This window comes from Pseudoxanthomonas indica, assembly GCF_900167565.1.
Taxonomy (GTDB): domain Bacteria; phylum Pseudomonadota; class Gammaproteobacteria; order Xanthomonadales; family Xanthomonadaceae; genus Pseudoxanthomonas_A; species Pseudoxanthomonas_A indica.
Window position 1 is genome coordinate 1,415,502 of sequence record NZ_FUZV01000002.1, and the last position, 57,671, is coordinate 1,473,172.

At 65.5% G+C, this 57,671-nt stretch carries 35 protein-coding genes and 1 pseudogene (2 of these 36 cut by a window edge); 26 read left to right on the forward strand and 10 right to left on the reverse strand.

Features of this window, described 5'->3' with window-relative positions; translation table 11 throughout:
* From B5X78_RS17205 to B5X78_RS17235, 7 genes are all read left to right on the forward strand, one after another.
* Positions 1-201 carry the 3' portion of an integration host factor subunit beta gene (locus B5X78_RS17205; protein ID WP_079725978.1) on the forward strand. The gene continues 105 nt to the left of window position 1, outside the view, so only the last 201 of its 306 coding nucleotides appear in the window; the start codon falls outside the window, past its left edge; its stop codon occupies positions 199-201.
* 85 nt (positions 202-286) lie between these two features.
* Positions 287-580: a lipopolysaccharide assembly protein LapA domain-containing protein gene (locus tag B5X78_RS17210; protein ID WP_079725979.1), complete on the forward strand. Its 294-nt coding sequence runs from the start codon at positions 287-289 to the stop codon at positions 578-580.
* Between the two features lie 3 nt (positions 581-583).
* Positions 584-1,762: a lipopolysaccharide assembly protein LapB gene (gene lapB, locus B5X78_RS17215; protein ID WP_079725980.1), complete on the forward strand. Its 1,179-nt coding sequence runs from the start codon at positions 584-586 to the stop codon at positions 1,760-1,762.
* The gene (locus tag B5X78_RS17220) at positions 1,762-2,751 is read left to right on the forward strand and encodes a glycosyltransferase family 4 protein (RefSeq protein ID WP_229730790.1); all 990 of its coding nucleotides are present in this window, start codon (positions 1,762-1,764) and stop codon (positions 2,749-2,751) included. The genes lapB and B5X78_RS17220 overlap by 1 nt, the downstream gene beginning before the upstream one ends.
* A complete protein-coding gene (locus B5X78_RS17225; RefSeq protein WP_079725981.1) occupies positions 2,748-4,664 on the forward strand; it encodes a nucleoside-diphosphate sugar epimerase/dehydratase in 1,917 nt (638 codons plus the stop codon). Before B5X78_RS17220 ends, B5X78_RS17225 begins: the two co-directional genes overlap by 4 nt.
* Positions 4,661-5,560, forward strand: a complete 900-nt coding sequence (gene galU / locus B5X78_RS17230; protein ID WP_079725982.1) for a UTP--glucose-1-phosphate uridylyltransferase GalU — start codon at positions 4,661-4,663, stop codon at positions 5,558-5,560. Before B5X78_RS17225 ends, galU begins: the two co-directional genes overlap by 4 nt.
* A gap of 4 nt (positions 5,561-5,564) precedes the next feature.
* Entirely contained in the window at positions 5,565-5,900 is a 336-nt protein-coding gene (locus tag B5X78_RS17235; protein ID WP_139381614.1) for a tRNA-binding protein, read from the forward strand.
* A 75-nt stretch (positions 5,901-5,975) separates the two neighbouring features.
* Here B5X78_RS17235 and B5X78_RS17240 read toward each other — a convergent pair whose 3' ends face one another.
* From B5X78_RS17240 to B5X78_RS17250, 3 genes are read right to left on the reverse strand one after another with little or no spacing between them, the layout of a single operon-like run.
* Positions 5,976-7,181 (reverse strand): acetyl-CoA C-acyltransferase, encoded by a 1,206-nt coding sequence (locus tag B5X78_RS17240; protein ID WP_079725984.1) that lies wholly within the window; start codon positions 7,179-7,181, stop codon positions 5,976-5,978.
* Between the two features lie 23 nt (positions 7,182-7,204).
* Positions 7,205-9,577 carry a 3-hydroxyacyl-CoA dehydrogenase/enoyl-CoA hydratase family protein gene (locus B5X78_RS17245; RefSeq protein WP_079725985.1) on the reverse strand — a complete coding sequence of 791 codons (2,373 nt, stop codon included), beginning with the start codon at positions 9,575-9,577 and terminating at the stop codon, positions 7,205-7,207.
* Positions 9,578-9,604: 27 nt separating this feature from the next.
* Positions 9,605-10,237: a TetR/AcrR family transcriptional regulator gene (locus B5X78_RS17250; RefSeq protein WP_079725986.1), complete on the reverse strand. Its 633-nt coding sequence runs from the start codon at positions 10,235-10,237 to the stop codon at positions 9,605-9,607.
* A gap of 216 nt (positions 10,238-10,453) precedes the next feature.
* Between B5X78_RS17250 and ndk the strand changes: the two genes are divergently transcribed.
* The 10 genes from ndk to B5X78_RS17300 all read left to right on the forward strand — a co-directional run bounded on the left by ndk (position 10,454) and on the right by B5X78_RS17300 (position 21,694).
* On the forward strand, positions 10,454-10,879 hold the full coding sequence (gene ndk / locus B5X78_RS17255) for a nucleoside-diphosphate kinase (RefSeq protein ID WP_079725987.1): 426 nt from the start codon (positions 10,454-10,456) through the stop codon (positions 10,877-10,879).
* Positions 10,880-10,954: 75 nt separating this feature from the next.
* Positions 10,955-12,112 (forward strand): dual-specificity RNA methyltransferase RlmN, encoded by a 1,158-nt coding sequence (gene rlmN, locus B5X78_RS17260; RefSeq protein ID WP_229730791.1) that lies wholly within the window; start codon positions 10,955-10,957, stop codon positions 12,110-12,112.
* A complete protein-coding gene (gene pilW, locus B5X78_RS17265) occupies positions 12,099-12,917 on the forward strand; it encodes a type IV pilus biogenesis/stability protein PilW (RefSeq protein ID WP_079725989.1) in 819 nt (272 codons plus the stop codon). Before rlmN ends, pilW begins: the two co-directional genes overlap by 14 nt.
* Positions 12,914-13,747, forward strand: a complete 834-nt coding sequence (locus B5X78_RS17270; protein WP_079725990.1) for a helix-turn-helix domain-containing protein — start codon at positions 12,914-12,916, stop codon at positions 13,745-13,747. The genes pilW and B5X78_RS17270 overlap by 4 nt, the downstream gene beginning before the upstream one ends.
* 60 nt (positions 13,748-13,807) lie before the next feature.
* Positions 13,808-14,443: a YfgM family protein gene (locus B5X78_RS17275; protein ID WP_079725991.1), complete on the forward strand. Its 636-nt coding sequence runs from the start codon at positions 13,808-13,810 to the stop codon at positions 14,441-14,443.
* A gap of 17 nt (positions 14,444-14,460) precedes the next feature.
* Entirely contained in the window at positions 14,461-15,768 is a 1,308-nt protein-coding gene (gene bamB / locus B5X78_RS17280) for an outer membrane protein assembly factor BamB (RefSeq protein ID WP_425478749.1), read from the forward strand.
* A 194-nt stretch (positions 15,769-15,962) separates the two neighbouring features.
* Entirely contained in the window at positions 15,963-17,363 is a 1,401-nt protein-coding gene (der, locus tag B5X78_RS17285; protein WP_079725993.1) for a ribosome biogenesis GTPase Der, read from the forward strand.
* 26 nt (positions 17,364-17,389) lie between these two features.
* On the forward strand, positions 17,390-18,622 hold the full coding sequence (locus B5X78_RS17290) for a molybdopterin molybdotransferase MoeA (protein ID WP_079725994.1): 1,233 nt from the start codon (positions 17,390-17,392) through the stop codon (positions 18,620-18,622).
* Between the two features lie 20 nt (positions 18,623-18,642).
* The gene (moeB, locus tag B5X78_RS17295; RefSeq protein WP_079725995.1) at positions 18,643-19,782 is read left to right on the forward strand and encodes a molybdopterin-synthase adenylyltransferase MoeB; all 1,140 of its coding nucleotides are present in this window, start codon (positions 18,643-18,645) and stop codon (positions 19,780-19,782) included.
* A gap of 79 nt (positions 19,783-19,861) precedes the next feature.
* Positions 19,862-21,694, forward strand: coding sequence for a monovalent cation:proton antiporter-2 (CPA2) family protein (locus B5X78_RS17300; protein ID WP_079725996.1), 1,833 nt, complete (start codon positions 19,862-19,864; stop codon positions 21,692-21,694).
* A 56-nt stretch (positions 21,695-21,750) separates the two neighbouring features.
* Here B5X78_RS17300 and B5X78_RS17305 read toward each other — a convergent pair whose 3' ends face one another.
* Positions 21,751-22,530, reverse strand: coding sequence for an alpha/beta hydrolase (locus B5X78_RS17305; RefSeq protein ID WP_079725997.1), 780 nt, complete (start codon positions 22,528-22,530; stop codon positions 21,751-21,753).
* 9 nt (positions 22,531-22,539) lie between these two features.
* The gene (locus tag B5X78_RS17310; RefSeq protein WP_079726257.1) at positions 22,540-22,836 is read right to left on the reverse strand and encodes a DUF1244 domain-containing protein; all 297 of its coding nucleotides are present in this window, start codon (positions 22,834-22,836) and stop codon (positions 22,540-22,542) included.
* A 43-nt stretch (positions 22,837-22,879) separates the two neighbouring features.
* Between B5X78_RS17310 and folD the strand changes: the two genes are divergently transcribed.
* The 5 genes from folD to tadA all read left to right on the forward strand — a co-directional run bounded on the left by folD (position 22,880) and on the right by tadA (position 28,364).
* Positions 22,880-23,743, forward strand: a complete 864-nt coding sequence (gene folD, locus B5X78_RS17315; protein WP_079726258.1) for a bifunctional methylenetetrahydrofolate dehydrogenase/methenyltetrahydrofolate cyclohydrolase FolD — start codon at positions 22,880-22,882, stop codon at positions 23,741-23,743.
* Between the two features lie 87 nt (positions 23,744-23,830).
* Positions 23,831-25,288 carry an IMP dehydrogenase gene (gene guaB / locus B5X78_RS17320; RefSeq protein ID WP_079725998.1) on the forward strand — a complete coding sequence of 486 codons (1,458 nt, stop codon included), beginning with the start codon at positions 23,831-23,833 and terminating at the stop codon, positions 25,286-25,288.
* Between the two features lie 186 nt (positions 25,289-25,474).
* Positions 25,475-27,040, forward strand: coding sequence for a glutamine-hydrolyzing GMP synthase (gene guaA, locus B5X78_RS17325; protein WP_079725999.1), 1,566 nt, complete (start codon positions 25,475-25,477; stop codon positions 27,038-27,040).
* A complete protein-coding gene (locus B5X78_RS17330; protein ID WP_079726000.1) occupies positions 27,037-27,861 on the forward strand; it encodes an aminoglycoside phosphotransferase family protein in 825 nt (274 codons plus the stop codon). The genes guaA and B5X78_RS17330 overlap by 4 nt, the downstream gene beginning before the upstream one ends.
* Entirely contained in the window at positions 27,858-28,364 is a 507-nt protein-coding gene (tadA, locus tag B5X78_RS17335) for a tRNA adenosine(34) deaminase TadA (RefSeq protein ID WP_079726001.1), read from the forward strand. The genes B5X78_RS17330 and tadA overlap by 4 nt, the downstream gene beginning before the upstream one ends.
* 17 nt (positions 28,365-28,381) lie before the next feature.
* Here the strand turns inward: tadA and B5X78_RS17340 are convergent, their stop codons facing one another.
* Positions 28,382-28,840 carry a DUF2721 domain-containing protein gene (locus B5X78_RS17340; protein ID WP_079726002.1) on the reverse strand — a complete coding sequence of 153 codons (459 nt, stop codon included), beginning with the start codon at positions 28,838-28,840 and terminating at the stop codon, positions 28,382-28,384.
* Positions 28,841-28,940: 100 nt separating this feature from the next.
* On the opposite strand from B5X78_RS17340, the gene orn reads away from it, so the two are divergent.
* Positions 28,941-29,501, forward strand: coding sequence for an oligoribonuclease (gene orn / locus B5X78_RS17345; protein WP_079726003.1), 561 nt, complete (start codon positions 28,941-28,943; stop codon positions 29,499-29,501).
* 13 nt (positions 29,502-29,514) lie between these two features.
* On the opposite strand, the gene B5X78_RS17350 is transcribed toward orn, so the two are convergent.
* Positions 29,515-30,450, reverse strand: a complete 936-nt coding sequence (locus B5X78_RS17350; RefSeq protein ID WP_079726004.1) for a mechanosensitive ion channel family protein — start codon at positions 30,448-30,450, stop codon at positions 29,515-29,517.
* Positions 30,451-30,880: 430 nt separating this feature from the next.
* Between B5X78_RS17350 and B5X78_RS18930 the strand changes: the two are divergent.
* Positions 30,881-31,012, forward strand: a pseudogene (locus B5X78_RS18930) (ESPR-type extended signal peptide-containing protein); the annotation flags it as partial.
* Between the two features lie 210 nt (positions 31,013-31,222).
* Entirely contained in the window at positions 31,223-47,305 is a 16,083-nt protein-coding gene (locus B5X78_RS18535) for an autotransporter-associated beta strand repeat-containing protein (RefSeq protein ID WP_229730764.1), read from the forward strand.
* Between the two features lie 72 nt (positions 47,306-47,377).
* Here the strand turns inward: B5X78_RS18535 and B5X78_RS17470 are convergent, their stop codons facing one another.
* The 3 genes from B5X78_RS17470 to B5X78_RS17480 form a co-directional block, all read right to left on the reverse strand.
* The gene (locus tag B5X78_RS17470) at positions 47,378-50,521 is read right to left on the reverse strand and encodes a multidrug efflux RND transporter permease subunit (RefSeq protein WP_079726005.1); all 3,144 of its coding nucleotides are present in this window, start codon (positions 50,519-50,521) and stop codon (positions 47,378-47,380) included.
* Between the two features lie 12 nt (positions 50,522-50,533).
* The gene (locus B5X78_RS17475; RefSeq protein ID WP_079726006.1) at positions 50,534-51,691 is read right to left on the reverse strand and encodes an efflux RND transporter periplasmic adaptor subunit; all 1,158 of its coding nucleotides are present in this window, start codon (positions 51,689-51,691) and stop codon (positions 50,534-50,536) included.
* A 61-nt stretch (positions 51,692-51,752) separates the two neighbouring features.
* Positions 51,753-52,385 (reverse strand): TetR/AcrR family transcriptional regulator, encoded by a 633-nt coding sequence (locus tag B5X78_RS17480; protein WP_079726007.1) that lies wholly within the window; start codon positions 52,383-52,385, stop codon positions 51,753-51,755.
* A gap of 467 nt (positions 52,386-52,852) precedes the next feature.
* Between B5X78_RS17480 and B5X78_RS17485 the strand changes: the two genes are divergently transcribed.
* A protein-coding gene (locus B5X78_RS17485; protein WP_079726008.1) for an NAD-glutamate dehydrogenase crosses the window boundary here: on the forward strand, positions 52,853-57,671 show its 5' portion. The gene runs 305 nt beyond the window's last position; the window shows 4,819 of its 5,124 coding nt (coding positions 1-4,819); its start codon is at positions 52,853-52,855; the stop codon falls past the right edge of the window.

Genomic DNA, 57,671 nt, shown 5'->3' on the forward strand with positions numbered 1-57,671 from the left:
TCTCTGGCGCACGGTGACCGTATCGAAATCCGCGGCTTTGGCAGCTTCTCGCTGCACTATCGTCCGCCGCGCATGGGCCGCAATCCCAAGACCGGTGACTCGGTCGCTTTGCCGGCCAAGCACGTGCCGCACTTCAAGCCGGGCAAGGAGCTGCGCGAGCGCGTCAGCACCGTGACCCCGCTGGAAGAAAACGTCGACTGATCCCGCAAGGGCAGGGCTGGCATGTCGCAGGGGCACGCACTCGGATAAGCTACCGGCTCGATAGCAAGGAGCTGGGAGCCGCCCGATGAACACTGTCCGCCTGATCATCGCTTTGTTGTTCCTGGCCATCGGCCTGATCGTGGGTGTACTCAACACCCAGCCCATCGTTCTCAAACTGCTGTTTACCGACATCCCGACTTCGTCCGGGGTGGCCATTATTCTTTCGCTGCTGTTCGGCGTGATCATCGGTGGCCTGATCGTCATGGCCACCATGGTGCTGCCGCTCTACGCCAAGCTGCGCAAAGCGTCGCGTCCGGCGCCCAGTGCGCCCGCCGCGCCTCCAGTGGTCCCGCCGTCGACGCCGGGCCCGGGACTCTGATCGATGGAATTCCTCAACGAGTGGTTCTGGTTCTTCCTGTTCCTGCCACTGGCGGCACTGACCGGCTGGATCATTGGTCGTCGCGGTGGCCAGCGCCATGGCGATACCCAGGTGAGCCGGCTGTCCAGCACCTACTTCCGCGGCTTGAACTACCTGCTCAACGAGCAGCCGGACAAGGCGATCGAGCTGTTCCTGCACATTGCCGAGTTGGACAAGGAAACCTTTGAAACCCAGGTGGCGCTGGGACACCTGTTCCGTCGCCGCGGCGAAGTGGATCGCGCCATCCGCCTGCATCAGGGCCTGGTGCAGCGGCCAGACCTCAATGACCAGCAGAAGGTGCAGGCGCTGCTGGCACTGGGCGAGGACTACATGCGCTCGGGCCTGCTGGATCGTGCCGAAACCGTATTTACCGATCTGGCCCGCATCGACCAGCGTGCGCCGCAGGCACTCAAGCACCTGATCGGCATCTACCAGGCCGAACGCGACTGGGAAAAGGCCATCGACAACGCGATGCGCTTCGAGGAAGTCACTGGTGAGCCGATGGGCAAACTGGTGGCGCAGTTCGAATGCGAGCTCGCCGACCGCTACCGCGCCGCCAATGACCTGACCTCGGCACGCGCGGCCATCGCCCGTGCCTACCAGGCTGACGCCGGCTGTGTGCGCGCCGGCATTCTGGAAGGGCGGCTGGAATCGGACGATGGCAACCATGAAGCCGCCATCCGCGCCTTCGAACGCGCGGCGCGCCACGACCCCGATTACCTGCCGGAGCTGTTGCCCGGGCTGCTGGCCGCGTACGACAAGGTCGGCGATGTCTCCGGCGCACGCGCCTTCCTGTCTGAAATGAGCGAGCACTATCGGGGTATCGCCCCGGTGCTGGCGCTGACCCGCCTGGTCGAAGGCCAGGATGGGGTGGCCGCGGCCCGCGCGTACCTGGCGCGCCAACTCAAGGACCGACCCTCGGTGCGTGGCGAAGCGGCCCTGATTGATCTGACCCTGGCCGAAGGCGCCGACGCCACTGCCACGCTGCAGGACCTCAAGCACATCACCGACCAGTTGCTGGTGCGCAATCCCAGTTACCGCTGCACCCGCTGCGGATTCGGCGCACGCACCCACCACTGGCAGTGCCCAAGCTGCAAGGAGTGGGGCACCATCAAGCCGCTCCTGAACTACGCGGTGGTCTAGTGGGGCAGGCACTTCCCTGGCTGGCGTTGCATTTCTGCATCGCCGCAGTCGGGACATGGCTGGCACGACGCTACGCCTTGCGTCGGCAACTTCTGGACGCACCCGGCGAGCGCCGCAGCCACAGCGTGGCGACACCGCGTGGCGGGGGCATCGCCATCGTTGCATCGCTGCTGGTAGCGGCCTGCTGGCTGGGCTGGCACGCACCGGAACAGCGGCTGATGTTCGCCAGCTTTGCCGTGGGCCTGGTGCTGGTGGCTGGGGTGGGCTGGTGGGATGACCACCGGCCGCTGTCCCCCTGGTGGCGCCTGGCCGTGCATGCGTTGGCGGCGACGTTGCTGGCGTGGACGTGCTGGCACGCCTCGGGCTGGCTCCCTGCCGTCGTGGCCTGGCTTGCTGTCATGGCCTTGGTGAACATCTGGAATTTCATGGATGGCATCGATGGCATCGCCTCCACCCAGGCGGCGCTGAGCGCCTTGGCGTTCCTGTTTGTTCTCGCCGGGCCGTGGGCCTGGCTGGCCGGCGCCCTGTTCGCGGCTTGCCTGGGCTTCCTGCCATTCAATTTTCCGCGCGCGCGGATTTTCCTGGGCGATGTGGGCAGCGGGGCCTTGGGCTACGCGCTGGCCGGGCTGTTGGCGGTGGCGTCGATGGCGGCACAGCCGGTCTGGCTGCTGATCCTGCCGATGCTGCCGTTCCTCGTAGACGCAGGCTTCACGTTGGCTTCGCGCATCCTGCGCGGGGACCGTTGGTGGACCCCGCATGTGGGGCATGTCTATCAGCAGGCCGCGCGCCGTTTTGGCCACGTCGCGGTTACGTTGGCTTACCTTGTGATAAGTTTCGTTACGCTCTCGTTAACTGTCTGCATGTCTAATGGGGGGGATGAGGCGGTCCAGCTCGCCTTGATCGGCAGCTGTTTCGCCGTAACACTTGCGCTGTGGGGATGGGCGCGCAAGGGACTGTCGCACGTAGAGTCAAGGAGTCGAGACGAATGAATTCATGGCGGGATCGGTTCGCAGCTGCATGGCCGCGGATTTTCATTGCCGCACATGACCTCCTGATGGTCTGGTTGTGCTGGCAGCTGCTGCACTACGCGCGCTATGCGCTGCTGCCGCAGGCTCCGGACTACCCGGTCTGGTCCAACGAAGTGGCGATCGTCGTCACCGGCCAGGGCCTGGTGTTCTGGTGGATGGGCCTGTATCGCGGCCTCTGGCGCTTCGCCAGCCTGCCGGACCTGTGGAATATCGTGAAGGCGTCCGCGCTGGGTTTCCTGGCGATCATGGTCGGCTTGTTCTTCTACAACCGCTTCGGCGCGCTGCCGCGCACGGTGCTGGCGTTCTATCCATTCGCCCTGGTGATGTTCCTGGGCATGCCGCGCCTGCTGTACCGCGCCTGGAAGGACGCCCAGGCCAACCGCGCCCAGGAAAACGCCTCGCGCGTGGTCATTCTTGGCGCCGGCCGGGCGGGTGAAGCGCTGGTGCGCGAGTTGCGCCGCACCGGGGTGTACTACCCGGTGGCGTTCCTGGATGACGCCCCGCGCCTGCAAGGCACGCACCTGCAAGGCATCCCGGTACTGGGCAAACTGGACCAGGCCGCCGCCATCGCCCGCGAAACCGCCGCGCGCATGCTGGTCATCGCCATGCCGTCGCTGGATGCGCCCAGCATGCAGCGGGTCGTGGCGATCTGCGAAAGCACCGGCCTGCCGTTCCGGATGGTGCCGCGCCTGACCAATGTGCTGGACGGCCACGCGATGCCCGGCGACCTCAAGGAAGTGGCCATCGAGGATTTGCTGGGTCGCAAGTCGGTCACGCCCGATTGGAAGCTGATTCGCGGCTGGTTGGGTGGCCGCAGCGTGCTGGTCACCGGCGCGGGTGGCTCCATCGGCTCCGAACTTTGCCGCCAGTGCGCGCGTCATGGCGCCCAGCGCATCACGCTGCTGGAAATCGACGAGCTGGCTCTGATCACCACCCAGGCCGAATTGAAGCGCTCGTTCCCCGACCTGGAAGTGTTGACCGTCCTGGGCAATTGCGGCGACCCGGCGGTGATTCGCCACGCCTTGCAGCGCTGCGAACCCGATGCCGTTTTCCATGCAGCCGCCTACAAGCAGGTGCCCCTGCTGGAAGAGCATCTGCGTGAGGCGGTGGGCAACAACGTATTGGCCACCGAGACCGTGGCCCGCGCCTGCCGCGAAGGCAGTGTCGACACCTTCGTGCTGATCTCCACGGACAAGGCGGTGGACCCGGTCAACGTGCTCGGCGCCACCAAGCGCCTGGCCGAGATGACCAGCCAGGCGCTGGATGATGGCCGTTCCGGCGGGACCCGATTCGTCACGGTGCGCTTCGGCAACGTGCTGGACTCGGCCGGCAGCGTGGTGCCGCTGTTCCGCGAGCAGATTCGCAAGGGCGGACCGGTGACGGTCACGGACCCGGAAGTGACCCGCTACTTCATGACCATTCCCGAGGCCAGCCAGTTGATTCTGCAGGCGGCGGCGGGCGCGGCCCATGCATCCATCTACACCCTCGACATGGGCGAGCCGGTGCCGATCCGCTTGCTGGCCGAGCAGATGATCCGCCTGGCGGGCAAGCAGGTGGGCCGCGATGTGGCCATCGTCTACACCGGCCTGCGCCCCGGCGAGAAGCTGCACGAGAATCTGTTCTACGCCGACGAGAACTACCGTCCCACCTCGCATTCCAAGATCATGCAGGCCGAGCCACGTGGGGTGGCGGCGGACTTCATCGAGCTGGCCCTGCAGCGCCTGCGCGCCGCCCATGGGCGCTTTGACGAGGAAGAAATGCAGGAAGTACTGCGGATCGCCGTGCCGGAGTTCTCGCCGCTTGAACGCGACGTTGAACCTGCCTCGGCTAACATCGTGGTCTTCCCCGCACGCGAAGCCCGCAGGACACGATGACCCGACGCATTCGAAAGGCTGTATTCCCCGTTGCCGGCCTCGGCACGCGTTTTCTCCCCGCCACCAAGACCGTGCCCAAGGAAATGCTGCCGATCATCGATCGGCCGCTGATCCAGTACGCCGTGGATGAGGCCATCGAGGCCGGTTGCGATACGTTGATCTTCGTGACCAACCGTTACAAGCATGCGGTGGCCGACTACTTCGACAAGGCCTACGAGCTGGAACAGAAGCTCGAGCGGGCCGGCAAGCACGAGCAGTTGGAACTGGTGCGCAACGTGCTGCCCGAGGGCGTGCGTGCGGTGTTCGTCACCCAAGCCGAAGCCCTGGGGCTGGGCCATGCGGTCCTGTGCGCCAAGCCGATCGTGGGCGATGAACCCTTCGCGGTCGTCCTGCCTGACGATTTGATCTGGAATCGCGGCCCCGGTGCACTCAAGCAGATGGCCGATGCCGCCGAAGCCACTGGCGCCAGCATGATTGCGGTGCAGGACGTGGCGCCGGAACAGACCGCCAGCTACGGCATCGTGGCGACCGACGCGTTTGCCGGGCGCTCGGGCCGCATCAATCGCATCGTCGAAAAACCCGCCCCGGAAGTCGCGCCCAGCAATCTGGCCGTGGTCGGTCGCTATGTGCTGGACGGCAGCATTTTCGACCTGCTCGAGAACACCACGCCCGGAGCCGGCGGCGAGATTCAGCTGACCGACGCCATCGAAACGTTGCTGGGCCAGAAGCCGGTGCATGCCTACCGCTTCCAGGGCACGCGCTTCGATTGCGGTACCCATATCGGCTTGATCGAAGCCACCATCCGCTATGCGCTGGACCATGAAAAGCTCAGCGACGCCGCCCGCGACATGATGCAGAGCGCCCTCAGCGAACTGGGCGTGACTGACCTGGAGTAGGGCGGTGAACGAGTCGATCAGCTGGGCGGACTTCGAGAAAGTCCACCTGTGTGCCGGTACCGTGCTGCGGGTGGAAGAATTTCCCGAGGCGCGCAAGCCGGCCTGGAAGCTGTGGGTCGATTTCGGGCCGCATGGGGTCCGCAAGACCAGCGCCCAGGTGCGCGCGCTGTATGAAGCGGACGACTTGATCGGCCGGCAGATCGTCGGCGTAATCAATTTCCCGCCCAAACAGGTGGGGCCGTTTGTCTCGGAATTCCTGTTGACCGGGTTTCCCACCGACGAGGGCGTGGTCATCACCACGCTCGAGCGGGCCGTGCCGAATGGAACGCGGCTGGCCTGAGCGGCTGGCGCCGTTGTCCGGGTAAAAGAAAAGGGCAGCCGAGGCTGCCCTTTTCTGTCCTGCACGCGCCCGAACTTACAGCGCTTCGAAGATGCCTGCCGCGCCCATGCCGGTGCCGATGCACATGGTCACCATGCCGTACTTCAACTGGCGGCGGCGCAGGCCGTGCACCAGGGTCGCGGTGCGTACCGCGCCGGTTGCGCCGAGCGGATGGCCCAGGGCGATGGCGCCGCCAAGCGGATTGATCTTGCCCGGGTCCAGCTCGCTGTCGCGGATGACCGCCAGGGCCTGCGCGGCAAAGGCTTCGTTGAGCTCGATCCAGTCCAGCTGATCCTTGGTCAGTCCGGCCTGCTTGAGCGCCTTGGGAATCGCGGCGATCGGGCCGATGCCCATCACTTCCGGACGCACGCCGGCCACCGAGAAGCTGACGAAGCGCGCCAACGGGGTCAGGCCGTAGTCCTTGATCGCCTGCTCCGAAGCCAACAGCACCGCGCCGGCGCCGTCGCTCATCTGCGAGGAGTTGCCAGCGGTGACGCTGCCGCCAAACTGGCCGTTGCGGAACACCGGGCGCAGTTTGCCCAGGCCTTCCAGCGAGGTATCGGCGCGCGGGCCTTCGTCGTTCTCGACCAGCAGTGAGCGCAGGCGGATGGTGTTGCCGGCCAGGTCGGGCTGGTGCGAGCGCACTTCATACGGCGAGATTTCGGACTTGAATTCACCGGCGGCGATCGCGGCCAGCGCCTTCTGGTGCGAGGCGAGGGCGAAGGCATCCTGCTGCTCGCGCGAGATCTTCCATTCCTCGGCGACCTTCTCGGCGGTGATGCCCATACCGTAGGCGATGGCGACGTGGTCGTCCTTGAACACCGACGGCGACAGCGCGACCTTGTTGCCCATCATCGGCACCATCGACATCGACTCGGTGCCGCCGGCCAGCATCAGGTCGGCATTGCCCAGGCGGATCTGATCCGCGGCCAGCGCCACGGCCTGCAGGCCGGAGGAGCAGAAGCGGTTGATGGTCTGTGCGGCGATGGTGTTGGGCAGGCCGGCCAGCAGCACGCCAATGCGCGCCACATTCATGCCTTGCTCGCCCTCGGGCATGGCGCAGCCAATGATGGCGTCGTCGATCCGGCCCAGGTCGATGCCCGGCGCCTGCGCCACCACCGACTTCAGCACATGCGCGAGCATGTCGTCAGGACGGGTATTGCGGAACACGCCCTTCGGGGCCTTGCCGACCGGGGTACGGGTGGCGGCGACGATGTAGGCTTCTTGGATTTGCTTGCTCATGGTCTTTCCTGAATAGGTGGCGATCAGTTGCGCAGCGGCTTGCCGGTCTTGAGCATGTGCGCGATGCGGGCCTGGGTCTTTTCCTGCTGCGCCAGTTCGACAAAGTGCTGGCGCTCGAGCTTGAGCAGCCATTCCTCGTCGACCAGCGCGCCGCGATCCACTTCACCGCCACACAGCACGGTGGCGATGCGGCTGGCGATCTCGTAGTCGTATTCACTGATGAAGCGGCCTTCCAGCATGTTGACCAGCATCATCTTGAAGGTGGCGATGCCGACGTCGCCCGCCACCTGGATGCGCCGCGCCGGCATCGGCGGACGGTAGCCGCTCTCGTGCAGCGCCAGCACCTGCTGCTTGGCCACGTACAACTGCTCGTAGGCATTGAACACCACCAGATCAGTGGCGCGCATCAGGCCCAGTTCCTTGGCTTCCATCGCCGAGGCCGAGACCTTGGCCATCGCCACGGTTTCAAAGGTGCGCTTGAGCTCGGCGAACACATCGCCGCCCGGGCCTGCGGCCTGCGAAGCGCGCACGGCGATTTCCTTCAGACCACCGCCGGCCGGCAGCAGACCGACGCCGGCTTCCACCAGGCCGATGTAGCTTTCCAGCGAGGCCACGGTGCGCGCGCTGTGCATCTGGAACTCGCAACCGCCGCCCAGGGCCAGGCCGCGCACGGCGGCGACCACGGGCACCAGCGAGTACTTGATGCGCTGACTGGTGGCCTGGAAGTTGGCGACCATCGCCTCGAACTCGGCGACCTTGCCCGCCTGCAACGCGCCCAGCGCGCCGGCCAGGTCTGCGCCGGCGGAGAAGGGCTCCTTCGGCTGCCAGATCACCAGGCCCTTGAACTTCTGCTCGGCGATCGTCACCGCCTGCTGCAGGCCATCGAGCACGGCATCGGACACTGTGTTCATCTTGGTCTTGAAGCTGACCACACCCACGCCGTCGCCATCGGTCCACAGCCGCACGCCGTCGTTCTCGAACACCGTTTCGCCCTGCGGGAACACTTCGCCCAGCAGCGGATCAGGGAAACGCTGGCGCTGATACACCGGCAGGTTGGAACGCGGCAGTTTGACGTTGCGGGCCGGGCTGTAGCTGCCTTCGGCGGCATGCACGCCTTCGCGGCCGTCAAACACCCAGTTGGGCAGCGGCGCGCTGCTCATGCTCTTGCCGGCGACGATGTCATCGGCAATCCACTGCGCCACCTGCTTCCAGCCGGCGGCCTGCCAGGTTTCGAACGGGCCGAGCGACCAGCCGTAACCCCAGCGGATCGCCAAGTCCACGTCGCGCGCGGTCTCGGCGATGTCGGCCAGGTGGTAGGCGCTGTAATGGAAAAGATCGCGGAACACCGCCCACAGGAACTGCGCCTGCGGGTGCTGGCTTTCGCGCAGTTTCTGGAACTTCTCGGCCGGGTTCTTCAGCTTGAGGATTTCCACCACTTCCGGCGCGGCCACGCGATCGGCGGGGCGGTAGTCCTGTTGCTGCAGGTCGAGTACCACGATGTCCTTGCCGACCTTGCGGAAAATGCCGGCGCCGGTCTTCTGGCCGAGCGCGCCCTTCTGGATCAGCGCGTCCAGCCACTTCGGCGACTTGAAGTAGGAATGCCACGGATCCTCGGGCAGGGTGTCGCCCATGGTCTTGATGACGTGCGCCATCGTGTCCAGGCCGACCACGTCGGAGGTGCGATAAGTCGCGGACTTGGGCCGGCCAATCAGCGGGCCGGTCAGGGCGTCGACTTCATCAAAGCCGAGGCCCGAAGCGGCGGTGTGGTGCGCGGTGGCCAGGATCGAGAACACGCCGATGCGGTTGCCGATGAAGTTGGGCGTGTCCTTGGCATACACCACGCCCTTGCCCAGGGTGGTGGTCAGGAAGGTTTCCAGGCCCTCCAGCACGGCGGCATCGGTGGTGCGGGCCGGGATCAATTCGGCCAGGTGCATGTAACGGGGCGGGTTGAAGAAGTGCACGCCGCAGAAGCGGTGGCGCAGCTGTTCCGGCAGCACTTCGGCCAGGCTGTTGATGCCCAGGCCCGAGGTGTTGCTGGCCAGCACGGCATGATCGGCCACGAACGGGGCAATCTTCTTGTACAGGTCCTGCTTCCAGTCCATCCGCTCGGCGATCGCTTCGATGATCAGGTCGCAGCCTTTCAGGTGCTCCAGACCGGTCTCGTAGTTGGCCGGCGTGATCAGCTCGGCCAGCGCTTTGCTGGCGAGCGGGGCAGGGCTGAGCTTGGCCAGGTTGGCGATGGCCTTCTGCACAACGCCATCGGGATGGCCTTCCTTCGCGGGCAGATCGAACAGGACGGTATCGACACCGGCATTGGTCAGGTGGGCGGCGATCTGGGCGCCCATCACACCGGCGCCCAGCACGGCCGCCTTGCGAACAAGCAATGGATTGGACATGGGTAGTTCCTTGGATTGCAGGGTTGTTTACTTGTTGCGGTCGGCACGCAGGCCGGCCGCGGCGAAGCGGATGAGTTCGCGGGCGGCGCGTTCGCGGTGCGCGGCCTCGCTGATGCCGTGCGGGCGCTTGATGAGGCCGAAGTCCGCCATGGCGTAGGTCAGGGCGCCGGAGAAGAAGTCCAGCCGCCAGTAAAGTTCCTCCTTGCTCAGTCCGGGCACGCAGTCGGCAATGGCCTTGCCGAACTCGCGCAGCACATGACCGTAGTGATCAGACAGGAACTGGCGCAAGCCATCGTTCTTTTCGGCGTAGGCGCGGGCAATGACCCGCACGAACGCGCCGCCTCCGTGGCGGTCCTGGGCCAGGGCCAGGGCGGGCTCGACAAAGGCCGCCAGGATCGGCTCCAACTCGCCGGAATGCTGCTCCAGCGCCGCCTTGAGCAGGGCCAGGCGCTGGCTGGTCATGTCGTCCATGCGCCGGCGGAAGACCTCATTGACCAGGTTTTCCTTGGATCCGAAGTGGTAGTTGACCGCGGCAATGTTGACGTCGGCCCGGCCGGTGACCTGGCGCAGCGATGTGCCGGCAAAACCGTGCTGGGCAAACAGCTCCTCGGCGGCGCCGAGGATGCGTTCCTTGGTGGAAAAGTGGGTGGCGTTGCCCATGGGCGGTGACTCCGTTAATCAAACGCTCGTTTGATTGTCCATTCGGGGCGGTACGGTGTCATGCTGTGGTGCAACATAAATCCTGTACCGGCGGATGCCAAATTGCCGGCGATACGTTAGAATCTCGCTACGCAATTCAATCTAAGCCCGTGTTTCGACGCGGGTTTTTTCATGTTAACCTTGGGCCGTCAGTGGCCCGCCAACGGAGAATTCCCCATGGCGCTGGAGCGCACCCTGTCCATCATCAAGCCCGATGCCGTTGCCAAGAACGTCGTCGGCGAAATCTATTCCCGCTTCGAAAAGGCCGGCCTGAAGATTGCCGCCTCCAAGATGAAGCATCTGTCGCGTCGTGAAGCCGAAGGTTTCTACGCCGTGCACCGCGAGCGTCCGTTCTTCAATGCACTGGTTGAGTTCATGATCTCCGGTCCGGTGGTCGTGCAGGTGCTGGAAGGCGAGAACGCCGTGCTGAAGCACCGCGACATCCTCGGCGCCACCAATCCGAAGGACGCTGCGCCGGGCACCATCCGCGCCGACTTCGCCGATTCGATCGACGCCAATGCCGCACACGGTTCGGACTCGGTCGAAAACGCGAACATCGAGATCGCGTATTTCTTCCCCGCCACCGACGTGTACGCGCGCTAAGCCATAGCGATGAGCCAGCACGAGCTGCCGCCGATTGAACTCAAGCTCGCCACGGATGCAGCCGTGGCGGTTGGCATGCCCGTGTCTGCGAAACAGAACCTGATGGATCTGGATCGCGAGGGCCTGGAGCGCTTCTTCATGGAGCGCCTGGGCGAACAGAAGTTCCGTGCGCATCAGGTGATGAAGTGGATTCATCACCGCTACGTCACCGACTTCGATCAGATGACCGATCTCGGCAAGGCCCTGCGCGCGAAGTTGCAGGAACATGCCGAGGTCGTCGTCCCGCAGGTCGTGTTCGACAAGCCGTCCAACGACGGCACGCACAAGTGGCTGCTGGGGATGGGCGTGGACGGCAAGAACGCCGTCGAAACCGTATATATCCCGGACAAGAACCGCGGCACGCTGTGCGTGTCTTCGCAGGTGGGTTGTGGTTTGAACTGCACGTTCTGCTCCACCGCCACGCAAGGCTTCAACCGCAACCTGACCACCGCCGAAATCATCGGCCAGGTGTGGGTGACCGCCCGCCACCTGGGCAACGTGCCCGCGCAGAACCGTCGCCTCACCAACGTGGTGATGATGGGGATGGGCGAGCCGCTGATGAATTTCGACAACGTCGTGCGCGCCATGAACATCATGCGCGACGATCTGGGCTACGGCCTGGCCAGCAAGCGCGTGACGCTGTCCACCTCGGGTCTGGTGCCGATGATCGATCGGCTGTCCACCGAAACGGACGTCTCGCTGGCGGTCTCCCTGCATGCGCCCACCGATGCGCTGCGCGAGCAGCTGGTGCCGCTCAACAAGAAGTATCCCGTCGCCGAACTGATGGCGTCGTGCGTGCGTTACCTGCGCGCCAACAAGAAGCGCGACTCGGTAACCTTCGAGTACACGCTGATGAAGGGCATCAACGATCAGCCCGAGCATGCGCGGCAGCTGGCGCAGCTGATGCGCAAATTCAGCAATGCCGCGCAGCTCAAGGATGCCGGCAAGGTCAACCTGATCCCGTTCAACCCGTTCCCCGGCACCCGCTACGAGCGGTCACCGGACGAAGTCATCCGCTCCTTCCAGAAGATCCTGCTCGACGCCCACGTGTTGACCATGGTCCGACGCACCCGTGGCGATGACATCGACGCGGCCTGCGGCCAGCTCAAGGGCCAGGTGATGGATCGCACCCGCCGCCAAGCCGAGTTCCGCCGTCATCTGCAGGAACAGGGCATCGACGATGCAGCGGCTTAAGCTCAGCCTGCTCCTGATTCCCTTTGTGCTGGCCACGGCCAGCTGCAGTCGCCTGACCATAGTCAAACCCAAGATGGAACGTGAGGACGGCGAGCAGATCGCCGAGAGCTATCACGTCCAGGACAGCCCGGCGACCAAGAAGCGCATGGAAACCGAAAACGCCCTGCAGCGCAGCACCCAGCGCCTGCGTGCCGGCGACCTGGATGCCGCCGAACGCAACGCCCGCGCCGCGCTCAAGGCCACCCCGGATTCGGCCGACGCCTTCACCTTGCTGGCCATCGTGGCCGAGCGCCGCGGCCAGGCCAAGCAGGCGGGCGAGTCCTACAAGCGCGCGGTGGATCTCAAGCCCGACGTGGGCGCCTACCAGAACAATTACGGCACCTGGCTGTGCAGCAATGGCTATCCGGCCGAAGCGCTGATCTGGTTCGACCGCGCCTTGAACGATCGCAGCTACAGCACGCCCGGTTCGGCCCTGGCCAACGCCGGCGGTTGTGCCCTGAAGGCCGGCCAGCAGGAACGCGCCGAGCGCGATCTGCGCCAGGCCCTGACCCTGGAACCAAAGAACGCCTACGCGCTGGCGTCCATGGCTGAAAACGAATACCGGTCGGGCCGCTACTTCGAGGCACGCGCCTTCATCGAACGCCGTATCGCGGCTGCGCCTGCAAGCCCCGACGTGCTAAAACTTGCATCACAAATCGAAGAAAGACTCGGCGACAAGGCCGCTGCCGGTCGATATGTTCAGCAACTTCGGGCGGAGTTCCCGGACACGTCAAGCGCTCAACCTGGGGGAAAGGCAGAACAATGACGGGTTTCAACTCGATTGATACGCAGCGCCTGCAAGGTTGCGGGGCCTTCCTGCGCCAGGCACGCGAACAGGCCGGCCTGAGCCTGCAGGACGTGGGGAACAGGCTGAAAGTGCCACTCAAGGTGCTGCAGGCGCTGGAAGCCGAAGACTGGGCGCAGCTCGGCGCGCCGGTTTTCATCCGCGGCCAGTTGCGCAGCTACGCCAAGCTGCTGAAGGTGGACGTGGACGGCTACCTGGCCCAGGCGCAACTGGAAACGGTGCGGCCTTCGGAGCTGGTGAGCCGCAGCTACACGCCCACGTCGCATCGCGTCTTTGAAAGCGCCAAGCGCAAGGCAATCTATGTGGTGGTGACCGCGATCATCGCCACGCCGATCTGGATGGCCACGCGTCCCCATCTCGGCGGAGGCCAGCAGACCACGGCCTCGCTGGATGTCATGCCGCAGGGTTCCGCTCCGGCCAGCAGCAATGCATCGAATGGCGCCACCGGAGCCGAAGTGGATCGGCCCTCGGCCGCACCCGCCGCCCCGTACGTGGCCTCGCTGACGCCGCCCATTTCGCGCAGCACCCCCGCGTTGAGCCTGAATTTCACCGGCGACAGCTGGGTGCAGATCATCGGGGCCGACGGCCGCAGCCTGGAACAGGCACTGCTCAAGGCCGGTGATCAGCGCAGCTATGAGGCCGGGCAAGTGGGTCGCGTGGTGCTGGGCAATGCATCGGCGGTAGAGGTTCAGCGTGGCGGCAGTACCGTGGACCTGACGCCCTATCAGCGAGCGAACGTGGCTCGCTTTACGGTATCCTCTGACGGTTCCCTACTGCCGGTCGCCGACTGACCCGCACGCGGGTTTGTCCACTTCAGAACAAAGACCCCGTCCGACGGGGCAAGAGTACGCATGGCGATTGATGATCTGCTCGACGAGCACGAACAAAGCGAACGCGTCCGCAGTTGGCTCCGGAACAATGGCGCTGGCCTGATTGGCGGCGTCGCCCTGGGACTGGCGGTGATTTTTGGCTGGCAGTGGTGGCAGAAGGATCGCCAGCAGTCCAGCGAACAGGCCAACCAGGCCTACGAAAAGGCCGTTGCCAGCATCGCCGGCACGGACCTGAAGAAAGCCGAGGCCAGTGTTGCCTCGCTCAATGGCAAGCAGGGCGTGTATGCCGATCTGGCGGCGCTGCGCCTGGCCAAGGCGCAGGTCGACGGCGGTCAACGCGATGCGGCCATCGCCACGCTGCGGGCCATCAAGCCCGAGCCCGCGCTGCAGCCGGTGGTCCAGCAACGCTTGGCGCGTCTGCTGATCGACGCCGGCAAGCACGACGAAGCGCTCAGGTTGATTGGCGATGCCAAGGATTCGGCCAGCCTGGTCATCCGCGGTGATGCTTACGCCGCGGCTGGCAAGCAGGCCGAGGCACGCGAAGCGTATACGAGCGCGCTCACCGGTCTGGACGTGGCTTCGCCGCTGCGCCGCCTGGTGGAACTGAAACTGGCTGACGTGGGCGGAACTCCGCCGAAGAGCGGAGACTCGGTCTGATGAATCGGAATGTTGCGATGAAGCGGCTGCTGGCCGTGCTGGCGCTGGTGTTCGTCCTGTCTGGCTGCACCACCATCAAGGGCTGGTTTGGCAGCAAGACCGATGACAAGAAGGCCACCGAGCCGGCCGAGCTGACCGACATCACCCCCTCGGTGAAAGTCACCAAGCTGTGGAGCGCCAACGCCGGCAAGGGTGAAGGGCGCCTGGGCCTGCAGCAGGGTCCGGCGGTCGCCGATGGTCGCGTCTATGCCGCGGCCGTGGAAGGCGGCGTGCGTGCCTTTGATCTACAGACCGGAAAGCAGGTGTGGGAATACGAGCCCGAGAAGCGCCGCGGCGATGCGCCTGGCAGCAGCAGCGGGCAGGTGGCCGACGAACCGGCTGCCGGCGAAGAGGAAACCAAGGCCGCCAAGCGCGCGCGCAAGGAAGCCGCCAAGCTGGCCAAGAAAGCGGCCAAGCGGAAGATTGAGTGGCGCTTCTCCGGCGGTCCGGGTGCGGGCGATGGCTTGGTGGCCATTGGCACGCTCGACGGCCAGGTGATTGCGCTGGATGCCAGCAGTGGCACCGAGAAATGGCGCGCCAAGGTCAGCAGCGAAGTCATCACCGCGCCGGTGATTGGCCAGGGCCTGGTGCTGGTTCGCACCAACGATGGTCGGGTGACAGCGCTGGATGCCGGCAATGGCGAACGTCGCTGGTTCTATGCCAGCGAACTGCCCAGCCTGACCGTGCGCGGCAACGCGCCGGTGACGATCGGTCCGGGCGTGGCGTTTGTCGGCAACGACGATGGCACCTTGAGTGCCTTGTCGCTGGCCGATGGCCGCGAAGTCTGGGGTCAGGCGATCGGTGCGCCGGAAGGCCGCACCGAACTGGATCGCATGGCCGACGTGGATGGCGCGCCAGTACTCGACGGCACCACGGTCTACGCCACCAGTTTCAAGAAGCAGACCATGGCGCTGGAAGGTCCGAGTGGCCGACCGCTGTGGCGCAAGGACAATGGCGGCGCCGGTGGCCTGGGTGTCACCAGCAGCCTGGTGGTGGTATCGGATCCGGCAGGTACGGTCTGGGGTCTGGATCGCTTCAGCGGCTCGGCGACCTGGTCCAATCCCGCGCTGGCACGTCGTTCGCTGACCGGTCCCAGCATCCAGGGCGACTACGCCGTGGTGGGTGACCTGGACGGCTACGTGCACTGGATGAAGCTCGACACCGGTGAATTTGCGGCGCGCGAGCGTGCTGGTGGCGATCCGATTCGCGCCAAGCCGGTCGTGGTCGACGGCATCCTGCTGGTGCAGAACGTCGACGGCCAGATCACCGCTTTCGGCCTGCAGTAACACGCAAACTCAGCCCCCGGCGTCCCCAGCGGACGCCGGGGGTTTTTCGTTTCCGGAGTTCTCGCAGGCTCGCCTGAACGCCCTTTTGATGGCTACCCGGGCGGCTTCCCGATACCATGGCGGCTCCGCGCGGCCACTGTTCCGCGTCCGCCGGGCTCCGCCGGCCCCTCGATTCCCTTCCGCGAAACCTCCGCATGCTTCCGCTCGTTGCCCTTGTGGGCCGCCCCAATGTCGGCAAATCGACGCTGTTCAACGCGCTGACGCGTAGTCGCGATGCGCTGGTCCATGATCAGCCCGGCGTGACCCGTGACCGCAATTACGGCGTCTGCCGGCCCGAAGATCAGCGTTCGTTCGTGGTCGTGGATACCGGCGGCATCGCCGGTGAGGAAGAAGGTCTGGCCGGCGCCACCGCGCGCCAGGCGCGTGCCGCCGCCGAGGAAGCCGACCTGGTCTTGTTCATCGTCGATGGCCGCGAAGGACGTTCGGCGCTGGATGACGACATCCTGCGCTGGCTGCGCAAGGCGGCGCGGCCGACCCTGCTGGTGATCAACAAGATGGACGGCGTCGACGAAGACGCCGCCCGCGCCGAATTCGCCCGCTATGGCTTTGACGATGTCATCGGCATCTCGGCCAGCCATCGCCAGGGCGTGGATGACCTGCTCGAGGAAGTCTACGAACGACTTCCCGAAGAGGGCGACGCCGAAGCGCTGGACGAAGATCCCACCCGCATGCGCGTGGCCTTTGTCGGCCGGCCCAATGTGGGCAAGTCGACCCTGGTCAATCGCCTGCTCGGCGAAGAACGCATGATTGCCTCGGAAGTGCCGGGCACCACGCGCGATTCGATCGCCGTGGACCTGGACCGCGATGGACGCCAGTACCGCCTGGTCGACACCGCCGGCCTGCGCCGCAAGTCGCGCGTCGATGAGGCGGTGGAAAAGTTCAGCGTGGTCAAGACCCTGCAGGCCATCGAACAATGCCAGGTGGCCGTGCTGCTGCTGGACGCCACTGAAGGCGTGACCGATCAGGATGCCAGCGTGCTCGGCGCCATCCTCGATGCCGGCCGCGCGCTGGTGGTGGCCATCAACAAGTGGGATGGCCTGACCACCTATCAGCGCGAGCAGGCCGAATCCATGCTGGCGCGCAAGCTCAGCTTCGTGGAGTGGGCCGAATCCGTGCGCATCTCGGCCAAGCATGGCTCGGGCATGCGCGAGCTGTTCCGCGCGGTGCATCGCGCGCACGCCTCGGCCACCCACGAATTCAGCACCAGCGAGATCAACAAGGCGCTGGAAATCGCCTACGAAACCAATCCGCCGCCGAGCATCCGCGGTCACGTCTCCAAGCTGCGCTACGTGCATCCGGGCGGCAGCAATCCGCCGACCTTCATCGTGCACGGCACGCGTCTGAAAGTGTTGCCGGAATCGTACAAGCGCTATCTGGAAAACTTTTTCCGCAAGCGCTTCAAGCTGGTTGGCACGCCGGTGCGTTTCATCTTCCGCGAGGGCACCAACCCCTACGAAGGCAAGAAGAACGTGCTGACCGAACGGCAGGTGGCGAAGAAGCGCCGGATGATCCGCCACGTCAAGCGCGGCAAATAACCGCGTTTGCATAGTAGGGTAGGGCGATGAACTCTCCACACCCCGCATACCCAAGCCGCATCGGCCACGACGAAGCGCTGGCCATCATCGAAGCCGCCGGCCAGGCGCACCGCCTGGACCAGGAGCGCATCGCCACACGACGCGCCGAAGGCCGTGTACTGGCCAGCGACGTGGTGGCCGGCATGCCGCTGCCGCCGTTCGACAACAGCCGGATGGATGGCTTTGCCTTTCGCCACGGCGACATCGATCCCGGCCAATCGGCGCCTACGTTGCAGATCGCTGGCGAGCAGTTTGCCGGCCGCGATCTAGGCCAGGTGCTGGCGCCGGGCCAGTGCATCCGCATCACCACCGGCGCGCCGATGCCCGCTGGCGCCGACACGGTGGTGATGAAGGAAAACGTGGACGAACAGGCCGCCGCCATCTGCTTTCGTGAAGTCCCGCGCTTGGGTGCACACGTCGGCCGCGCGGGCGAGGACGTGCGGACAGGCGACACCGTGCTGATGGCCGGCGATGTACTGACGCCGGCGCGCACCAGCCTGCTGACCGCGCTGGGCCTGGCCGATGTCGCCGTGTCACGACGGCCCACGGTGGCCGTGTTCACCACCGGCGACGAGCTGGTGGAGCCCGGCATGCCGTTGGCGCCCGGTGAAATCTACAACAGCAACCGCGAACTGCTGATGGGCCAACTGCGCCAGCTGGGGCTGGAGCCGACGGCCTGGCCCAGCCTGCCCGACGATCCGGCGCGCGTGCGCAGCATGCTGCTGGATGCGGCCTCGGCGTTCGACCTGATCATCACCTGCGGCGGCGTGTCGGCCGGCGAGAAAGACTATCTGCCCGGGTTTCTGGGCGAGGCCGGCCGCATCCTGTTCTGGAAAGTGCGGATGAAGCCCGGCATGCCGCTGTTGTTCGGCGAGCTGGAATCGGCATTGTGGCTGGCCTTGCCCGGCAATCCGGTTTCCACCCTGGCCACGTTCCAGGCCTTCGGCGTGCCGTTGCTGGAACAGATGCAGGGCCGTCGCGAAGCGCGGCCACGCTGGTTCGCGCGCCTGGCGCTGGCGTGGTCCAAGCAACATCCGCGGCATGAGTTCCTGCGCGGCAAGCTGCAACCGCGCGAAGACGGCAGCCTGTGGGTCACGCCCAACCCGGCCGACGCCTCCCACCGCCTGCAGGCGGCCGCCGACAGCGATGCCTTGATCGTGCTGGCCGAGGGCGAACATGACTATCAGGCCGGCGACGTCGTTCGCGTGCTGCCGTACTGATCGGGTGCGATAATCGCGCCATGGAACTCCGCGAACTCAGTCCCGCCCAGGCGCGCGAGCGCGTGGCGCACGGCGCGATCTTCATCGACGTGCGCGAAGAACACGAACGTGCGCAGGGCCAGGCAGAAGGCGCGCTGGGCATCGCCAAAGGCGAACTGCTCGCCGAACCGGCTCGTCATCTCCCGGATGCTTCCCGCGAAATCGTGATCATCTGCCAGCGTGGCGGACGGTCGCTGGAGGCGGCCAGGGCGTTGCAGGCACTGGGTTACGAGCATCTGGTGTCGGTTACCGGCGGCACGACACGCTGGGTGGACGAGGGCCTGCCCACGGTCGTTCCGCAACTGGATCCGCAGGCCGCTGATTTCTACGAGCGCTACTCGCGCCACCTGTTGCTGCCGGAAGTCGGCATCGCCGGTCAACGCCGCCTGCAGCAATCGCGCGTGTTGATGATCGGCGCCGGTGGGCTCGGCTCACCGGCCGGTTTCTACCTGGCGGCGGCGGGCATTGGCCATCTGCGCGTGGCCGACGACGACGTGGTCGACCGCAGCAACCTGCAACGCCAGATCCTGCATACCGAAGCGCGTATCGGCCAGGCCAAGGTCAGCTCGGCGCAGGCCACGCTCGCCGGGCTCAATCCAGGGGTGCAGGTCGAAGCGGTGCAGGAGCGAGTGACCTCCGACAATGTCGAACGGCTGCTGGAAGGGGTGGACGTGGTGCTCGACGGCGCCGACAACTTTCCGGTGCGCTACCTGCTCAACGATGCCTGCGTGAAGCTGGGCAAGCCGCTGGTGTATGGCGCCGTGCAGCGGTTCGAGGGGCAGGTGAGCGTGTTCGACGCCGGCCGCCACCGTGGTGAGGCGCCTTGCTATCGCTGCCTGTTCCCCGAGCCGCCGCCGCCGCAGTTCGCGCCCAACTGCGCCGAAGCCGGCGTGCTGGGCGTGCTGCCTGGGGTGGTCGGCCTGTTGCAGGCCACCGAAGTGATCAAGCTGCTGCTGGGCGCGGGCGAGCCCCTGCGGGGGCGGCTGCTGCACTTCGATGCCCTCGGCATGCGCTTTCGCGAGACACGCCTGCGAGCGGATCCGCATTGCGTGGTCTGCGCGCCGGGGCAGGCCTTCCCGGGCTACATCGATTATCAGAAATTCTGCGCAGTCGGTGCCTGAGCCAGTCAGGGCACGCCTGCTGACAACCGGGCGTGGGCAAAAAGGGCGGCCGGCCGCCGCTTGCCGCTAGACTGTGGCCATGTCAGTTGAAAACACCACCAGCGATCTGATCAACGTGGTGGCGCTGTTGGGCGCCGCCGTCGTGGCCGTACCCATCTTCCGCCGCCTGGGCCTGGGCTCGGTGCTCGGCTATCTCGCCGCGGGCTTGCTGATCGGCCCGTTCGGCTTCGGCTGGTTCTCCGACCCGCAATCGATCCTCCACGTGGCCGAACTGGGCGTGGTGATGTTTCTGTTCGTGATCGGCCTGGAAATGCGGCCCTCGCATCTGTGGAGCCTGCGCGGCGAGATCTTCGGCCTGGGCACCTTGCAGATCCTTACGTGCACGCTGCTGCTGACCGGCGTGGTGTACCTGTTCGGCTATTCGCTGCCGGTGTCCTTCATTGGTGCCATGGGCTTCGTGCTGACCTCCACGGCGGTGGTCATGCAGCTGCTGGGCGAACGCGGCGACATCGCGCTGCCGCGCGGCCAACGCATCGTCTCGATCCTGTTGTTCGAAGATTTGCTGATCGTGCCGCTGCTGGCGATCGTGGCGTTGATGTCGCCGGTGGTGCACGCGCAGGGCGGCGACTCGCGCTGGCTGGGCATCGGCATCGCCGCCGCCTCGGTGGCCGGGTTGATTGCCGCCGGCATCTGGCTGCTCAATCCGCTGTTCCGCATCCTCGCAGCCGCCAAGGCGCGCGAAGTCATGACCGCGGCCGCGCTGCTGGTGGTGCTGGGCGCGGCGCTGCTGATGCAGTTGGGTGGCCTGTCGATGGCCATGGGCGCCTTCCTGGCCGGCGTGCTGCTGTCCGAGTCCACCTTCCGCCATCAGATTGAAGCCGACATCGAACCGTTCCGCGGCATCCTGCTCGGCCTGTTCTTCCTGGCCGTGGGCATGGCGCTGGACCTGGGCGTGGTCTACCGCAACTGGCCTTTCATCCTCGGCGCGGTGCTGGCGATGATGGTGGTCAAGGCGATTGCCATCTACGTGGTCGCGCGCGTGACCCGCACCTGCCACGCCGAGGCGCTGGATCGCGCGGTGCTGATGGCGCAGGGCGGCGAGTTCGCCTTCGTGCTGTTTGCCGCCGCCGCCGCCGCGCGCGTGATCGATGGCGAGACCGCCGCCAACCTGACCGCCATCGTGGTCATCTCGATGGCGCTGACGCCGCTGGTGGCCACGCTGTTCCGTCGCTTCACCCCCAAGACGCAGGCCAACCTGGAAGGGGTGGATGCAGCCGAAGGCCTGAGTGGCAGCGTGCTGATCATCGGCTTCGGCCGCTTTGGCCAGGTGATGAGCCAGTCGTTGCTGGCGCGCGATGTGGACGTGACCATCATCGATACCGACATCGAGATGATCCGCAGCGCCGAGGAATTCGGCTTCAAGATCTACTACGGCGACGGCACCCGTCTGGACGTGCTGCACGCCTGCGGCGCCGACAGCGCCCGCGCCATTGCGGTGTGCATCAATGATCGCGAAGCGGCCAACCGCATCGTCGAACTGGTCAACCAGGAATTCACCCAGGCCAAGCTGCTGGTGCGTTCTTTCGATCGCGAGCATTCGCTGCAACTGGTCGCCGCCGGGGTCGACTTCCAGATTCGCGAGACTTTTGAATCGGCCGTGCAGTTTGGCGAGGCCGCGCTGGTGGAACTGGGCGTGCCGGAAGATGAAGCCGCCAATATCGCCGCCGAAGTGCGTCGCCTGGACGCGGAACGCTTCGAACTGGAAATGGCCGCAGGCGACGTGCGCGCCGGCATCCCGCTGATGCGCGGCAATATCCCCACCAAACCCACGCCGACGCCATTCACTCCGCCACGTCGCGAAGCCCGCCCGCTCAACGAAGAAGCCGCCGAGGCCATCGGCGAAGAAGAGTAGGAGGGGCTTCAGCCCCGAAACCGGGAAGCCTGATCGCCCGACTGAAGCCGACCTGCCTAAGGCGGCGCCAGGAAGTCCTGCAGCGCCGCCCAATAGCCGCTGGCCAGCGACACATCGTCGTGCCCTGCCGCAGGGAAGTTCACCACAGTGGGCGGGCTACCCAAGTCCCTCACCAGCCGATCCGTATTGGCCGGCGGCACCACCGCATCGCGTCCTGCCCGCAGGATCAGCACGCGGCCGCGGTACGCCTTCAGCGCTGACACCGAGTCGTAACGATCCTTCACCAGCCAGCGCACCGGCAGCCACGCATAGTGGCGGGCAGCGACATCCGCCAAGCTGTCGAAGGGCGTAATCAACACCAGCTGCCGGACCGGGCGTTGCGCGGCCAACTGGCTGGCCACGCCGCTGCCCAGGCTGCGGCCGACCACCGCGACGTCTCCATGCGGATGACGCCGCCTTACTTCGTCATGAAGGGCGACGGCATCGGCGACCAGATCCGCCTGGCTGGGCGATCCGGGATTGCCGCCGTAGCCGCGATACGGCAGCAGATACACCGTACGCTGCGGCAGCCGGGTCAGAAAATCCTCGCGATTGTCCTGCACGCGTTCGGCATTGCCGCCAAAGTAGATCAGCGCATCCGGCTTGCCCGGGTTGATCACCCAGCCGCGCAATAGGCCCACGGGGCGGGGCAGCTCGAAATCCGTGGCGGCCTCGTTCTGGCCGGCCTGCGTGTACTGGGGAAAATAGATCAGGCTGCGTTGCCTGACATACAACAATGCGCATACCGCCACATAGCCGATGGCGAGCAGCGCGGGCAGCCAGAGCCAGCGACGCATGCCGGGCGCTCAGTCGTGCCGGCGATGGCTGTGTTCGAAGGCGGCGCGCTGTTCGGGCGTGGCTTCGGTCTGATGGCGCGCCTTCCACTCGCTGTACGGCATGCCGTAGATGCGTTCGCGCGCGGCGTCCTTGTCCATGCTATCACCGGCGGCTTCGGCGGCCTGCCGATACCAGTCGGCCAGGCAATTGCGGCAGAAGCCGGCCAGGTTCATCAAGTCGATGTTCTGCACGTCCGGGCGCTGCTCGTTGAGATGCTGCAGCAGGCGGCGGAACGCGGCGGCTTCCAGGGCGGTGTTGTCGGTCATGGCGTCGTACAATAACAGCTGACTCCGCCCCCCTGTGTTGCTGATGACTGCCCGAATCCTGGACGGACGCCGCGTTGCCGAAAACCTGCTCGACGAGCTCAAGGCGCGCGTCGATGCGCGCGTGGCGGCCGGCCAGCCGCGCCCGGGTCTGGCGGTGGTGCTGGTGGGGGGTGATCCGGCCTCGACCGTGTACGTGCGCAACAAGCGACGGGCGGCGGAAAAGGTGGGCATCCATGCCCATGACTACGACCTGCCGGCCGGCACCAGCGAGGCGCAACTGCTGGCCCTGATTGACCAGCTCAACGCCGACCCGGCCATCCACGGCATCCTGGTGCAGTTGCCGCTGCCGGGGATTGCCGACGCCAGCCGCCTGCTGCACCGGATTGATCCGCGCAAGGACGTGGATGGATTCCATCCCGAAAATGTCGGCCACCTGGCCTTGCGCCAGTTCGGCCTGCGGCCGTGCACGCCGCGCGGCATCACCACGCTGCTGGCGTACACCGACCGCCCGGTGCGCGGCCAGAACGCCACCATCGTGGGGGTCAGCAATCACGTGGGCCGGCCGATGGCGCTGGAGTTGCTGATTGCCGGTTGCACGGTGACCAGCTGCCACAAGTTCACCCCGCTGGACGTGCTGGAAGCGCGCGTGCGCGATGCCGACATCCTGGTGGTGGCGGTGGGTCGCCCGGGCCTGATTCCCGGCGATTGGGTCAAGCCCGGCGCGGTGGTCATCGATGTGGGCATCAATCGCCTGGATGACGGCCGGCTGGTGGGCGACGTGGGCTTCGAGGCGGCGGCCGGACGCGCCAGCTGGATTACCCCGGTGCCCGGCGGCGTGGGCCCGATGACCGTGGCCACGCTGATGCAGAACACGCTGGAAGCGGCCGAGGCTGCAGTTTCCGGCTGACCTACAAGACGCAGCGTTCGGTTTCGAGGTGCCAAGAGGGCGGCAAACGCGGTAGAATGTCGCGCTTCCCCACACTCGGGTCCGCCGATGCTGCGCATCCAGGCTGAAGCACTGACTTACGACGACGTTTCGCTCGTCCCCGCCCACTCTCTCGTCCTGCCCAAAGACGTCAGCCTGGAGACGCGCCTGACGCGCGGCCTGCGGCTGAACCTGCCGATTGTCTCGGCCGCGATGGACACCGTGACCGAAGCCCGCCTGGCCATTGCGATGGCGCAGATGGGCGGCATCGGCATCATCCACAAGAACCTGACCGCCGAACAGCAGGCCGCCGAAGTGGCCAAGGTCAAGAAGTTCGAAGCCGGCGTGATCAAGGAGCCCTTCACCGTTGGTCCGGAAACGACCATCGCCGAAGTGCTCAAGCTGACCCGCGCGCGCAACATCTCCGGCGTGCCGGTGGTGGAGGGCGGGCAACTGGTCGGCATCGTCACCAGCCGCGACATGCGCTTCGAGACCAAGCTCGACGATCCGGTCCGCCACATCATGACCAAGAAGGATCGCCTGATCACCGTGCGCGAAGGCGCCAGCGATGAGGAAGTGCTGCAGTTGCTGCACAAGCACCGCATTGAAAAGGTGCTGGTGGTCAATGACGGCTTCGACCTGCGCGGCCTGATCACGGTCAAGGACATCCAGAAGAAGACCGACAACCCCAACGCCGCCAAGGACAGCGCCAGCCGTCTGGTGGTGGGCGCAGCGGTTGGCGTGGGTGGTGACACCGAACAGCGCGTCGAAGCACTGGTGGCGGCTGGCGTGGACGTGGTCATCGTCGATACCGCGCACGGCCATTCGCAGGGCGTGCTGGATCGCGTCAGCTGGATCAAGAAGCGCTTCTCCGGGCTACAGGTCATCGGCGGCAACATCGTCACCGGCGATGCCGCGCTGGCGCTGATGGATGCCGGCGCCGATGCGGTCAAGGTCGGTGTGGGCCCCGGTTCGATCTGCACCACCCGCATGGTCGCCGGTGTCGGCGTGCCGCAGGTGACCGCGATCGACATGGTCGCCGAAGCCTTGAAGGATCAGATTCCGCTGATCGCCGACGGCGGCATTCGCTATTCCGGCGACATCGGCAAGGCGATTGCCGCCGGTGCATCGACGGTGATGATCGGCGGCCTGTTCGCCGGCACCGAGGAAGCCCCGGGCGAAGTGGAACTGTTCCAGGGTCGCAGCTACAAGAGCTACCGCGGCATGGGCAGCCTGGGCGCGATGGAGAAGGGCAGCAAGGATCGTTATTTCCAGGACGCCTCCGACGCCGACAAGCTGGTGCCGGAAGGCATCGAAGGCCGCGTGCCGTATCGCGGCTCGGTCGGCGGCATCCTGCACCAACTGGTCGGTGGCCTGCGCGCCACGATGGGCTATGTGGGCTGCGCCGGCATCGAGGAAATGCGCAGCAAGCCCAAGTTCGTCAAGATCACCGGTGCGGGCCAGCGCGAAAGCCACGTACATGATGTGCAGATCACCAAGGAACCGCCGAACTATCGGATGGGCTGAGATTGCATTGATGGCAAGCGGACACGGGGAACACGGATGGACGGCGCGATGCGCGCCGCGAAATTCCAGGTTCCCCGTTGCCGTATCTGGCATCCGCTGACGTTGGTTCCTGTTTCTCCAATGGCCGGCTGATGCCTGGCTGGCAGCACCACCTTCCCGTTTACGCTACGGATGACACCGCCGCTCATGATCGACGTCCACTCAGACAAAATCCTCATCCTCGATTTCGGCGCGCAATACACGCAGCTGATTGCCCGGCGCATCCGCGAGATTGGCGTCTACTGCGAAATCTGGGCCTGGGATCATGATCCCGAGGAGATTGCGAAGTTCGGCGCCAAGGGCATCATCCTGTCGGGTGGTCCGGAGTCGACCACGCTGGAAGGCGCACCCAAGGCACCGCAGCAGGTGTTCGATGCCGGCCTGCCGATCCTCGGCATCTGCTACGGCATGCAGACCCTGGCCGCGCAGCTGGGCGGCGCCACCGAAGCGGCCGACGCGCGCGAATTCGGCCACGCCGAAGTGGAACTGGTCGCGCATGACGCACTGCTGGGTGGCCTGAGCGATCACGACGGCGACGCCCGCATCGATGTGTGGATGAGCCATGGCGATCATGTGGCCAAGGCGCCGCCGGGTTGGACGGTCACTGCGGTCACCGATCGCATCCCGGTCGCGGCGATGGCGCGGGAAGACAAGCGCTGGTACGGCGTGCAGTTCCATCCCGAAGTGACCCACACCAAGCAGGGCCAGACCCTGCTGCGCCGATTCGTGGCGGAAATCTGCGGCTGCAAGACACTGTGGACCGCGGCGCACATCATCGACGATCAGATTGCGCGCGTGCGCGATCAGGTGGGCAGCGATGAAGTCATCCTGGGCCTTTCAGGCGGCGTGGATTCCTCCGTCGTCGCCGCGCTGCTGCACAAGGCCATTGGCGATCAGCTTACCTGCGTGTTCGTCGACACCGGCCTGCTGCGCTTCCAGGAAGGCGACCAGGTGATGGCGATGTTCGCCGAGCACATGGGCGTGAAGGTGGTACGCGTCAATGCCGCCGATCGCTATTTCAGCGCGCTGAAGGGCGTCAATGATCCGGAGGCCAAGCGCAAGATCATCGGCAACCTGTTCGTCGAGATCTTCGAGGAAGAGTCGCACAAGCTCAGCAACGCCAAGTGGCTGGCGCAGGGCACGATTTATCCCGACGTGATCGAATCGGCCGGCAGCAAGACCGGCAAGGCGCACGTGATCAAAAGCCACCACAACGTCGGTGGCTTGCCCGAGCACATGAAGCTGGGCCTGGTGGAACCGCTGCGCGAGTTGTTCAAGGACGAGGTGCGTCGCCTGGGCGTCGAACTGGGCCTGCCGCGCAGCATGGTCTATCGCCATCCGTTCCCGGGCCCGGGCCTGGGCGTGCGCATCCTGGGCGAAGTGAAACCCGAGTACGCGGAGCTGCTGGCCAAGGCCGACGCGATATTCATCGACGAACTGCGCAAGGCCGACTGGTACGACAAGACCAGCCAGGCGTTCGCGGTGTTCCTGCCGGTCAAGTCGGTCGGCGTGGTCGGCGATGCGCGCGCCTACGAGTGGGTGATTGCACTGCGCGCAGTGGAGACCATCGACTTCATGACCGCGCACTGGGCGCACCTGCCGTATGAGCTACTGGGCACGGTGTCCAACCGCATCATCAACGAGCTGCGCGGCGTCTCGCGCGTGGTCTACGACATCAGCGGCAAGCCGCCGGCCACCATCGAGTGGGAATGAGCAATTCGCCGTTCGAGCCGTGGCTGCAACGCTGGCAGCTCCGGCCCGAGGGTGAAGCACTGGAAACACCTTCCAGCCACTTGCTGCCGGTACGGCGTGCAAGTGGCGTGGCGGCGATGCTGAAGGTTTCGCACGACGAACTCGAACGCCAGGGCGCGGCCTCGCTGGCGTACTGGGCGGGCGAGGGCGCGGCTGAAGTGTATGAGCGGGAAGGAGCGGGGTTGTTGATGCAACGCGCCACCGGCACGGCCTCGTTGATGGCGATGGCCACCCATGGCCAGGACGACGAGGCCAGCCAGATCGCCTGCCAGGTGATTGCCGCACTGCATGCGCCGCGCGCGCGGGCCTGGCCCGATGCGCTGGTACCGCTGGCACGCTGGTTCCAATCGCTGGAACTGGCCGCCAAGCGCGAAGGCGGCATGTTCGCGCGCGCGATGAAACAGGCCGAGGAGCTGCTGGCAAGCGCTGAAGCGGCGCGTCCACTGCACGGCGACATCCACCACGACAACGTGCTCGATTTCGGCGCCCGCGGCTGGCTGGCCATCGATCCCAAACCGCTGCAGGGCGATCGGGGATTCGACTACGCCAATCTGCTGTGCAACCCCGAATTGCCTACGGTTACGCGGCCTGATCGCTTCCATCGCCAGTTGCAGGTGGTCTCGCGGGCCGCGGACTTGCCGCCAGCGCGGCTTGCGGGCTGGACCTTGGCTTATGCGGGGTTGTCAGCCGCGTGGTTCCTGGAAGACGGCGACAGCGTGCGCGCGCAGTCGGATCTGGCGGTTGCCAGCCTGGCGCTGGGTGCGTTGGAATCGCGCCCATGAGCACTCCGGAATTCCACGCAGAGGACACGCAGGCCAGCGCCGACGAGCGCTGGATGCGCCATGCGTTCGCCCTGGCCGAGCGAGCCGAGCGGGAGTTCGACGAGATTCCGGTGGGTGCGGTGCTGGTGGATGCCGATGGCAGCGTGCTGGGCGAGGGCTGGAACCGCAACTTGGCCGACCATGATCCCAGCGCGCATGCCGAAATCATCGCCATGCGCGAGGCCGGCCGTGCGCTCGGCAACCATCGACTGGTTGGCACCACCCTGTATGTGACGCTGGAGCCATGCGCGATGTGCGCGATGGCGCTGGTGCATGCGCGGGTGGCGCGCGTGGTGTTTGGCGCCACCGACCCCAAGACCGGTGCCTGCGGCAGTGTGTTCGATCTGCTTGGCGACCCGCGCCACAACCATCGCGTGCAAGTGCAGGGCGGGGTGCTCGGAGACGAGGCGAGTCGCCGGCTGACCAACTACTTCCGCGCCAAGCGCAATCGTCCGCTGATCTGATCAGCGAGTCGGGACGATCAGCCGTTTTTCTTTTTTACGTGCCGGTGATCCATCTCTTCATTGATCGCCGTCACCGCGAGCGTCGATTCGCGGGCCAGCAAGATGCTGGCGGCCAGCATGGCCAGCACGCCCACGGCCGCCAGCCAGGTGGGCAGGCCACCCAGCCGATGGTCGACAAAGGTGTCCACCGCCACCGCCAGGCTGGTGCCCACGAAGCAGCTGATCGCCCCGTACAACAGCTGGCCGGCGCGCAGGATGATCAGGCTGCGACGGCGCTGCAGGCGGATGCGCATCTCGTAGAGCTCGCGTTCCTTGGGGTCTTCGATGTCGACCAGTTCGCGCAGCAGGGTGCGGGCGCGGTCGATGATCCGGGCCAGGCGATTGTTGGCGGACAGCAGCAGCGAGGCGGTGGCCGTCAGGAAGAAGGCCGGCGCCAGCATGGCGGTCAGGACGGCATAGTGCGCGAAGTTGTTCATCGGTCGGAGGCGGACGGTGACTGCGCTATCATGACATCGCGCCGGCGCGCTGCAATGCATCATCGCGGTCCGGCTGCTTCCTCAACCGACGGGCAGGTGCATGGCCAACAGCAACGCGAACAACGACCGACTGATCTGGATCGACCTGGAAATGACTGGCCTGGATACCGGGCAGGATTCCATCCTGGAGATCGCGACGGTGGTGACCGATTCGCAGCTCAACGTGCTGGCCGAAGGGCCGGAACTGGCCATCGCCCATTCGCTGGAAACCCTCAACGCGATGGATGACTGGAACCGCAACCAGCACGGCCGCTCCGGCCTGTGGCAGCGCGTGCTGGACAGCCAGGTCAGCATCGGCCAGGCCGAGGCGCTGACCGTGGCTTTCCTCAATGAGTGGGTGCCGGTGAATGCCTCGCCCATGTGCGGCAACTCGATCTGCCAGGACCGGCGCTTCCTGCACCGGCTGATGCCGCGGCTGGAAAAGTACTTCCACTACCGCAACCTCGATGTCAGCACGCTCAAGGAGCTCGCCCGGCGCTGGGCGCCGCCGGTACTGGAAGGCGTACGCAAGCAGGCCGCGCATACGGCGCTGAGCGATGTGCGTGATTCGATCGAAGAGTTGCGCCACTACCGCAAGCACCTGGCCCAGCTGGCCGGCTAGGCCAGGTGGGCGGTCACGCCTTCGCCGTTACATCACCGTCGTCCACCACCGAACGGGTAATGATTTCCCCGAGCGGCGTGCCATCGCCATTGTGGTGGTACACGTGCAGGTCGCGCTGCGGGTAGGGGATGTTCAGGCCGTGGCCGATCAGCTCGGTGCGTACCGCTTCGGTCAACTGACTCTTCGTCTCGCCGAAATCCGGCGTCCTGCACCAGGCGAACAGGGTCAGGTCGACGCTGCTTTCGCTCAATCGGGTGACCTGCACGAAGGGCGCGGGATCCTTGAGCACCAGGTCGTTGTCCCGGGCCAGCTGCAGCAGCACCTCGCGCGCCTGTTTCAGATCATCGTCGTAACCCACGCCCACCAGGATGTCGATGCGTCGTCGCGGCTTGGCGGTGAAATTGATGATCGGCGCGCCGGTGATCATGCTGTTGGGCAGCACAATCGCGCGGTTGTCATAGGTGCGCAGCCGGGTCTGGAATATCCTGATCTCCTCGACGACCCCTTCAAGGCCGGCCGCCTGCACGGCGTCGCCCTCGCGAAACGGCCGCAACATGATCAGCATGACGCCGGAGGCGATGTTGGACAGTGAGTCCTTCAACGCAAGGCCGACCGCCAGGCCCGCCGCACCCAGCACGGCCAGCACGGAAGTGGTGGGCACGCCGATCTTCTGCAGGGCGGCAATCACGACGACCACCACCATCACCGCGTAGGTGACATTGCGCAGGAAGCCGGTGAGCGTCGCCTCGACGCCGCCGCGCTGCAGGGCGCGATCCAGCAGCCGGCTGACCCAGCGCGCCAGCCACAGGCCAAACAGCAGGATCAACAGCGCCACGCCCCAGTTGGTAGCCAGCGCTGTCCAGTTAATCGATTGCCAGGTCAGTGCCGAACCGGGGGGCTTGGCCGGGGTTTGCACGAGGGTGGGCAGCAGGGCGGCGAGTGCGAGCATGGGGTCGGCGAAGGGACTGCGAATATGCCGATCATACCCATGCCTGCGCAGGCTTGCGTTGCGTAGGCAGGAACGCGCCGGTCACCTTGCCGAAAACGCATGCAGTGGTTGCGATCGGCGGCAATCTGCCTGCGTGCAAGCAGTCGCTTGTGGACGTCGTTATCCAGCAAAGCAGGCATCGAGAATACAGCACGCAATGATCGCCGCCGAACGGCTGTCGTGCTGCGTCGAATCGGTGCGGAATCATCACTGGTGATTAACGCAAGCGGACGTGATCTAAACGCGCACGGCGGACGCATTGATGTCGCCGATGAATCCGGGTCAAGCACTCGCGCAGCCATGCATCGCGAGCGCATTTCTGTTGTTGCTGCGTCGTCCCGCCGTCGTCGTGGAGAGTGGAGCAGGAGCGCTCGCCACGAGGGAGTAAGCCATGAACAGGATCCATGCGGTGGTGTGGTGCCATGCCAAGAAGCTTTGGGTGGTGGTCTCCGAACTTGCCGCGGCGTGTCAGCGCCAGCGATCACGCACGGTGCGATCTGCGCGGTCGACGTCAGCTGGTGTGGCACGCACTGCGATTTCGCTCGCCCTGCTGGGTGGGTCTGCCCCTTCCATGGCGCAGACTGTGATTGGACCCAGTAACACACCCGTTGTTGTCAACAGCAGCGACAACTACCAGATAAGCAACGGCATCACGCTGACGGCGAGCGGGGATTACGTGACGACGCTCAGAGTCGACGGAATCGCGCCATACACGTTCAGAAACTTTGGCTCGGTGATCTCCAGCAGCGGTGGAGGGTCATCGGCTTACATAAGCGCCGTAGATGGCACCTTCATCAATGAAGTGGGAGGCAAGGTTTGGGGCCAGACGTATGGCGTCGGCTTCAATGGTGCCCCGTCCAATGCCAACGTCATTAACCATGGCGATATTTCTGCCGGCGCCAGTCACCCGCTCGCCTGGGGCGGCAGTGCCTCCGGAACGTTCGACAACTACGCCACGGTCAATGGTGGGGTGGCAGGAACGGTGGGGGAATCGCCCAATGGCGTCACCATCGACGGGACCGGCAGTGTGACGGTCAACAACCACGCCGGTGCCACCATCAAGACCGGCATGTCGAACGCGACCTACGGCGATGGTGTGCAGGCTTTCACTTCCAGCAACATAACGGTGAACAACGAGGGGTCAATATCTGCTCATCATTCAGCAGTACTGGGCAGCAGTACGTCCAAATTCGTAGTGAACAATGCCGCTGGTGGGACTCTGACTGGCGATCTGAAGCCTGCGATCCTGCTTGCCTCAAACAATGTGGTGCGCAACGCGGGTACCATCTCAAGCCCCAATGGCGGCATCACATTCACTGGCAGCAATAACACGCTGATACTCGAAAGCACGTCGTCCATCACCGGCAATGTGCTGGGTGGAACTGACGGCACATTTGCCCTGGGCGGCAGCGTGGCGGGCAGCTTCAGTCTGGGGCAACTGGGCAGCACGGCCCAGTACCGCGACTTCAGCCTGTTCGAGAAACGAGACGCCGGAACATGGACGCTCAGCGGCAACGGTAGCCAGAACTGGACGATCAAGAGCGGCACCCTGGTGCTGGACGACACGGTGGTGCTCAACTCGACGCTCATCCAGGTGCAAGCAGGTGGCACGCTTCAAATCGGGAATGGCGGCGAGGCGGCGGTGGTGACCGGCGCTATCGACAATCAAGGCAACCTGGTCGTTGACCAGACGGGGGGAGGGCAACTGTTCTCCGCCGTTGTTTCGGGCTCTGGATCCTTTACCAAAGTCTCGAGCGGCCAGTTCACGATTACCGGCGACAACACCTACACCGGCGGGACCACGATAAGCGAAGGTGAGCTGTTCATCGGGGCCGGCGGCACCAGTGGCAGCATTGTCGGCGACGTCGTCAACAACGGACGCATCGTGTTCTACCGCGCGGATGACGTCGCCTTTGCGGGCAACATGAGCGGTACCGGCCGGCTGTACAAGGAAGCGTCGAACGTGCTGACGCTGACCGGCACCAGTACCTACAGCGGCGGTACCCAGATTGACGGTGGCACGCTGGTCGTGGGCGGCGGTGGCCTGACCGGCTCGGTGACAGGAGACATCGTCAACAATGGCACCTTGATCGCCGATCGCGCCGGATTCCTGCAGTTCAGTGGAGTGATCAGCGGCAATGGTGGATTGACCAATCGCAGCGTGGGAACGCTGCAGTTGACGGCCAGCAACACCTTTGTCGGCCAAGTACGCTTGGAAAGCGGAACACTCGAAGCGACGCAAGCGGGAAACTTCGGCACACTCGGAAACACTCTGATCTTCGATGGCGGCGCACTGCGTTGGCTCAACTCGTTCTTCATTGGTCGGCCTGCGCAGCTGCTGGGCGGCGGTGGCAGACTGGACTCCAACGGCTTGAACGTGGAGTGGCGAAGCCTGACCACGGGCGCAGGGCAGCTCACCAAAAGCGGTGAAGGCACGGTCTTTCTGACCAACGCCAACACCTACGCCGGCAACACCGTGGTGCTGGGCGGCAATCTGCAGATTGGCATGGGCTCGACCACGGGCAGCGTGCTCGGCGACATCGACAATCGTGCTTCCTTGACCTTCAATCGCAGCGATGACGCGGCATTTGCCGGGATCATCTCAGGCGTCGGCAACGTCACCCAGATCGGACCCGGCACGCTGACCTTTACCGGCCAGAACACCTACACCGGCGGCACCACCATCAGCGGCGGCAGTCTGCAATTGGGCGATGGCGGCGTCAGCGGTGGGCTGACCGGCAATGTACTCAACAACGGCCAGCTGATCGTCCATCGTGCCGACAACGTGACCGATGCGGCGGGCCTGATTTCCGGTAGTGGCGGCTTGACTCAACGCGGCCCGGGCACGCTCACGCTGACCCGCAACCACAGCTTCACCGGCCTCACCACGGTGGCGTCCGGCACCTTGCGCATTGGCGATGGCAACACCTCCGGCGCGGTGACCGGGAACATCCTCAACAATGCCACCTTGATTCATGACCGCAGTGATCTTGTCGTTTACGCGGGTTCCCTCAGCGGTAGCGGTAGTTTCCTCAAGCAGGGCACGGGCACGCTTACCTTGACGGGCAGCAACCCGTTCACCGGGCAAACCCAGGTCAGCACCGGCAGCCTTTTCGTGGATGGCAGCCTCGGTGGCAGCGTGCAGGTGAGCAACAGCGCACTGCTGGCGGGCACCGGTAGCCTGGATGGAACTGTGGAGATCCTCAGCGGTGGCCACCTGGCGCCGGGTGACAGTCCGGGCACGCTGTTCTTCGACACCCTGCTTCTGAACAACCTCTCCCAGCTGGACTACGAACTGGGCACGCCTGATGTGGTCGACGCCAGTGACCTTTCCTCGGTCGAAGGCGATCTCACCCTGGATGGTGTGCTCAACATTACCGATGTCGGTGGATTCGGCGATGGCGTGTACCGGTTGTTCAACTACGGCGGGAGCCTGACCGACAACGGTCTGCAGTTCGGTGCGCTGCCGCTGGGCTTCGCCAATACGGATCTGCTGCTGCAGACCTCGGTGCTCCATCAGATCAACCTGATCGTGAGCCAGGGCGGGCTGGAGATGCAGTTCTGGGACGGCGCCAACGAAACCGGTAATGGTGCCATCGACGGTGGCACGTCGATCTGGAACAACACGAGCACGCGCTGGACCAGCAGCACCGGCTCGGTCAATGCCCCGTGGCAGGGCGGATTCGCGGTGTTCCAGGGCGCCGCCGGCACCGTCACGCTGGGTGACAACGTTCGCCTGAATGGCGCGCAGTTCCTCAGCAACTACACGCTCGAGGCGGGTGGCTTCAGCCTGCAGGGTGATGCCGATGCCTTGCCTGTTCGAGTGGACCCTGGCGTCACCGCCACCCTCAATGCGCCGTTGGCCAACGCGTCCGGCCGACAGGTGCAGCTAATAAAACGTGATGCCGGCACCCTGGTGCTGGGCGGGGTCAACAGCTACACCGGCGGCACACTGATCGAGGGCGGCACCGTGCAGGTGAGCAGCGATGCCAATCTGGGCGATGTCGCCGGCAATGTGCAGATTGATGACGGCGCGCGCCTGGCCGCCACGGGCAGCTTTGCCAGCAATCGCGGCCTGCTGGTGGGTGGTGGCTTTGCCGGTGTCGCGCCAGCGGCTGGTGTCACCCTGACGTGGAACGGCGTCGTCCAGGGCGCGGGTGGATTGGACAAGCAGGATGCGGGAACGCTGATTCTGACCGGCGCCAACACCTACAGCGGCGGAACGCGGATCGCCGGCACATTGCAACTGGGTAACGGCGGCACGACAGGCTCGGTGCTGGGCAGCATCAGCAACAACGGCAGCCTGGTGATCAATCGCAGCAACGCGGTCACCCTGGATGGCGCCATCAACGGCACCGGTTCATTGACGCAGCAAGGGTCGGGCACCACCACCTTGACCGGCGCCAACGCCTACAGCGGCGGCACGTTCCTCAATCAGGGCGTATTGGAAGCCGGCACAGACAGCCGCCTGGGGGCGGCGTCGGGCGGTCTGACCTTCAATGGCGGCACGCTGCGCACTGGCGCCGGTTTCGACAGTACGCGCGCCATCACCTTGAATGCTGGCGGCGGCACGATTGACGATGCGAGTGACGCCCACTTGCGCGGGGTGTTGTCCGGCGTGGGCGGGCTGACCAAGACTGGCGCCGGCGTCACGACGTTGACCGGCGCCAATACCTACAGCGGCGGCACCACGATCAGCGCCGGCACCTTGCAGATAGGCGACGGCGGCACTACCGGCAGCGTGCAGGGCGCGGTCAGCAACGCGGGTTCGCTGATCTTCAATCGTTCCGACGCCAGCAGTTTTTCCGGTGCAATCAGTGGCACCGGCGATGTCTCGGTACTGGGAGGCGGCACCCTGACCCTGAGTGGCGCCAATTCCTACAGCGGCATCAATGGAACGCAGGTGCGGGCCGGCAGCACGCTGGTGGTAGCGAACAATGGCAACCTGGGCGCGGCCACCACGCGCGTACTGCTGGACAATGGCAGCACCTTGCGCCTGACCAGTTCCTTTGCGCTGACGCGTAACGTGGTGGTGGATACCGCCGGCGGCTTCGGCAAGATCGACACGCAGGCCAACACGATTACCGTCAGTGGCGTGGTCAGTGGCGATGCTGGACTGGAGAAGCTGGGTGCCGGCAGCCTGCTGCTGACGGCGGACAATCTGCACACGGGCGGTACGCGCATCAGCGCCGGCACCTTGCAGATCGGCAATGGCGGAACCACCGGCAGTGTGCTGGGCGGCGTGATCAATCTGGGCGCCTTGAACTTCAACCGCTCCAACACCTACACCTTCGGCGGGCAGATAACCGGCAGCGGCAGCGTGACCCAGTTGGGTACCGGCACCTTGATCCTCAACGGCGACAACAGCTACACCGGTGCCACCACTGTCGCCGCAGGCACCTTGCAGGTGGGTGCGGGCGGTACTACCGGCAGCGTGCTGGGCAACATCGTCAACAATGCGGCGCTGGTGTTCAACCGCAGCGATTCATTGACCTATGCCGGGGTGATCAGTGGCACGGGCAGCCTGGCCCAGAACGGCACGGGCGTGCTGACGCTGTCGGGTGTCAACACGCTCACCGGCCTGAGCACGGTGAACGCAGGCCGCTTGCTGGTTTCCGGTTCGCTTGCAGGCGCCGTGCAGGTCAATGCCGGTGGCTGGTTGGGCGGCAGTGGCAGCGTTGGCGGCGCCGTCAACGTGGCCGATGGTGCCACGCTTGCGCCGGGCATGAGCCCGGGTACGCTCAGCCTGGCTTCGCTGACACTCAGCCCGGGATCGCTGTTGAACTACGAACTCGGTCTGCCGGACATCGTCGGTGGTGGCGTCAATGATCTGCTCAGCGTGGCCGGCCAGCTGACCCTGGATGGCACGCTCAACATCAGCGATGCAGGTGCATTTGGCGACGGTGTGTACCGCTTGTTCGACTATGGCGGCACGCTGACCAACAACGGACTGATCTTCGGTAGCCTGCCGAGTGGTTTTGCGGCCTCGGATCTGTTGCTGCAGACCAGCATTGCCAACCAGGTCAATCTGGTGGTGAGCGCCGGCGGCTTTGGCTTGCAGTTCTGGGACGGGCCCAACACCGCGCCCAACAACGCCATCGATGGCGGCACGGCCACATGGGACACCACGGCCAGCCGTTGGACCAACGCCGATGGCAGCGTCAACGCGTCCTGGCAAGGCGGTTTTGCGGTGTTCCAAGGCAGCGCCGGCAGCGTCACGCTGGGCGCCGATGCGGCGTTTGCCGGCATGCAGTTCCGTACCGATGGCTACGTGATCGCGGGTGGCGGCTTCAGCCTGGCGGGCAACAGCGCTGAAGCGGTGTTGCGGGTGGACCCGGGCGTCAGCGCCACCGTGAATGCGATAGTGACCGACGGCTCCGGCGGCGCAGTGCGGCTGGTGAAGACTGATGCCGGCGCGCTGATTCTGGGCAGCGCCAACAGCTACAGCGGCGGCACGGCGATCAACGGCGGACGCTTGCAGGTGGCGACGGACGCCGCGTTGGGAAGCGCCGGCGCGGGCGTGGCAATGGATAACGGTGTGCTCGCCAGCACCAGCACCTTCGGGAGCACGCGCGCGCTTGTGTTGGGCAGCGCAGGGGGCGGCCTGGCGCCATCGGCAGGCACGGTACTCACCTGGTCCGGTGTCGTCAGTGGCGCGGGCGGTCTGGAGAAACTGGACGCGGGCAGGCTGGTGTTGTCAGGCGTCAATACCTACAGCGGTGGCACGCGGCTCAGCGGCGGCATCCTGTCCATTGGCGCGGACACGGCCTTGGGCGCGTCGACAGCGCCCTTGCAATTCAATGGCGGCACGTTGCAGTTACTGGCCAGCTTCAACCTGGCTCCCACGCGCGCGATCAGTCTGACGGCGGCAGGCGGCAGCATCGACAGCAATGGCCAAAGCACGACGCTCAGCCAATCCCTCCAGGGGCCCGGCGCGCTGACCAAATTGGGCGCAGGCACGCTGGTGCTGACCGGCGCCAACCTGTTCACCGGCGGCACCACGATTGCGGCGGGCACCTTGCAACTGGGCGCAGGCGGCACCAGCGGCAGCGTGGTGGGCAATATCGTCAACAACGGCACGCTGGTGCTGGCACGCAGCGACTCGCTGGGCTACGACGGCATCATCTCCGGCACGGGACACCTGACCCAACAGGGCCCCGGCACGCTGACGCTGACCGCCGATCAAACTTACACCGGGGGTACCAGCATCACCGGCGGCACCCTGCAACTGGGCGACAGCACGGCCACCGGCTCGGTACTGGGCGACATCAGCAACAACGGCGCGCTGATATTCGCACGCAGCGACACCTTCACCTATGCCGGCAACATCTCCGGCAGCGGCTCGCTGACGCAGCAGGGACCGGGCACGCTGATCTTCACCGCCAACCACGGCTACTTTGGCGGCACTCGCATCGACCTGGGCGCCACACTGCAATTGGGCAACGCCGGGTCAACGGGCAGCGTCGACGGTGATGTAGTCAACGACGGAACGCTGGTGTTCAACCGCAGCGACGAGGTGCTGTTTGGCGGCGCCATCAGTGGCACCGGCCAACTGCAGAAGCAGGGCGCCGGCGAGCTGGTCCTGCTCAACAACGTGATCCAGTCGGGGACCACCATCCTGGATGGCACCCTGCGCATCGGCGACGGTGGCATCGCGGGGACCCTGGCAGGTGACATCGTCAACAACGCCAACCTGGTGTTCGAGCGGTCGGATACGTACACGCAGGGCAGCGCTGTCTCCGGCACCGGCGCGCTGGAACAACGCGGCACCGGCACCCTCATCCTCGGTGGCAACAACAACTATTCGGGCGGCACGCTGATCAGCGCAGGTACCTTGCAGGTGGGCGATGGTCTGACTGGCCGGATCGTGGGCGATGTGGTCGACAACGGCGCGCTGGTCTTCAATCGCAATGACAGTGTCAGCTACGCCGGCGTGGTCAGCGGAACCGGCACGCTCGACAAACAGGGCAGCGGTGTACTCACCTTGACGGCCGCGCACAGTTTCACCGGCTTGACCACGGTCAGCGCCGGCGGCCTGGTGATCCAGGGCAGCCTGGCCGGCGACGTGCAGGTGAACGACGGCGCAAGCCTGGGCGGCGAGGGCGACGTGGCCGGAGCGGTCACGGTGGAGGGGGGAGGACAGCTCAGCCCCGGTGACAGTCCGGGCACGCTCAGCGTGGATAGCCTGTTGCTCAACGACACCTCGCAGCTGGATTACGAATTGGGCGCACCCAACATCGTCGGGGGCGGTGTCAACGATCTGATCGAGGTGGCTGGCAATCTGAGCCTGGACGGAGAACTCAACATCACCAATGTCGGCGGCTTCGGCAATGGTGTGTACCGGTTGTTCAATTACGGTGGCAGCCTGACCGACAATGGTCTGCGCTTTGCCGTCCTGCCCAGTGGCATTGGCGCCGGCGATCTGTTGCTGCAAACGTCGGTGATCAACCAGATCAATCTGATCGTCAGCCGCGGTGGCTTGTCATTGCAGTTCTGGGACGGCGCCGACACGGTCGGCGACGGCAGCATCGACGGCGGTACCAGCGTCTGGAACACCAGTGAAAGCCGCTGGACCAGCAGTGATGGCAGTGTCAATGCGCCCTGGCAAGGCGGCTTTGCGGTCTTCAGCGGTGCCGCCGGTACGGTCACCTTGGGTGAGGACATCAGCCTGGAGGGTGCGCAGTTCACCGTGGATGGCTACGTGATTGACGGGGCCGGCTTCTCGTTGCGATCCAACCAAAGTGAACTGGAACTGCGGCCCGATGCGGGCGTTGGCGCCACCGTCAATGCGGTCATCGCCGACGGCAGCGGTGGCGCGGTGACCTTGGTGAAGCGCGGCGAAGGCAGCCTGCAACTCAACGGCGTCAACACGCATACCGGTGGCACGCGCATCGAAGCGGGGCAACTGCAGGTGGCGGCCGATGCAGCCCTGGGTGCGGCGGCCGGAACCGTGTCCCTCGACGGCGGAACGCTGGCCACCACCAGCAGCTTCAGCACGAATCGAACGATCCAACTGTTGGCCAATGGCGGCGCCTTCGCACCGGCCGCGGCCGTCAATCTGACCCTGGGCGGCGTCATCTCCGGCGCCGGCGCGCTCGAAAAACGCGGAGCTGGCACGCTGATCCTGACAGCCAGCAACAGCTACTCCGGCGGAACCACGGTGGAGGCGGGCACGCTGCAACTGGGCAATGGCGGCACCAGCGGAAGCCTGATGGGAGACGTGGTGAACAACGGCGCGGTGGTGGTCAATCGCTCCAATCAAGTGGTGATGGATGCGACGATCAGTGGCACCGGATCCTTGACGCAGGCAGGCGCGGGCGCACTCCAGCTCAATGCCGTCAACAGCTACAGCGGCGGCACCTTCCTCAACGCCGGAACGGTGGACGTGCTGGCGGACAATCGGCTGGGTGCGGCCAGCGGCGCGCTGACTTTCAACGGCGGCATCCTGCGCACGGGTGACGGCTTCCAGAGCAGCCGCTCGCTGATCGTGAATGCGACTGGCGGCAGTCTGGAGACGGCAGGCGTGGCGACGTTCAATGGCACGCTGAGCGGTGCGGGCGGGCTGACCAAGTTGGGCGCGGGCCGCACCATCCTCGCGGCAGACAATACTTACGCCGGCGGCACCACGATCAGCGCGGGCATCCTGCAGGTGGGTAATGGTGGCGCGACCGGCAGCATCACCGGCAATGTGCTCAACAATGCCAGCCTCCTGTTCAATCGCACAGGTGCGTACGGCTTTGCTGGCAACATCAGCGGCAGCGGTCAAGTCGCAGTCGTCGGCGGCGGCACGCTTACGCTCAGTGGTGTCAACAGTTACGCAGGCGGCACGCAGGTGCGCGCTGGCAGCACGCTGGTGGTATCCAGCGACGGCAACCTGGGCGCTGCGGCGGGCCAACTCCTGCTCGGGAATGGCAGCCGCCTGCGCCTGGCGAGCAACTTCACCCTGGCGCGCGACGTGGTGCTGGCCGGTGCGACGACCTATGACTCCGTCGACACCCAGGCCAACACCGTTATTGCCAGCGGTGTGGTGAGTGGGGAAGCAGGCCTGTGGAAGGAAGGCAGCGGCACCCTGATCCTGACCGCCAACAACACCTATGCCGGTGGCACCACCGTGGCTGCAGGCACTTTGCAGTTCGGCAATGGCGGTGCTACTGGCAGCATCCTGGGTGACATCGTCAATCAAGGGGCGGTGGTGGTGAATCGCAGCGGCACCCTCAGCTACGGCGGCTGGATCAGCGGCAGTGGCTCGTTCACCCAGGCCGGCCCGGGCACGCTCATCCTCACTGGCGATCACACCTATACCGGCGGCACCACAATCAGCGGCGGCACCTTGCAATTGGGCGATGGCGGGGTGGACGGCAGGATTGCCGGCAACATCAGCAACCAGGGCGCGCTGGTGGTGAATCACAGCGATGCGGTCAACTACGCGGGCGTCATCAGCGGATCCGGCAGCCTGACCCAGCAGGGCAGCGGCAGCCTGACCCTGTCCGGCGCCAACAGCTTCACCGGTCTGACCACGGTGGCGCAGGGCAGCCTGTGGGTCACCGGCTCCTTGGCAGGCGCTGCGCAGGTCAACAACGCCGCCCTGCTGGGTGGCACGGGTTCGATTGCCGGCAACGTCACCGTGGCCGATGGTGGCGTGTTGGCGCCAGGCACCAGCCCGGGCACGTTGAGTGTCGGATCGCTGCTGCTCAATCCGGGTTCGCAGTTGAATTACGAACTGGGGCTGGCCGGCGTGATCGGCGGCGGCGTCAATGATCTGGTGACAGTGGCAGGCAATCTGCAACTGGATGGCGCGTTGTCGATCAGCGATCTGGGCGGCTTCGGGGATGGCGTCTATCGCCTGTTCGATTACGGCGGCAGCCTGACCGACAATGGCCTGGTCTTCGGCACGCTGCCTTCAGGCGTGTCGGCCGGTGAGTTGCTGGTGCAGACCAGCATCGCCAACCAGATCAACCTGATCGTGACCCGCGGCGGCTTCGGCGTGCAGTTCTGGGACGGCCCCAACGTCACCAGCAACAACGCCATCGATGGTGGCAGCGCGGTGTGGAACGGCGTGGATACGCGCTGGACCAATGCCGATGGCGAGGTCAATGCGTCCTGGCAGAACGGCTTTGCCGTGTTCCAGGGCGCGGCCGGCACGGTCACCCTGGGGCAGGACACCACCCTGACCGGTGCGCAGTTCCGTACCGATGGTTATGTCGTCGCCGGCAACGGCTTCCAACTTCAAGCCGGCAGCGCAGAGACGGTCATGCGGGTGGACCCTGGCGTCACGGCCACGCTCAATGTCGGACTGCGCGACGGCGGCGCCGCCTCACGTCTGATCAAGACGGATCTGGGTACCCTGGTGTTGAACAGCGCCAACAGCCATGGCGGCGGCACGGAGATCCGCGATGGCGTGCTGCGCATCAACCAGGACGCAGCGCTGGGTGCGGCCGGCGCAGGTGTGATCGTGTCCGGCGCCACGTTGGCCACCGGCGCCAGCATCAGCAGCGGGCGCGCGTTTGTTCTGAACGAGGAAGGCGCGCGCTTCGCGCCCGATGCCTCTACCGCGCTCACTCTCAATGGTGTGCTGAGTGGCGCCGGCGGCGTCGAGAAGATCGGCGCCGGCACTCTCGTGTTGAACGGCAACAACAGCTACGCCGGTGGCACCCGCCTGGTGGATGGCGTGCTGGCTATCGACGGCGACGCCAGTCTGGGCGCGCCGACCGGTGCCTTGACCTTGGCCGGCGGCATCCTGCGTGCAGATGCCAGCTTTGCGCTTGCCGCCAATCGTAGCGTGCAGATCGAAGCCGTCGGCGCGCAAATCAACACGCAAGCCAACACGCTGCGTATCGACAACGCCATCCAAGGTGCGGGCGGCCTGACCAAGAGTGGCAGTGGCAGCTTGCTGCTGAGCGGCAACAACGGCTATCTGGGCGGCACCCAGATCCTGGCCGGGACCTTGCAGGTGGGTGCAGGCGGCAGCACCGGCGCAATTCTCGGCAATGTGTTGAACAACGGCCAGTTGGTGATCGCGCGTAGCAATACGGTGGGCTACGACGGCGTAATCAGTGGCAGCGGTGCGCTGACCCAGCAGGGGCCGGGCACGCTGATCCTCAGTGGCAATCATACCTACACGGGCGGCACGACCATCAGTGCGGGAACGCTGCAACTGGGCGATGGCGCGAGCAGCGGCTCGGTGCTGGGCAACGTCACCAACCATGCAGCGCTGACGTTCCTGCGCAGCGATGACTTCGGTTTTGCCGGGGTGATCAGCGGCAGTGGTGCGGTCACCCAGGCCGGGACCGGAACACTCACCTTCACCGCCAATCACAGCTACACCGGCGGCACCACGATTGCGCAAGGCAGTCGCTTGCGCCTGGGCGATGGGGGTGTGGCCGGTGGCGTGGTCGGCAACATCGTCAATCAGGGTCAGCTGATCTTCAATCGCAGCAACGAAGTCGTGTACGCCGGTCAGATCAGCGGTACAGGCGCGCTGACGCAGCAGGGACCGGGCATGTTGACCTTGTTGGGAACGGTCAATCAGAGCGGCATCACCACCATCGCCGCTGGCAGCCTGCGCATCGGCAACGGCGGCAGCAGTGGCGCACTGACGGGGGAAATCGACAACCAGAGCCAGCTGATTTTCCAACGTGGTGATACGTTGCTGCACGCGGGACTGATCTCGGGCGCGGGCAGTGTGGAGCAACGCGGCGCCGGCACCCTGATCCTGACCGCGCAGAACTCCTACAGCGGCGGCACCCTCATCAGCGCCGGCACCTTGCAGATTGGCCAGGGCTTGCAAGGCAGCCTTGGCGGCGACATCGACAATCGCGCGCGGCTGGTGTTTGCCCGTGATGATGATCTGCGCTTCGATGGGGTCATCACCGGCGCGGGTAGCGTGAGCCAGCAAGGTCAAGGCACGCTGGTGCTGACCGCCGATCACAGCTACACCGGGCTGACTACCGTGGCCGCCGGTGGCCTGCGGGTAGAAGGCCGTCTGCAAGGCGCGGTGCAGGTCCAGAACGGCAGTACGCTGGGCGGCAGTGGTGCGATTGCCGGACGCGTGGACATTGCCGACGGCGGCCATCTGGCGCCGGGCAGCAGCGCCGGCACGTTGACACTGGGCGAGTTGCTCCTGCACACCGGCTCACGCCTGGACTACGAGCTCGGCCAGGCCGACGTGGTCGGCGGCGGCATCAATGATCTGGTGCAGGTGCAAGGCAACCTCACCCTGGATGGGACGCTGGATGTCACCGATCTGGGCGGCTTCGGCAACGGCGTCTACCGGTTGTTCAACTACGGCGGCACGTTGACCAACAACGGTTTGCAGCTGGGCAACTTGCCGGCTGGCACAACCCAGGGCGATGCGGTGGTGCAGACCTCCATCGGATCGGAAGTGAACCTGGTGGTCAGCCGCGGCGGCTTTGCCTTGCAATTCTGGGATGGCAGCGATGTAGTGGGTGATGGCCAGATCGACGGTGGTACGGCGGTCTGGGACGACAGCCAATCGCACTGGACCAGTCTGGACGGCGCTTCCAATGTCTCCTGGCAAAGTGGATTCGCGGTGTTTGGCGGCAGCGCTGGCACGGTGACGCTGGGTTCGGATGTGAACATCTCCGGCATGCAGTTCCGTGTAGGCGGCTACGAGGTGGTCAACGCAGCCGGTGACGCGTCGCGGATCACCGCCGATGACAGCGAGACCATCATCCGCGTGGACCAGGACATCGAGGCCCGCATCGATGCGGCGATCGTCGATGGGGCGGCAGGCGCGGCGAAGCTCATCAAGAGTGATCGTGGCCGGCTGATTCTGGGAGGCGCCAATACCTACAGCGGCGGAACGCAGGTCAATGGCGGGCAACTGCAGATTGGCAGCGATGGCAATCTCGGCACGACCGGCAGCGCCGTGGGCCTGGACCGCGGCACGCTGATCACCACGGCCGGCATGGCGACGAACCGCTCGCTGGTGCTTGGCAAAGGGCATGGCAGCCTGGCGCCCGCCGCCGGCACGACCCTGGACTGGCGTGGCGCCATCTCGGGGCAGGGCGGCCTGGCGATGACAGGCGACGGCACCGTGATCCTCGGCGGCGACAACCACTATCAAGTCGGCACTTTTCTTGCGCGCGGCGTGCTGCAGGTCAGCCGTGATGCCAATCTGGGCAATGCTGATGCGGCCATCGTGTTTGCTGGCGGCACCCTGCGCTGGGGTGCGGATTTCAATCCGGGGACGGGTCGCCAGATCGTGTTGAACAGCGCCGGTCGCTTCGACACGCAAGGCTTCAACGGCACCGTGGCGCAAGCCATCACCGGTGAGGGCGGGCTGATCAAGCAGGGCGGCGGTCGGCTGATTCTGACTGGCGAGAATGAGTACGCAGGCAACACCGCCATCGAGGCGGGCACGCTGCAGATAGGCGATGGCGGCACCCACGGTAGCGTGCTGGGCGACATCAGCAATCAAGGGCACTTGGTATTTTCGCGCAGTGACGATCTGACCTTCGCCGGCACCATCGTCGGCACTGGCCATGTGACCCAGCAAGGGCCTGGCCTGCTGACACTGTCGCGCAATCAGGGCTACAGCGGCGGCACCACCATCGCCGCGGGCAAGCTGATGCTGGGACAAGGCAGCACCACCGGTAGCGTGCTGGGTGACATCGCCAATCAGGGCGAACTGATCTTCAACCGCACCGACACCGTACTGCACGAAGGCGTGATCACCGGCAGCGGCGCGCTGCTCAAGCTGCAAAACAACACCTTGGTGTTGAGCGCGGATCATCAGTACACCGGTGGTACCACCATCAGTGCCGGGCAGCTGCGGTTGGGCAACGGCGGCAGCACCGGCAGCGTGCGCGGCGATGTGCTCAACAATGGCGAGCTGGCCTTTTTCCGCAGCGGCACCCTGGACTTCAGCGGCGTCATCCGCGGAAGCGGTGGCGTGCGGCAATTGGGAAGTGGTGTGGTCACGCTCAGTGGCCAGAACAGCTACGGCGGTGGCACGTTCCTGCAGGGTGGCACGCTCAGCGTGGCCCAGGATTCGGCACTGGGCGCGGCCAGCGGTGGGGTCTTCTTCGACGGCGGATCCCTGCGGCTGACCGCGTCCTTCGATTCCGATCGCGCCCTGCACATACAAGCGGGTAACGGTGTAATCCAGACCGTCGGTACGCGCAACAAGCTGAGCCGCAACATCGATGGCAACGGCAGCCTGCTCAAGCTGGGCGACGGCGTGTTGATCCTCAACTACGGCGGCAGCCACACCGGCGGCACCCAGGTACGCGAGGGCAGCCTGGTGGTGGGTGACAGCGCCCATCCCAAGGCGGTATTGCGCAACGGTCCGGTGGGCGTGGCGAGCGGCGCATCGCTGGGCGGCTATGGTTCGATCATCGGCGCGGTCACCAACCAGGGCTTCATTGGGGTGGGCAATGCCTTGCCCGCACTGGCGAGCGAACCGGATGCGGTCTTCACCATCGTCGGCAATCTGGTCAATGCCGGCACGATCAGCATGCTCAATGGCGTGGCGGCGGATCAGCTTGTAATCAAGCAGGGCCAGTTCCAGGCCGTCGGCGGCAGTGTGCAAGTGGAGACCGTGTTGAACGGCGGCGAGTTGGATACCCAATCCGACCAACTGGTGGTGGATGGCGTCACCCGCGGCGATGCGGGTGGCATGACCGGCTTGCAGGTCACCGCGGTGGGCGGTGGCGCAGGTCAGGTCACCAACGGCGACGGCATCCGCGTGGTCGATGTCGCACCCGGCGGCGTGTCCGAGGCGGGCGCCTTTGGCCTGTTGAACCGCGTAGTGGCCGGCTCGCACGAGTACCTGCTTTTTCACGGTGGCCTGAGCAACCCGCGTGACGGCGACTGGTACCTGCGCAGCGAATCCAGCGAGCCTGAGCGTCCACTGCCCATCCTGCGGCCGGAGATTGGCGGCTTTGTCGGCAATCGCTTCCTCGCCGAACGCATGCTGGTGCATACGTTGCATCAACGCCAAGGCGAACCGGACCCGACCCTGGACAGCGACGACGAGGAACGCGGACCACTGTGGGCCAACGTGCACGCGGCGGAAGCCAACACCCAGACCGGTGACGGCCTGGTGCAACTGCGCAGCAACAGCTGGCGCTTCCAGACCGGCGTGGATCTGATGCGCCGTCGCGGCACTGGCGGCGGCGTGCTGCGCGTGGGTCCTTTCCTGCAATACGGCCAGGCCGACACCGACACCCAGGCGGTCGTCAATCCGGCGCGTGGCAATGCCCGGACCACTGGCTATGGGCTGGGTGTCTATGCCACCTGGCTGGGCAATCCGGAAACGATGCTCGGCGCCTACGTGGATGGCTGGGTGCAGTACAACCGCTTCGACAACGAGGTCGAGGGCAGTGCCGGTTATCGCGCCGACTATGACGCCAGCGGTTGGGCGGCCTCGCTGGAAGCCGGTTACGCCATCGCCCTGGGCAAGCGCATCGTGCTGCAGCCGCAATTGCAGTACGTGCGGGTGAATCTGGACACGGACAGCCTGATCGACAGAAGCCATACACAGATTGTCGACCTGACTCGTTCGGACTGGGTCGCACGGATTGGCGCACGCCTGTACGGGGTGCCGGACAAGCCCGGTGGCTTCTCGCCGTTCGTGGAAGTGAACTGGTGGCGACGCGCGGGCAACACCGCGATCCAGTTCAACAACGACGAGGTCGACCACCTGGTGCCCAAATCGCTGCCCACGGTGGATGTGGGCGTGCAGGGCAACTTCGGCCACGGCTGGAATGCCTGGTTGCGCCTGGGTAGCGACATCAGCGATGAACGCTACGAGGAAATCAGCGGCTCGGCGGGTGTGCGATTCCAGTGGTAGCGCGGCAGCGAACATGCGCGCAAAGAAAAACCCCGGCCGGAGCCGGGGTTTTCTTTTGTCGCTTGCCTTGACTCAGCGCGACGTCGGCTCGCGATGATGGGCCATGAACTCCTTCGACGGCTCGTCCATCTTGTCGCCCAGCATCCGTCGCACGGCGACAAAGAACACCGGAATCAACAGCAGGCCCAGGAACGTGGCGAACACCATGCCGCCGATCACGCCGGTACCGATGGCATGGCGTGCGTTGGCGCCGGCGCCGGTGGAGATGGCCATCGGCAGCACGCCCATGATGAAGGCAAACGAGGTCATCAGGATCGGACGGAAGCGCAGGCGCGCCGCCTCGATCACCGAATCGCGCAGGGTCTTGCCCTCGCGTCGCTGCTCGACCGCGAACTCGACGATCAGGATCGCGTTCTTCGCTGCCAGGCCGATGATGGTGATCAGGCCGATCTTGAAGAAGATGTCGTTCGGCAGGCCGCGCAACAGGGCGAACACAATCGCGCCCAGCACGCCCAACGGCACCACCAGCAACACCGAGACCGGAATCGACCAGCTCTCGTACAGCGCCGCCAGGCAGAGGAATACCACCACGATCGACAGCACCAGCAGCAACGTGGCGGTATTGCCGGCCAGGATTTCCTGGTACGACATGCCGGTCCAGTCAAAGCCGAAGCCCTGCGGCAGATCCTGCTCGACGATGTCTTCCATCGCCTTCATCGCTTCACCCGAGCTGCGGCCGGGGGCCTGCGAACCGACGATGTTGACGGCCGCATAGCCGTTGTAGCGGGTCAGTGACGGCGAGTTGGTTTCCCACTCGGCCTTGACCACGTTGCTCAGCGGAATCATCGCGCCGTTCTGCAGGCTGCTGGGGGTGTAGAAGTTGTCCAGCGAATCCGGCCCGGTGCGATACGGCGCATCGGCCTGCATCGACACGCGCTTGATGCGGCCTTCGTAGAAGAAGTCGTTGACGTAGACCGGCGCCAGCATCAGGCCGATGGCGTTGTAGATGTCGTTGAGCTGCAGGCCCATCGCCTGCGCCTGCACGCGATCCACGGTCAGCTTGAGCTGCGGTGCATCTTCCAGGCCATTCGGGCGCACGCCGGTCAGCAGATCCTGCTTCGCGGCCGCCTTGCCCAGCAGGATGTTGCGCGCCTGGGTCAGGGCTTCCTGGCCCTGGCCGGTGCGGTCCTGCAGGTACATGTCGAAACCGCCGAACTGGCCAAGGCCATTCACCGTGGGCAGGTTGACCACGAAGATGCCGGCTTCCTTGATGCCGAACAGCGCACCGTTGGCCTGCTGGATGAAGGTGGCCGCATCGATGTCGCGGTCGCCCCAGTCCTTGAGCTTGATGAAGGCCATGCCGACGTTTTCGCCCTGGCCGACGAAGCTGAAGCCGGTGACCTGCATCATGCCCTCGAAGCCTTCCATCTTCTCCAGCACGCTGCGCACCTGGGTGAACACCTTGTCGGTGCGCGCCATCGAGGCGCCGGGCGGCAACTGCACGATCGCCAGTGCATAGCCCTGGTCTTCTTCGGGCAGGAAGCTGCCGGGCATGCGGGTGAACAGGAAGCCGCACAACAGCGCCAGGCCGGCGAAGGCGATCATCCAGCGCGGTGCATGCTTGACCGCGCTGCCGATATGGCCGACGTAGGTGTGCTGGACCTTGTCGTAGTACTTGTTGAAGGTGCGGAAGATGAAGTTGGACTTGTGGTGTTCGGTGGGCTTGAGCAGGGTCGCGCACAGCGCCGGGGTGAAGCCCAGTGCCAGGAACGCCGAGAACATCATCGCAATGGCGATCGTCAGGGCGAACTGCTTGTAGATTTCACCGGCCGAACCGCCTTGCAGCGCCGAGGGGATGAACACCGCCGACAGCACCACGGTGATCGCGATCACCGCGCCGGTGATCTGGTCCATCGCCTTGCGCGTGGCTTCCTTGGGCGGCAAGCCTTCCTCGGTCATGATGCGTTCGACGTTCTCGATCACCACGATCGCGTCATCGACCACGATGCCGATCGCCAGCACCATGCCGAACAGGGTCAGCTGGTTGATGGTGAAGCCGATGACCGTCATGCCCAGGAACGTACCCAGCAGGGCGACCGGGATGACCAGGGTGGGGATGATCGTCGCGCGCAGGTTCTGCAGGAAGATCAGCATCACCAGGAACACCAGCACCACGGCTTCGAACAGGGTCTTGACCACTTCCTCGATCGAGATGCGCACGAACGAGGTGCTGTCATACGGCGAGAACCAGGTCACGCCCTGCGGAAAGCTCGGCTGCAGTTCGTCCATCTTGGCGCGGATGGCGCCGGCCACGTTCAATGCATTGGCGCCGGGCAGCAGCATGACCGCGAAGCCGCCGGTGGGCGCGCCGTTCCACTGCGTGTCAAAGCCGTAGCTGGTGGCGCCGATGCCGACGCGGGCGACGTCCTTCAGGCGCACGGTGGTGCCGTCGGCGTCAGCGCGCAGGATGATGTTCTCGAACTGATCCGGGGCGGTGAAGCGGCCTTCGGTGGTGACCGTGGCGGTGAAGCCCTGGCCTTCCGGCGCGGGGTCGGCGCCGATCGAACCGGCGGCGAACTGCACGTTCTGGCCGCGGATCGCGTTCAGCACTTCAGTGGTGGACAGGCCATACCCCTGCAGCTTGTTCGGGTCCATCCAGATACGCATGGCGTATTCGCTACCGAACTGCTGGGTGTTGCCGACGCCGGGGATACGCGCGATCTGATCGAGCACGCGCGAGCCGATGATGTCGTTGAGCTGGTTGCGGTCCACCGAGGGATTGGTCGAACGCAACGCCGCCACCATCAGGAAGCCGGCGTTGGCCTTGGCCACCACCACGCCCTGCTGCACCACTTCGGTGGGCAGGCGTGGTTGCGCCAGCGCCACCTTGTTCTGCACCTGGACCTGGGCGATATCGGGATCGGTGCCGGTCTGGAAGGTCAGGGTGATGCTGGCGCCGCCGTTGGAGTTGGACGACGAACTGAAATACAGCAGGTTGTCGATACCGGTGAGCTGCTGCTCGATGACCTGGGTCACCGCCTGCTCGGTGGTCTCGGCGCTGGCGCCGGGGTAGGTCGCGTTGACCACCACCTGCGGCGGCGCGATGTTGGGATACGACTCGACGCCCAGGCCGAAGATCGCGATCACGCCGCCAAGCGAGATCAGGATCGCCACCACCCAGGCAAAGATGGGTTTGTCGATGAAGAATTTAGGCATGGGGGTAAATCCTTACTTGGCGGCGGCGGGCTGGCCGCCGGCTGGTGCGGCCGGCTTCCAAGGCGTGGCCTTGGCCTGCGCGCCGTCCTGGACCTTCTGCACGCCCGAGACGATCACCTGATCATTGGCGGCCAGGCCGGAGGGCACCACCCACTTGCCATCGCGCGGGCTTTCGACGGTGATGTTCTTGCGCACCACCTTGCCGTCGGCGCCGACCACGAACACATAGGCGCTGGCGGCGTCACGCAGCACGGCGTCCTGCGGAATCAGGAACGCGTTCTTGCGCTCGCCCAGCGTCGCCTTGAGGGTGACGAACATGCCCGGCAGCAGCGCCGATTTCGGATTGGGGATGCGCGCACGCAGCTGGATGGCGCCGGTGGCCGGATCGGCGACCGCGCCGGAGAAATCCAGCGTGCCTTCCTCTTCGTACACGCTGCCATCGGTCAGCACCACCTGCACCTTGGCATTGCCGGTGCCGGTCAGTTCAACACCGCCCTTGCTGGCGGCCGAGCGCAGCGCTTCGATCTCCGACACGCTCAGGGAGAAGTTGACGTACAGCGGATCCAGTTGATCCACCGTGGTCAGCAGGGTGGTATCGCCCTGGCCGACCAGCGCGCCTTCGGTGACCTGCTGCTTGCCGGCGCGGCCGGAGATCGGCGCGGTGACCTTGGTGTAACCCAGGTTGATGCGCGCACTGTCGACGCTGGCGCGTGCCTGCTGCACGGCCGCGGCGGCACTGCGTTCGGCGGCCTGCGCATTGTCCAGGTCCGACTTCGACACATAGTTCTGCGGCGCCAACTGGCGTGCGCGATCGGCCGAGACCTTGGCGTTGGCGTAGGTGGCCTGGGCCGAGGCGAGGTTGGCCTGGGCTGCACTGAGCGAGGCCTGCAGCGGCGCCGGATCGATCAGGAACAGCACCTGGCCTTCCTTCACGTCGGTGCCTTCCTGGTAGACGCGTTTGAGCAGCACGCCGGGCACGCGCGCGCGCACATCCGAGCTGCGGAACGGCGACAGGCGACCGACCAGATCGCGGGTCAGCGGCACCGACTGCGGGGTGGCCTTGATCACGCCGACTTCAGGCGTGGGCATCTGCATCTGCTCTTCTTTCTTGCAGGCGGCCAGCGCCAGCGTGATGGCGCAGAGGAGGGCGACGGAACGGGGGGCGGTCATCGTGGAGCTCCGGGTCAGAATTGAATGCGTTGGGTCTGGGTGCTTTTTTTCGAAAGCTTTCTTATGGGGAAGCCGCGGCGCCGGTGGACTCGGCGGAGAACGCGCGGAGGAACGTATCAGTGGCGAAGCCAGCCCAACGGCGGCGGGCCATCACGCTTTGCCGATGCGGAACGGCAAAGCGCTGTCGTTCAAAATCCAGGCCGACGATCATGCTCAACAGCAATTCGGCGGCCAAGTGCGGATCGTCATGACGTAGTTGTCCGCGTTGCATGGCGGCGGCCAACCAGGTGGCTAGCCGTTGCACCAGTGCGTCACAACCATCTCGGTACAGCGCTTGCGCTTCTTCGGGAAACTGGTGGGCTTCGGCAGTCAGCAGTTGACTGGTGGCAACGACCGAAGGATCGCACAGGTGGGCCAGGTGCTCCATCGCGAAGGCGATCAGCGTACCGCGCAAGTCGTCGCCGGGCTCGTCCAGGCGCACCGTCGCCAGGTCGAGGTTCTCGTCGATGACGCTGCGGAGCAGCGCCTGCTTGCTGCCAAACTGCGCGTAGAGCGTCTGTTTGGAGCAGCCGGCGCGGGCGGCCACGGCCTCCATGCTGATCCGGAAGCCCTGTTCTGACATGAGTTCCCTCACGGCAGCGTGGACGCGTTGTCGCCGCTGGATGGCGGCGAAAGAGGGCAGGAAGGAAGGCATGCGGATTGGACTATACCGTCCAGTTTAGTTTGTGAGAAGTCTTGCGTTGCCCGCTTATCTGTGGACAAAGCCAGGCGCACCGGGCCTGCGTGGCCTGCGGATGGGGGGCCGAGGGCAGTGTCCCGGCCCGGTATGGCAGTCGTACGACGATCAGTCCGGACGTGGTGATTCCGCGATGGCGATCACGGCCGACCGGACCGGCCGGCGCAGTGGCGCACCGGCGGCGAACCCATTGGCTCCTTCGTCCGCGAATTTTTTTGCAGGCGGGCGGCTCGTCGAAACGCGCGTCCGGATCACCCGCTTCGTCGTAGCGACGACCACGCCACATCACTCCGTGCGGAAAACAGACATGCCACCCCCGTTGGCCCGCTTGTGGCCCGCGGATTTTTGCCGCCACGCAACAAAGGGGTCATCACTTGCGGCGATACAATGACCATTCGATTACCAATCGTTGAGTCCCAAACCGAATGAACGCTGTGCGCAGTTCGAAGAAAGCCCGCAAATCGTCGACCCCGGCCAAGTCCACCCCGCCCGCCAAGAAGGCGGTGAAGAAGGTGGTTGCCAAGAAGACGACGACCTCACCGGCGGTCAAGCCGGCGACCAGCAAAAGGGCGCCTGCGCGCAAGGTGACGGTCCGACCGGTGGCAGTGGCGGCCAAGCGGGCCGCGGGTGGCCTGGCCAAGCGCGCGGCGGCGGGCTTCAGCCTGCAACCGATCTTCGCGGCCATCCGCAAGCGGGTGGCGGTGGCCCGCCAGGATGAGGCGCAGACCTTTGCCGAAGCGTTCTACAAGCGCATGGAAGCCGACGAGTATCCCAACCATGGTCCGGCCGCGTGGGCCGCACTGGCGGTGGACATGCTGGACTTCGCGCGCCAGCGCAAGCCGGGCACGGCCAACGTGCGCGTGTTCAACGCCACCGCCCAGGCCAATGGCTGGGATTCGCCGCACACCGTGTTGCAGATCATCAACGACGACATGCCGTTCCTGGTCGACTCGGTCAGCATGACCCTGGCCGACATGGGCGTGGGCGTGCATGTGCTGGGCCACCCGCTGGTGCGCTTCACCCGTGACAAGTCGGGCAAGGTCACCTCGGTGGGCGAGGGCAAGGCCGAATCGCTGATGGTGCTGGAAATTGACCGCCAGCAAGCCGACGACATGCCGCGCATCGAAGCGCGCATCCGCGGCGTGCTGGAAGAAGTGCGCGGCAGCGTGCGCGACTGGTCGCCGATGCGCGAGAAGATGCTGGCCGTGGCCGATGACCTGGCCACCCGCCGCCTGCCGATCAGCGATGCCGGCCGCCGCGAGGCGCAGGAATTCCTGCGCTGGGCTGCCAATGATCACTTCACCTTCTTCGGCTACCGCGAGTACCGGGTGGAGAAGGGCGATGGCGAAGGCATCCTGCGCGCCGTGGAAGGCAGCGGCATGGGCCTGTTGCGGGCCAAGGACACCACCACCCCGCGCAACGTCAAGAGCCTGGCCGCGCACTACATGCCGCAGTCCGGTTCGGTCGACGCGCTGATCCTGACCAAGACCAACCGCCGCTCCAACATCCATCGCCCGGGCAACATGGACTACATCGGCGTGCTCGAATTCGACGCCAAGGGCGTGCCGATCGCCGAGCAGCGCTTCATTGGCCTGTACACCTCCAGCGCCTACAACCGCCGCCCGTGGGAAATCCCGGTGGTGCGCGAGCGCCACGAATTCGTGATGCGCCAGTCCGGCCTGTCGCCGAGTAGCCACAGCGGCAAGGCGCTGCGGCATATCCTGGAAACGCTGCCGCGCGAAGAGCTGTTCCAGTCCAACGAGGAAGAGCTCAACCGCACCGCGATGGGCATCCTCGGCCTGCAGGAGCGCGTGCGCAGCAAGCTGTTCCTGCGCCGCGACCGCTACGGCCGCTTCTTCTCGGCGCTGGTGTACATTCCGCGTGATCGCTTCAACACCGACGTGCGCCTGCGCATCGAAGCCCTGCTCAAGCAGGCGCTGCATGGCGAGTACGTGGACACCAACGTGCAGTTGGGCGAATCGCCGCTGGCGCAGCTGCACGTCACCATCCGGCCCAAGGCCGGCGAACAGGTCGACGTGGATACCGCGGCGCTGGAAGCCGACATCGCCCACCTGCTGCGCAACTGGCAGGACGATCTGCGCGAGACCCTGATCAGCCGCCATGGCGAAAGCCAGGGCCTGAAGCTGATGAACGAGTATGGCCGCGCCTTGCCGGCCGGCTACATCGAGACCGTGTCGCCGGAGTTCGCCGCCAACGACGTCGAACACCTGGCTGCGCTCACCGGCCCGGACGCATTGCGCCTGAGCCTGCACCGTTCGCGCCGCCCGCGTGCCGGCGAAGGCCGCCTGCGCCTGAACCTGTATCGCCAGGGCAACGACATCCCGCTGTCCGACGCGCTGCCGCTGATGGAGAACATGGGCCTGCGGGTCATGTCCGAACATCCGTTCCGCCTGGATGCCGGCGCCACGCCGGTCTACATCCAGGAGTTCGAAGTGGAACCCGTCGGTGGCCCGGTCGAGACCGAGCGCCTGCACAGCGCCTTCGAGGAAGCCTTTGCCCGCGTCTGGCAGGGCGATGCCGAGAACGACGGCTTCAACCGGCTGGTGCTGGGCGCCAGCCTGGACTGGCGCCAGGTGGCCATGCTGCGCGGCTACTGCAAGTACCTGCAGCAGACCGGCGTGCCGTTCTCGCAGGCCTACGTGGAAGAAACGCTCAACCGTTATCCGCTGCTGGCGCGCCTGCTGGTGGAACTGTTCGAGGCGCGCTTCGATCCGCGTACCGGCAAGGAGAGCAAGGCCGAGATCCGCGCCGGCCAGGAACACTTCGCCGCCCAGCTGCGCGTGCTGGCGCAAGGCGACGAAACCGCCCTGGCGGCGCTGCGCCCGATGCTGGCCGCGCGCGAAGGCAAGCGCGAGGAGCAGATCGCCAGCACCCACAAGGCGCTGATCAAGCTGCTCGATCGCGTGTCCAGCCTGGACGAAGACCGCATCCTGCGCGGCTTCATGGGCGCGATCGACGCCACCCTGCGCACCAGCTATTACCAGCTCGGTGCCAATGGCCAACCCACCCACACGATCAGCTTCAAGTTCGATTCGGCACGCGTGCCGGATCTGCCCAAGCCGCGTCCGTACCGCGAAATCTTCGTCTACGGCCCGCGCGTGGAAGGCGTGCACCTGCGATTCGGTCCGGTTGCCCGTGGCGGCCTGCGCTGGTCGGATCGTCGCGAAGACTTCCGTACCGAGGTGCTGGGCCTGGTCAAGGCGCAGATGGTCAAGAACACGGTGATCGTACCGGTCGGCGCCAAGGGCGGCTTCTTCGTCAAGCGTCCGCCGGTCGGGGGCGATCGCGATGCGCAGCTGGCCGAAGGCATCGCCTGCTACAAGATGTTCATCCAGGGCCTGCTGGACATCACCGACAACATCGTCAACAACCGCATCGTCGCGCCGCTCGACGTGGTCCGCCACGATCAGGACGATCCGTACCTGGTGGTGGCCGCCGACAAGGGCACGGCCACGTTCTCGGACATCGCCAACGGCCTGGCCATCGCGCACAACTTCTGGATGGGCGACGCCTTCGCTTCCGGCGGTTCCGTCGGCTATGACCACAAGGGCATGGGCATCACCGCGCGTGGCGCCTGGGAGTCGGTCAAGCGCCACTTCCGCGCGATGGGCCGCAATTCGCAGACCGAGGACTTCACCTGTGTGGGCATCGGCGACATGTCCGGTGACGTGTTCGGCAACGGCATGCTGCTGTCCGAGCACATCAAGCTGGTCGCGGCCTTCGATCACCGCCACATCTTCCTGGACCCGACCCCGGATCCGGCGCGCAGCTTCATCGAGCGCCAACGCATGTTCACCGTGCCGCGTTCGAGTTGGGCCGACTACGATGCCAAGCTGATCTCCAAGGGCGGTGGCATCCATCCGCGCAGTGCCAAGTCGATCGAGATCACCCCGCAGGTGCGTGAGGTGCTGGATCTGCCGGAGAGCGTCAAGTCGATGTCGCCCAACGAGCTGATGAGCGCCATCCTGAAGTCGCCGGTGGATCTGTTGTGGAACGGCGGCATCGGCACCTACGTCAAGAGCAGTGCCGAATCCAATGCCGACGTCGGCGATCGCGCCAACAACGGCCTGCGCGTGGATGGCCGTGACCTGCGCTGCAAGGTGGTGGGCGAGGGCGGCAACCTGGGCATGACCCAGCTGGGCCGCATCGAAGCCGGCCAACATGGCGTACTGCTCAACACCGATTTCATCGACAACTCCGCCGGCGTGGACACCTCTGATCACGAGGTCAACATCAAGATCCTGCTCAATGGCGTGGTCCAGTCGAAGAAGCTGCGGATGGAATCACGCAACAAGCTGCTCGCCGACATGACCAACGAAGTGGCGGACCTGGTCCTGTGGGACAACTACCGCCAGAACCAGGCCCTGAGCCTGATGGAGCGCATGAGCGTCTCGCGCCTGGGATCCAAGCAGCACTTCATCCAGACCCTGGAATCGCAGGGCCTGCTGGATCGCCAGATCGAGTTCCTGCCGTCGGATACCGAACTGGCCGAGCGCAAGGCGCGCGGGCAGGGCCTGACCCGACCGGAGCTGGCGGTGTTGCTGTCGTACTCCAAGCTGGTGGTGTTCCAGCAGTTGCTGGACTCGGACATTCCGGAAGATCCGTACCTGTCCAAGGAACTGCAGCGCTACTTCCCCAAGCCGCTGCAGAAGAAGTATGCGGACGAAATGGAGAAGCACCGCCTGAAGCGCGAAATCATCGCCACCGCGGTGACCAACACCACCATCAACCGGATGGGCGCGACCTTCCTGCTGCGCATGCAGGAAGACACAGGCCGCAGCCCGGCCGAAGTGGCCAAGGCCTTCACCATCACCCGCGAGACCCTGGACGCGCGCCTGTTGTGGAACCAGATCGACGCGCTGGATGGCAAGGTGCCCGAGTCGGTGCAGATCGATGCCCTGCAGGTGATCTGGTCGGTGCAGCGCACCTTCACCCGCTGGCTGCTGACCCGGCAGGGTCCGATTACGGCCATTGCCACGGCGGTGGAGCGCTACTACGAAGGCTTCAACGAGATCCGCGCCGCCGACGGCGTGCTGCCCGATTCGCTGCGTCCGGCCTACAACGCCAGCCTGCAGGAATGGCGCGCCAAGGGGCTGCCGGCCGGTCTGGCCGGCCAGATCGCGGCCCTGCCGTACCTGGAACCGTCCTGCGACATCATCGAACTGGCGCGTTCGCGCAAGCTCAAGCCGGTGGAAGTGTCCAAGGTCCATTACCGCCTGGGCG

Excerpts from the sequence above, each read along its gene's own strand:
- B5X78_RS17210 (WP_079725979.1), top strand. The coding sequence starts at position 287 with ATGAACACTGTCCGCCTGATCATCGCTTTGTTGTTCCTGGCCATCGGC.
- lapB (WP_079725980.1), top strand. The coding sequence starts at position 584 with ATGGAATTCCTCAACGAGTGGTTCTGGTTCTTCCTGTTCCTGCCACTG.
- B5X78_RS17225 (WP_079725981.1), top strand. The coding sequence starts at position 2,748 with ATGAATTCATGGCGGGATCGGTTCGCAGCTGCATGGCCGCGGATTTTC.
- galU (WP_079725982.1), top strand. The coding sequence starts at position 4,661 with ATGACCCGACGCATTCGAAAGGCTGTATTCCCCGTTGCCGGCCTCGGC.
- B5X78_RS17240 (WP_079725984.1), bottom strand. The coding sequence starts at position 7,181 with ATGAGCAAGCAAATCCAAGAAGCCTACATCGTCGCCGCCACCCGTACC.
- B5X78_RS17245 (WP_079725985.1), bottom strand. The coding sequence starts at position 9,577 with ATGTCCAATCCATTGCTTGTTCGCAAGGCGGCCGTGCTGGGCGCCGGT.
- B5X78_RS17250 (WP_079725986.1), bottom strand. The coding sequence starts at position 10,237 with ATGGGCAACGCCACCCACTTTTCCACCAAGGAACGCATCCTCGGCGCC.
- ndk (WP_079725987.1), top strand. The coding sequence starts at position 10,454 with ATGGCGCTGGAGCGCACCCTGTCCATCATCAAGCCCGATGCCGTTGCC.
- rlmN (WP_229730791.1), top strand. The coding sequence starts at position 10,955 with ATGCCCGTGTCTGCGAAACAGAACCTGATGGATCTGGATCGCGAGGGC.
- pilW (WP_079725989.1), top strand. The coding sequence starts at position 12,099 with ATGCAGCGGCTTAAGCTCAGCCTGCTCCTGATTCCCTTTGTGCTGGCC.
- B5X78_RS17270 (WP_079725990.1), top strand. The coding sequence starts at position 12,914 with ATGACGGGTTTCAACTCGATTGATACGCAGCGCCTGCAAGGTTGCGGG.
- B5X78_RS17275 (WP_079725991.1), top strand. The coding sequence starts at position 13,808 with ATGGCGATTGATGATCTGCTCGACGAGCACGAACAAAGCGAACGCGTC.
- bamB (WP_425478749.1), top strand. The coding sequence starts at position 14,461 with ATGAAGCGGCTGCTGGCCGTGCTGGCGCTGGTGTTCGTCCTGTCTGGC.
- der (WP_079725993.1), top strand. The coding sequence starts at position 15,963 with ATGCTTCCGCTCGTTGCCCTTGTGGGCCGCCCCAATGTCGGCAAATCG.
- B5X78_RS17290 (WP_079725994.1), top strand. The coding sequence starts at position 17,390 with ATGAACTCTCCACACCCCGCATACCCAAGCCGCATCGGCCACGACGAA.
- moeB (WP_079725995.1), top strand. The coding sequence starts at position 18,643 with ATGGAACTCCGCGAACTCAGTCCCGCCCAGGCGCGCGAGCGCGTGGCG.
- B5X78_RS17300 (WP_079725996.1), top strand. The coding sequence starts at position 19,862 with ATGTCAGTTGAAAACACCACCAGCGATCTGATCAACGTGGTGGCGCTG.
- B5X78_RS17305 (WP_079725997.1), bottom strand. The coding sequence starts at position 22,530 with ATGCGTCGCTGGCTCTGGCTGCCCGCGCTGCTCGCCATCGGCTATGTG.
- B5X78_RS17310 (WP_079726257.1), bottom strand. The coding sequence starts at position 22,836 with ATGACCGACAACACCGCCCTGGAAGCCGCCGCGTTCCGCCGCCTGCTG.
- folD (WP_079726258.1), top strand. The coding sequence starts at position 22,880 with ATGACTGCCCGAATCCTGGACGGACGCCGCGTTGCCGAAAACCTGCTC.
- guaB (WP_079725998.1), top strand. The coding sequence starts at position 23,831 with ATGCTGCGCATCCAGGCTGAAGCACTGACTTACGACGACGTTTCGCTC.
- guaA (WP_079725999.1), top strand. The coding sequence starts at position 25,475 with ATGATCGACGTCCACTCAGACAAAATCCTCATCCTCGATTTCGGCGCG.
- B5X78_RS17330 (WP_079726000.1), top strand. The coding sequence starts at position 27,037 with ATGAGCAATTCGCCGTTCGAGCCGTGGCTGCAACGCTGGCAGCTCCGG.
- tadA (WP_079726001.1), top strand. The coding sequence starts at position 27,858 with ATGAGCACTCCGGAATTCCACGCAGAGGACACGCAGGCCAGCGCCGAC.
- B5X78_RS17340 (WP_079726002.1), bottom strand. The coding sequence starts at position 28,840 with ATGAACAACTTCGCGCACTATGCCGTCCTGACCGCCATGCTGGCGCCG.
- orn (WP_079726003.1), top strand. The coding sequence starts at position 28,941 with ATGGCCAACAGCAACGCGAACAACGACCGACTGATCTGGATCGACCTG.
- B5X78_RS17350 (WP_079726004.1), bottom strand. The coding sequence starts at position 30,450 with ATGCTCGCACTCGCCGCCCTGCTGCCCACCCTCGTGCAAACCCCGGCC.
- B5X78_RS17470 (WP_079726005.1), bottom strand. The coding sequence starts at position 50,521 with ATGCCTAAATTCTTCATCGACAAACCCATCTTTGCCTGGGTGGTGGCG.
- B5X78_RS17475 (WP_079726006.1), bottom strand. The coding sequence starts at position 51,691 with ATGACCGCCCCCCGTTCCGTCGCCCTCCTCTGCGCCATCACGCTGGCG.
- B5X78_RS17480 (WP_079726007.1), bottom strand. The coding sequence starts at position 52,385 with ATGCCTTCCTTCCTGCCCTCTTTCGCCGCCATCCAGCGGCGACAACGC.